The organism is Streptomyces sp. NPDC056224 (assembly GCF_042267665.1).
In the GTDB taxonomy this organism is placed as follows: domain Bacteria; phylum Actinomycetota; class Actinomycetes; order Streptomycetales; family Streptomycetaceae; genus Streptomyces.
The window spans coordinates 1-40,911 of the sequence record NZ_JBHJTK010000055.1 but is presented as its reverse complement, the minus strand read 5'-3'; the positions used below and the strand labels follow the sequence as shown (position 1 = coordinate 40,911).

Sequence of the window (40,911 nt, the reverse complement as noted above, 5' to 3'; positions counted from 1 at the left end):
TGATGGACACTCATGTTCATGGTGCGGGGCAGTCGTTCGTGCTGACGGCGGACCATCTGCGGCAGATCGCCGAGGGGCTGGCTCCGTACTTCCATCCTGGTGCCGACGGTCCGCGGGGCCAGGTGGTCCGTGGTGCGGTGGGTGAGCGGCCCGGCTACCGCGCGGGGATGCGCGATGCCATGGACGCTGTGGACTACCGCACCGCGGACGCGGGCGCGGCCACGGACCCGACCGCGGCTCGGGCCTCGGAGCCAGGTTCACATGCCGATGCCGAGTCTGTGGTGGAGCCGGTGGCGTGGGATGAAGCGGGTTCGGGGCTGGACCCGGAGGAGTTGGAGTTCGTGTTGGAGTTCGTGTCCGAGGCCGTGGGTGAGGACCCGGACGTGGAGTCGGGGGTGGAGTTGTCGGGGGGTGAGGGAGCCGGGGGCGTGGAGGGGGCGTTGTCTTCGGGGGATGCCTCTGCTGTGGGTGCTTCGTATGTGGATGACGGCGGTTCTCGGGGCGCGTTCGCTGCCGGTGGTGGCCGTGGTGAGGCGGATACGGATGTAGTGGCGGCGCGTGGGGCGAAGCGTCGTCGGCTGGATGGCGGTGGGCGGCCGGTGGTGGAGGCGGCGGCTGCCGTGCAGGCCGGGGGTGAGGTTGCCGCCGGAGCCGGCGCTGCCCAGGACGGGGGTCCTGCCAGGTTGCTTCTTCAGGTGAAGTTGGAGCGGGTGCGGGATGCTCTGGGGTCGGTCGATGGTGTGGACCCGGTCGAGAGGCTGGCTGAGGTGGTGCAGATCCCCGTAGACCGGGTGCGGCGCATGGTGGGGGGCTCCGTGAAGCAGACCGGCGTGACCGGGGAGGTCCTTGAACGGATCGATGCGGCCTTCGGCCTGCTCAACGAGGGTGCGGCGCTTACTGCGGAGGCGGTGGACGAGCGTGTCCGTGCCCGCTGGACTCCTCTCCAGGCCACGATGGTGTATCTGATGGAGCAGGCGGGAGTACCCGGCAGAACAGCCGAGGGAGTGGGGTTGTCCGACCTGCTCCAGGGCTGGAGCCAGGGCACATCGGTGTATAGGTACCGATTGGGCACGATGACGCCGACCATGAAGGTCGGTGACAGGATCAATGCGCTCCAGCGTCTGTTCGAGGCGGGAGAACACGGGGTGACCCCCGCTCGGCTGGACGCCGAGGTCACCCGGTATCGCGGCGCGGAGGGGGTGGACTTCGCGGGCAAGCTGGCCTATCTGCGCGGGAAGCTGGGGGGAACGCGGTCTCTGGTTGGTGCGATCAAAGCCTCAGACGCAACCCTCAACATCTCAGACAGGTCGGTGCTCAGGTATGAGAACCCGGACTATGACGCGAACCCGCCGATGGATGTCGTCGAACGGGTGGACGAGCTGTATGTGTTGTATCGGGAACTGGACGACGTGGCGGAGATGGCCGGGCTTCCCACGGGCGAAGCGCTGAGCCCGGTTCAGGTCAAGGCAGTGCGTCTGCGGGAAAGTCTGGGGGAAGGAGAGCTGACCCGATTGCTGGAGGCTCGCGCGGGCGAGGTTTCGTCCATCCTGAGCGGCCGGGTGAAGATTCCAGACACGAAGGTCATGGAGCGGATCGATGCGGCGTACGGCCTGCTCGAGGAGGGGGCCGCGGTGACCGCGGAGGCGGTGGCCGAGCGTGTCCGTGCCCGCTGGACTCCTCTCCAGAAAACGATGGTGTCCCTGCTGGACAGTGTGGGAGGGGCCGCGACCCTGTCAGACCTGCTCGGTGCGAACGTTTCATCGGTGCGGTATGTGCGATCGGGCGTCCAGCAACCGCACAAGAAGATCGGCGACCGGATCCGGGCCCTGGAGCGCCTGCTCAGCGCGGGGGTCGGGGGCCCCCTCCCGACGCGTGCCGATGTGGACGCCGCAGTCGCCGCTATACCCGCGTATGACCTGACGGCCAGGGTGCGCTACCTGGTCCAAGCGGCGGGAACTCTCGCCGCCGTGCTCGGGGAACTCAACGCCGGGCGCGCGGTTGGAGAACCCAAGGTCGCCGTGACCACGCTGACGTCGTACCTGCAAGGCAGCAGTGCGGACCCGATTACAGAGTTCGCCGATCGGATCGACCGGGCGTGTCATGACTTTTGGCGGCTGGGGTTCCGTCCTGTTGACGCCGAACTGGCCGGGGTATTGAGTGGCGAGGTCGCCGCCGCGACGGCTCCCAGGTCCGTCGCTGGAGCTGTTGGGCGCGGGGCCGGCTCAGCAGGCGGGGACACTGCCTCCTCCGCGGCTGAGGGTGACGGCGGTCAGCCGGGGAATGTGGTGATGAATGATCCGGCGGGGTCCACCGGGTACGGGGGTGCGGATGCCGTTGCGGGCGAGGAGGGGCAGGAGGAGGAGTTCACCCCGGACGAGATGGTCGCGCTCATGGGGGAGTTCACGGTGGTCTCTCCTGCCGGGGCATCCTCCTTGACGGGGGCAGAGGACGTCCCTGCCGATCAGGACCGGCATGCGAGAATCGATGAACTGCTCTGCTCCGAAGCCGTCCTGGGCACCCGCGTGCGGCACCACCACGTGGAAGGACTGTCGTACGCACAGTCGGCCGCGGTGACCTGGACACTCGACGAGGACGCCGAACTGCGGCTGGGTGAACTCGCACTCACTGCGGCGGACCATGCGAACCTGCTGCTCAGGTCCCCGGACCTCTTCCCCGAGGCAGTGCGGCGGAGCTTCACCCGGCTGACGGCGCCCGAACACGGAGGTCCGCTGCCCGCAGAGTGAGGCACGGCATCCCGGGACGCCCTGCAACCGTGGGCGCGCCGGGCGGTGTGAGCAGCCCGCTGCGAACCTCCGTCGGCCGGACCTTCGGGCGACGGCCGCCGACCCACCCCGAGAGGGGTCCCGGGACCGGCGCCAGGCTGCCGGAACCCAGTTCGCACCCCCCATTGAACGACGGAAAGGACATCATGAACGCGCCAGAGACGCAGGGCCCTCGGCAGATACCCTCCCAGGCCGCGGAACCGGAAACGGCGACCACGGCACCCGGGACGGCACAGGCCGCAGGTTCGCCGGCCGCTGAAGAGCCCGCCGCCGTCGGTGAGGCGACCGCCGCCGCGGAAACGGCCAGGACTGCGCCGTCCGCCGAGCACGCGGCGCAGCCGGCTCCCGACGTGGAGCCCGTCTCGCCGGTCGCCGGAGCGGCGCGGCAGCCGGACGCGGCAGGAGACACCGCCGCCGCCCTCGCGGGCGAGGCGGAGCCGGAGACCGCCACCGCCGTCGACACGGAGGAGGCGGAAGAAGCACCCGAGGGCATGACCGAGGCCGAGCCGGCCGCCCCGCCCGGGCGGCCGCACAAGAGCCTGCTGGCCGGAGCGGCCATTGTGGGGGCGCTGCTGATGACCGTACCGTTCCTGGTGGGTCGCGACGGTGAGAACCCTCGTGCGGCTCCCGCCGGTGCGGCGCCCGGCACGGTGCTCGGTTCCCCAGGGGACGGGAGCCTCCCCGTTGGTGCCGTCGGATCAGCCTCGCCGACCCCTGGCGGCACCGCTGGCACGGGTGGACCGGCCGGGGAATCCCCGACACCGGACGGTCCCGCCGCCCCCGGCGCGAGCGCGGATACCGGCGCGGTCCCCTTCCTGAACGGCGCGGACGGGACGCCCGCGGGCCCGGTGGAGCGCGAGGGCGATGGCTCGTCCGCTCCGGAGAAGAAGGCGCCGGCCGCGCCGACACCGGCTGCGCCGGCACCGGCAAAGGCGTCACCCGCCGCCAACACGGCGCCGCAAAGTCTCACACAGGTCGCCGGCGTGCCCGTCCGCAGCCACGCCTCGGGGCGCTGCATCGACGTCACGGGAGGCAAGGGTGACGGCACGCCGCTGCAGATCTGGGACTGCAACCGACAGGCACAGCAGAGCTGGCGCTTCATGAATGACGGGACGGTGCGGGCGCTGGGGCTGTGCATGGACGTCGCCTGGGGCGCCACCGGTAACGGCGCGGTGATCCAGCTGGCCACCTGCAGTGGAAATCCCGCCCAGCAGTTCCGCCTGAACTCCGCGACGCACGACCTGGTCAGCCTGCACGCGAACAAATGCGTCGACGTGAAGGACCGGCAGACCGGCAACGGCACCCGCCTGCAGTTGTGGGACTGCAACGGCCGGGACAACCAGAAGTGGAGCGCCGGCTGAGTCGGCTCTCAACGGTTTGAAGGGCAGTCCCCGCGCCGGTTGAGGTGGAGTTCACCGGCCGCGTCAACCGGGCGGTCGTGCACCGCCGCTTCTGGTCCGGCGGCGCCTTCGCGCGGTCATGCGGCGGCGCACCCCTCCCCGTGATCAAGGGCTGCATCGAGAACCAGAAGCGGCCCTACTGCGCGGCTGCCTGCCCACCGGACCTGCTCGGGACTGACACAAAGGAGCTGAGCCGGATCGGGTGGGCGGAGCGCACCCTGCCGTCGGCCCTGTTCTCAGCTGGGTCCTCAGGTGTTCAGCTAGCCTGTGATCTGTTTCACTCGGCACTCGTTCGAGGTCTTTTGGCTGGTCAGCGGCGGGTGAGCCCGATGCGTGGCAGGAATCGTCAACAAGCTGTCATTGTGGACGTGCCGCCGCTGGGCACAGGCTGTGACGGTGAGACAACGACGTGTTGTGAACCTGCTCTACCCAGGCGCCCAGACGCTGGACGTCAGCGGCCCCCTCGAAGTCTTCGACACCGCGAACCGGCTGTTAGCCGAGCCGGGAGGCGCCTACCGCCTGCAATGCGTCTCCCGTGACGCCCCGTCAGTGCGCACCTCCGCCGGCCTGGTCGTGCAGGCGGAGCCGCTGGAGGCGGCCGAGGGGGCGATCGACACCCTCCTCGTTCCCGGCGGCCCAGGTCTGAAGGAGGCCTTGCTGAATCCCCCTCTCATCGCGTGGATCAGGGGCGCCGCGGCACGGTCCCGGCGTGTGGCCTCCGTGTGCGGCGGGGTCTTCCTGCTGGCCGAGGCCGGCCTCCTCGACGGACGCAGGGCCACCACGCACTGGGCGTTCTGCGAGCAAATGGCCCGCCGGTACCCCGAGGTGACCGTGGATCCCGAACCGATCTTCGTCTGGGACGGCCCGTACATCACCTCAGCGGGCGTGTCCACCGGCATCGACATGGCCTTGGCCCTGGTGGAGGACGACCACGGCGCGGCGTCCGCCCTGGAGGTGGCGAAGTTCCTGGTGCTGTACTTCAAACGGCCCGGCGGACAGACCCAGTTCAGCATGGTCCTGGACGCACAACTCGCCGAACAGGAGCCGATCCGGCTTGTGCAGACCTGGATCCAGGAGAACCTGCATCGCGCCCTGCCGGTGTCCGAACTCGCCCGTCGGGCGAACATGAGCCCGCGTCACTTCGCCCGCGTCTTCCGTCATGCGGTGGGGATGACACCGGGTCAGTACATCCGGCGGTTGCGCATCACCAGGGCCCGCCAGCTCCTAGAGGCCACCGACCTATTGGTGGGCCAGATCGCGATACGGTGTGGATTCACCGCTGTCGAAACGTTCCTGCGCGCGTTCTTCGCCGTCGTCGGACTCACCCCCGTCCAGTACCGCAGGCACTTCCAGCTCCACGCCCCCTCCGGCCTGGTCGTCGAGCCGGCCTGGGCCGAAGGGCGGTCGGCATGACGCACCGGATGCGGCTGGTGGACCACGTGGCCGCGGAGTTGCACCGGATCGGGGTCCGGTACGTGTTCGGGGTGGGCGGCGCCAACATCGAGGACCTGTACGACGCGGTGCACCGCGCCCCCGGCCGGATCCGCGGCGTTGTGGCCAAACACGAGTTCTCCGCGGTCACCATGGCGGACGGGTACGCCCGGACCACCGCGCGCCTCGGTGTCGTCGCCGCCACGTCGGGCGGGGGCGCGATGAACCTGGTTCCGGGACTGGCCGAGGCGCACGCCTCGCGGATCCCCCTGCTTGCCCTGGTGGGACAGCCGCCCACCGGTCAGGAGGGCCGGGGCGCCTTCCAAGACTCCAGCGGAAAGGCGGGCTCCTTCGACGCCCGCGACGTATTCGCACCCGTCTCGCGGTTCTGCGTCCGGGTGACCGAACCCGCCGCGATCGCCGGGGCGCTGGCCCAGGCGATCACCGTGGCGCAGACCGAGCCGCGCGGTCCCGCCGTACTGCTCCTGCCCAAGGACGTCCAGCAGGCCCGCATCGACTTACCGGCCACGGCGGGAGCCGCGGTGCCTACGAGCATCGCCGGCACCGGGGCGTCCGTGCTGGCCGCGGCAGCACCCGCCGCAGCAGGCGTACGGGCGAACGCGGCACAGGCGGCAGCAGCAGGAACCTCGCGCGTGCCGGCGGTTCCCCGGCCGGATCCCGCCTCCCTGGCCGCGGCCGTCGCCGTGCTGCAGGACGCCTCCCGCGTCATGGTGATCGCCGGGGAGGGGGCGGCCGGGACCGAGGCCCGCGGGGAGTTGGCCGCACTGGTGCGGCGTCTGGGCGCCTGCGTGGCCGTGACCCCGGACGCCAAGGACGTCTACGACAACCGCAGTCCCCGGTTCGTGGGCGTGGCAGGCGTGATGGGCCACCGCGAGGTCGAGGACTGTCTGCGCCGGGCCGATGCCTGCCTGCTGGTGGGCACGCGCCTGCCCGTCCTGGCGCGGGGCACGCTGGAGCCGCTGCTCACCGGGATGCCCGTGGTCTGCGTCGATCCCGAGCCGCCGTTCGTTCCGGGCATCGCCCTGCTCGCAGGAGTGGCCGACACTCTGCGAACGCTGGCGCGCCGTGTCCGGCCGCGGCCGTCTGCCTGCTCGGCCCACCATTCCCCCTCCCTCACGGATCTCCCCCCGGTCTCCGGCGCCGCCACCGACTACGCCTCGGCGGTTGCCGCGATCGCCGAGGCGCTGCCCCAGGACGCCCATGTCTTCGTGGACGCCGGCAACGCGGGGGCCGCCGCCATCCACTCCCTGCCGGCCCCCCGTGACGGCCGCTTCGTGGTGGCGGCGGGCATGGGCGGCATGGGCTACACCTTCGGCGCCGGGATCGGCGCCGCGCTGGCCACCGGCCGGCGCACCTACGTGGTGGCCGGTGACGGGGCGTTCTTCATGCACGGCATGGAGGTGCACACCGCCATCGAGTACGGCGCGCCGGTCACCTTCGTCATCCTGAACAACAACGCGCACGCCATGTGCGTCATGCGAGAGGAGTTCTTCCAGGGCGGCGCCCGCCCCGAGAACGTCTTCCACCCCTCCCGCATAGCCGCCGGCATGGCGGCGATGTTTCCCCGGCTGCGCGTCACCTCGGCGGACAACCATGCACAGTTGCGCACCGCGCTGCTGGGCAGCAACGCCGACGGCGGCCCCGCCCTGGTGGTGATGGACTTCGACCACCGCGGGATACCACCGTTCCAGCCCTTCCTGACCGCGTCGACACCGTCCCGAGCCGGTTCGGGCGCCACCGCGCCCGGCCGCCACCCCATCAACGAGCAGGAGCACGCGCATGACGAACCGATCCACGTTGGCTGACATCCCGGGCCTGGTCCGGGTGGAGAACACCAGCCCCGAGGAACTGGCGCTCCTATGCCGGGAAATGACCCCGGACGCCTACCCGCACCAGCAGGTCTACGGCGAGTACTGCCCCATCCAGGAGTACGTCGACTGCCCGCCGCAGGCGGCATACGACTATCTCAGCCGCGGCCACCACCTGGAGGAATGGACGTGCAGCCTGCGCGGGTTCGAGCCCGCCGGCACTCCGGGGCTGTGGGTGGGCCACGACCGGCTGGAGAAGGGCACCCGGATCTACTGCCGGGTCGAGGCCCACCCCGGCGCCATGACGGTCGACTACCACTGCGCCTGGGACCAGAGCGACGAGCTGTGGATGGTCTACCTGATGCGGGTGGTCCCGGCCGCGCTCGTCCTCGGCCGCCCCGGGTCGTTGATCACCTGGACCAACTGCCGCCATCCGTACTACCGGAACAACCCGCGCCCGGACCTGGCACCCCACCCCGACCGGCGCTGGGTGGGTGACTACTGGGACCTGTTCTACGCCGGACACACCCTGGAGATGCGTAATCTCAAGGCGATTCTCGAGTACCGGCACCGGAGCGATCTGCCCATCAGCAGCGCCCCGGCGGAGCGGATGGCGCGATGACGCAGGTGAGCCTGACCGACGTCTCCGCCTATCTGCCCGGCGAGCCCGTACCCGCCGCCTTCTTCACCGAGCACCCGGCGGCGGAGGACAAACTGCGCGACAGCCCGATGTTCAAAGTCCCGCCGTACCGCCACCATGTGGCCCCCGACGAGACCAACGCGGACATGATCGAGCGTGCCGTCCAGCCGCTGATCGAACGACACGGCCGAGCGGAGATCCGCCGCGTGGACGTCCTGCTCGTGCACAGCCAGCTGCCGGACCAGCCCTTCGTGGGCGCCGGCACCGAAGTGGCGCGCCGGCTGGGCCTGTCCCCCCGGTGGCTGATCGACGTGGCCAACGCCGGCTGTGCCTCCTTCGTGCACATGCTGGAACTGGCCCGGCAGATCCTGCTCAGCGGCGACGCCCGCACCGCCCTGGTATGCAACGCCCAGAGCGCCGCGGGCCAGCTGTTCACCCAGTCACAGGTCCGCGGTCTGTCCCAGGCCGCCATTCCGGGCGACGGCGCCGGAGTCGGCTACGTGACGACCGCCGGACACGCCCCCGTCCTGGGGATCGAGAGCCGGCACAACGCCGACTACGCCGGCGACATGACCATGGTGCGCGACGACGGGCGCAAGTACTGGGAAGAGGGCGACGCCCAGGTGCGCATCGGGTTCACCGAGACCGGAGTCGCGAACGTGCTGGAGCGGGGCAACCGCCTCGTACCGCACGTCGTGCGGGATCTGTGCCGCCGACTGGACATGGACGTCACCGACATTGACTGTCTGATCACCAACCAACCCAACCGCACCTTCCTGCACAACTGGCGTCAGGCGCTGGGCGTGCCCGCCGAGCGTCACCCCGACACCTTCGATCGGTGCGGCAACCTCTTCGGCGCTGCGATGCCCGTCACCCTGGACGACGCGATCCGCTCCAAGCGGATCAAGGAGGGCGACCTCGTGGTGCTCGCCGGATTCGCCCACGCCGGGGACTACGCCGGCGCCGCCGCGATCCGCTGGGGGCAGGGACGGTGAGGGCCGCGTCCCCGTCAAGGGATGGTCTCAGCAGTCCTCGATCTGCGTGTGAAGCGTTCCGGTGTGGATGAGTGCGGCTATGCGGCTGATGTCCTCGTCGAGGGGCCGGTCGCCGTCGAGGACGGCGCAGTGCCGACGGAGCGCGGTGTGGGCCGCGTGGGTGGCGGGCGCGAGCAGGTCAGGGCCGCGTAGATCGGCGGCTTGAGCCAGGGCGAGCAGGTGAATACCGGCGACGTGGGTGGCGAGGCGGGTTGCTGTGTGGGCGTGCCGGGCGGCGATGGTGCCCATGCTGACCTTGTCCTGATTGTGGGATTCGGTGGAACGGGAGAAGGACCCGGCGGGCATGCTCAGGTGCATGGCCTCCGCGGTGAGGGCCGAGGCGGCGATCTGGGCGTCCTTGAAGCCGTGGTGCAGGCCCGCTTCGCCGGGGCCGCCGAGCGGTGCGAGATCGGCGGGCAGTCCATGGCTGTAGCGGTCGTCGACCAGCAGCTGGAGCTGGCGGTCGAGGAGGTCGGCGACGGAGGCGACGGCGCTGGTGAGAGCCTGGGCAGCGTGTGCGACATGGCCGCCGTGGAAGTTGCCGCTGTTGTGGACGGTGGTGGTGTCGGCGTCGAAGAGCGGGTTGTCGTTGGAGGAGTTGATCTCGATGGTCAGCCAGCGGCCGGTCCACTCCAGGGTGTCGTGCAGGACGCCGATGACGTGAGGTGCGCAGCGGATGGAGTACGGGTCCTGGATGTGGCGGTCGAGTTCGACGTAGCCGCTGTGGGAGGTGTCGGCGCTCACCGGGGGAGCGGTGAGCCGGGAGCCGGTGAGCAGGCTGTGGATACAGGCAGCGCTGTTCGCCTGGCCCGGGTGAGGCTTGTGGTCAGCGTGGCGTCGTCATCCTGCTGGACGGCACCCTGGTGCGCACCCGACGCCGCACCCTGGCGCCGACCGACTAGCAAGGCCACCCGCTTCCCAGACCAGCCAGAGCGTCCCACCCTCGGCCCATACCAGCCTCGCGACCCGCACCTTCAAGATGAAACTCCTCAATGGTGGAAGACGTTCCGGGCCCGGGAAGCGGGGCCTGCCGCCGGGCCGAGGGGAGCTCGCGGCTGAGTGCGGTCCGTCAGCTCGCGGTGTATCCGCCGTCGACCGGCAGGGTGATGCCGGTGATGAACCGGGCATCCTCGGAGGCGAGGAAGGCGACCGACGCCGCCACGTCCGACACCTCGACGATGCCGGGCATCGGGTTGAAGGAGGCCATGCCGGCCCGCAGGCCGTCCGGGTCCGCACTGCCGGCGATGTACTCCTCGATCAGCGGGGTCACCACCGAGCTCGGGGCCACGGCGTTGACCCGCACGCCGCGGTCCGCGTACTCCAGCGCCACCGACCGGGTGAGCCCTACCAGACCGGCCTTGGCGAAGGTGTACGGCGGCACACCCGCGAGCCCCTTCAGGCCGCACACGGAGGAGGTGTTGACGACCACGCCGCCGCCGGCGTCCAGCGCGCAGGCCGGCCGCCGCGGCAGCCCCTCGCCCGAGGCGATGGCGCAGATGATGGCCGAGCACGCGGCGACTGTCGTGATGTCCACCCCGACCACTCTCAGCCAGGTGGCGGCGCATCTCGTCTCGCGCAGGGAACAGCTGCCGTCCGTTCACCTCCTTCTGTTCGGAGGCGAGGCGTTCTACGAGGACCAGCGTTCTCTTGTGGTCACGGCGTTTCCGAACGCGGACATCCGCTCGCAGGGGTACGCCTCCGTCGACGCGGGTATCCTCGCCGCTCCGGTCCCGGGCGAGCCGGACGCCCGGGTCCATCGCGTCCACCGGCCTCACAAGCTGCTGGAAATCGTGGACGAGAGCACCGGCGAGCCCATCCGGGAACCAGGACGGCCCGGACGGCTGCTCGCCACCGACCTGGTCCGGCGATTGATGCCGGTCATCCGCTACCCGGTGGGTGACGTGGCGGCATGGGTGGACTGCGAGGACGGGCGCTTCCGCCTGCTGGGCCGGTCCGGGGAAGGAGCCAGGGTCGGGCCCGTCACCGTCTACATGGAGGACTTGCGGGCGGTGGTGGAGGAGGTGCGGGGCGACCAGCTCATCGCGGGGATACAGGCGGTGCAGCGCCGCCGTGACTCCAAGGACGAACTGGTGCTGCGGATCGCGGGCGAGATCAGTGACGCCGGCCGGCTGGCCGACTCCGTGATCAAGTGTTTCGAGGAACAGCGCCCCATGTTCGCCGAACACGTCCGCGCCGGACTGATCAGCCCGCTGCGGGTCGAGTACGTCGCGGGAGAGGAACTTGAGGTCAACCTCCGCAGCGGCAAGATCGTTCGGCTGTCGACCAGCGTCTGGGCTGAGCGAGAAGGATCCGACTGGACGCGGTCCGTGGCGGCGGGAGGGGATCGGCGGTGCGGGACTTTCGCCACCGGCGGATAACTCTCGCCGCCGCCGGTCCCACCCGCCATCGCATCTTCCCTGTGCGGACCAACGACAATTCCGAATCAGGGCAAGCGTGCCAAGTAGCTTAAATCGCTTGTTCGGGATGTGCGACACTGGGGCCGTGGCCGAGACACGCAACCCGAGCCGACGTCGCGACGATGGTCGGCGCACCCAGCTCATCCAAGCTGCCGCACGCGTCATCGCCAGGGATGGAATCGCGGCGGCGACCGTCCGCCGGATCACGGAGGAGGCGGGGGTGCCCGGCAGCCTCGTCCACTACTGGTTCGCGGACAAGGACGAACTCCTGGAGGAGGTTCTCCTCGCCGACCTCGACGCCATCTCGACCGCCGTCGCCGAGGCGGCCGATACCGGGGCGGCCGGTGGCGGGGCGGCCGGTGGCGGGGACGATTTGCTCGACCGCCTCCGGGCGGCCTTCCATGTCATCGAGCAGGACGACCGCGGCCGCCAGATCCTTCCGTACGAGTTGACGACGTGGGCGCTGCGGAAACCCGAGTTCGTCCATGTCGCGAGGAAGCAGTACGCGGCCTACCGCGAATTGGGGACCAGGACCATTTCCTCCTGGACGAACGCCACGGGTGTGCAGCTGCCTGCCGACGTCCCCGTCGTCGGGCAGTTCATCACCGCTCTCTTCGACGGACTCGTTCTGGCATGGCTCGCCGATCCCGACAACACCGATGTCGATGCCGTGCTGAGGCTGGCGCACGACCTCTTGAAACCCTCCGTGCCGGATACGCCGGAGACATCCGACGTGTCCTGAGCCCGCACAGCGGACCGGCAACAGCCGTCCGCAGCGGTTCGGGACAGCACAACAGATCGGTACCTGCGCGGTCGAGGGCGCCCTCGCCGCGTCCCCCTGACGGGGAGAGGATCGCCGGCGGCATGGCCCTCTCTCCCCGTCGCCGAGTTGGGGACGACTGCTGAAGCGGTTGGCGTCAGGACTGATGGAGGGTCTAAGCGGTCTTGCGTAAGTCGGTTTCTGTTGTCCGGAGTTGAGTGTCTCGATGGGTGAGGGCCTGGTCGACGGTGGCTTGTAGTTCCTCGATCCATGGATAGGCGCGGATGGGGATGTCCTCATACTTAACCGACCGCCACACGCGTTCGCTCCGGTTGAGCTCCGGGCTGTAGGGCGGCAGGTAGTGGAGAGTGACCCCGGGGGTCTCCAGTTGCGGTCGGGCTGCCTTCACTACCCGGCTGACGTGGGCGGATGCGTTGTCCAGGACGACGGTCCGTGGTCTGGGCGGCCTGTCGGGCGGCGGGGCCGTCTTGAGGGAGTCCCGGCCCTCGGGCAGGCCGGCGATGTGGGTGCACAGGAAGTCGAGCAGCACGTCGGCGGTGATCTTCCCGGTGGTGGTACGAAAGACCAGCCGTGGTTCAGGTCCGTCGATGCGCAGGGCGCCCAGAGCGTTGACCCGCCTGCCGCAGGTGCACTCCTGCAGGACGAGCGCGCGGGTGCCACGGCGGGCCCAGGTGTAGGCGGTGGGCAGAGTCGGCGAGAACCCGGCCTCGTCCAGGTAGAAGAGGTCGATGTCGCCGGTCTCGGCCCTCAGCCGTACAGCCGCAGGCCCTCCAGCTGATCCTTTGCGATCTGCTGGAGGGCTTCGTCGGCCTTGTGCCGCACGGTGGTCCGGGTGCGTTTGTAGCGGAAGCCGTCCTGCTTGAGCAGCACAGACAGCCGTGCGGGGTGAATCTCGACCCCGCGTTCACGCTGCAGCCAGGCCGCGAGCCGCGGCAGGGTCCAGGTCGGGCCGCCGTCCTCGGCGGCCGCGTCGAGCATCTCCTCCATAGCGTCCAGATCTGCCCGTGTGACCTTCGGTGGACGTCCGCAGCGGGGTGCGTCGGCCAGCGCGGCCGTCCCGCCGGCGGTGAAGCGGTGCAGAGCCCGCCGCACCGTGACCGGGTGGACCACCATGATCCCGGCCACCTCGAGCGCCGTCCGGCCCTGTCCCGACAACCGCACGCATTCCGCTCGCATCCGGGTGTTCCGCGGCAGATCCCGCAGCAGCAGCAGCAGCCCCTCGACATCACTCTTCTGATCCGGCGTAAGCTCAAGTATCAGCGGTTTCGGCACGGCGGACCCCCTCCCACCAGCCGGTATGCCCACCCCACACCTGACTTACGCAAGACCGCTTAGTAGGGCGTGCCGGTCCAGGCCGGCATCCACCTGCGCGGGCCCGAGGCGCCAGGGCTCACCGAACTGGCCGCCGAGTTTGCTCCTGACCGCGCATGGGTCACCGTGCTGGCGGACGGCGACGCCCGATAAGGCACCGACCGGGAGCGTGTGTTCACCCAGCTGCGGCACTTCACCGCACCGCTCGGACGAAACGGCCTCGCCCGGCCGGCCCCGGTGCCCGGCTCCGGGCACAGCCGGGCCGGACGGTATACGTACTGCCCTGCCCCGGCCGGCCCCTGCGGACGGGCGCCGGCGGTATCCTCCGGGAGTGCGGGGTTTCCGCTGCGGCGACGGGATGACCGGGCCGCTGGAATCCGACCATCACCTCGTGCGCACCCGGCAGGTGATTCTCGTGGGCAAGGGCTTCGCGGGGCGGGAGTTCGAGACGCCTCTGGCCGGGCCCGGGGCCGTCACCATCTTTGCGCCGAGATCAAGCGATCTCGGGTCGTCCGCCGCCACTTGGAACCTCGGACTCCCTCATCCGGCTTCCGCGGACCTGGCCACCCGATCGTGGGCAGCGGCAGCCGGTGAGGCCGGCTTCCCCGGCCACAGGCGACTCCATCTCGGCTTCCGGCCCGTTAAGGAGGGCGCGGCGCCAAGGGCGTGTGACTGGCTGGTGGCATCCGCCAGCTGGTGCAAGGAGATGTTCAAAGCGCGTAGAAGGTGCAGCGTTTGGCGGCGGCTGCCAGCCCACCGGTTCCGCTCTTCCGCCCGCACGTACTCAGAGGCGTCCATTCCGATGCTCTGGGCCAGCACGGTCACGCTGAACCGTCGAGCCAACCGATGCTGCCCGAGCGTACGAGGCTTCTCAATGCCCATCAATTCGTTGGTGTTGCACCACAGTACGTCCGCCAGAGCGAACAGTTGCTGCTCGGTGGGGCGGTAGGCGTCACTTTCCCAGGCGATCACCAAATCGGGATCGACGCGAGCCTGGAACACGTTCATCTGATCTGACACCTGCTGGGGTGAGAAACCCAGACGCTCCCGTGCTGACTGGGCGTTGACTGCGGAGAAGGGCGGTCGGTTCACTGTTCGGTGCTTCCTTGACTGGTGCGGCCATGGGGCCATGGCCATTGACGTCTTCAAACCGATGCGCTGGCTGATCACCACAACGTCGAAGAGATGCCCTGCCGGCGGCAGCGCACGGCCACCCGATGCCCCTCTCGGCTGTCCTCTGCATGGCATCTCACCTCCGTGAGCACGTCCGGCGGCCCCTCCCGCCCTGCGGGAACAGACTCGTGCGACACCCTCGACCGGCCCGAAGACGGAAACGGCTGGGGAAGGACGAGAACGCGCTTTTGTGTCTCCCCGCCGACATGCCGCGCTGCTCGCGCCGAGGTCGCCCGGCATGCTGTTCGCGCGACGTTGCACTTGGGTTGGCGCCCCCGGGCCAGGGTTGGGTCCGGGGGCCGACGCGGCCTTCCCGAGACCGGGGGGAGGGCTACTCGGGGTGGCCGAACGGACAACACAGTACGGGGCCCCGCCGGGGCCTGTGAGCAGTCGGCCGCGTAAGGGGCCGGATGGGAAGGCTGAACGTCCCCTCTGGGCACGACCGCAGGCATCCGGCGTACGAAACGCGGGATCGCGTTCCCCATGGGCGTCACGCAGCGGCACATGAACGAGGGTGGAGGTAGTCGACCGCCGCCTCGTCCGCCCGCCCGAATGTGTGGGTCGCTCACTCCGCCGGCATGCCTCGACAGCACCGCCGTGCCTGTCCAAGCGGGAAGGACGGATCAGCCTGCAACGAAGGAACGCCGGAAGCGCCGATGACAGCGGGATGACGCAAGGGGTAGCGATTCATCCCACCGTCGGCGCCACACCGGGTGACCCTCCGGTCAATTTCCGTGGTGGCGGAGCCCGAGCCGCCGGTCAGATGAGGCCGGCGCGGATGGCATACGACACCGCCTGTACTCGGTTGCGCAGGCCAAGGCGGATCATGACGGCGGACACGATGTTCTTGATGGTGCGCTCGGAGTAGCTCAGTTTGACGGCGATCTCTGAGAGGGTCATGCCCTCCGAGACCAGGCGCAGGACGTCGATCTCCCGGCAGCTGAGCCCGGAGGCGGTCAGGCCTTTGGGGCTGAGGACCTCACGCTGGACGTATTCGAGCTGATCCAGCAGTCGGCCCTGGACGACCGGCGGCAGACACGCTTGCCCGACCGCAACGGCGCGCACCGCACGTACCAGCGTCGTGACATCGACCTCCGACCGCCACAGCACCGCTCGCACCCGATGCTCCGCCACAGCGGCGGGGTCGGCGTACCAGCCGCCGTCCGCAACCAACACGAACCGGGCCCGCTCCGGTGCGGGCAGACAGCGCAGCAGGTCCAGCGCCGCGGCGTCGACCGTGCTGACCGCGGCCACCACGGTCTCGGCTTCCCCCAAAGCCGTCAAGGTGACATGGATACTCTTTCCCAAACATGCCTCCAGACCAGCCTTGGTCAGCGGATCCGCAGCGTGTACGGCCACAAGCACCGAGCTCATGCCTGCTCCTACAGGGTGCATTGAAACGTCAGATGTCGGAAATGGGAGAGACCGGGTTCACCCGGATCACCTCGCGGACGGTGGGCGGCGAGCCTCCCGACGAGCCCCACCCGTCCCGCCCACCCGGCTGCTGCCGAGCGCGGAGATCGCCGCCCTCACAGGGGCAGGGCGAGCACCTCGCTACGGAATGCCGAGGCCCGCTCGTTGCCTGCCGGCGTCCTTGCGGGCGCGGGTGATCGTCATATCGACGTATCGGTTTAGTAGAGTCGGTGCCGCGCCGGCCGCCCACCTGATGACCTTGGTGCTGGCGCCCGGGACGACGCTGGCCCGGCCGGACTCGGTTCCCTTGAGCATGGCGCGCGCCACGGCGAGGGCGGTGAGCGGCTTTTCGCCATTGGACAGGGCGAGCAGTTCTGGTGGTTTGAGGGGTTGCTCGCATGCGAGCATCGGGGTGTCGACGTCCGGCGGGTAGACACCGGTGACGGTGATGCCATGTGGCCGGTACTCCTGGCGGAGGACTTCGCACAGGCCGCGGACGGCGAACTTGCTGGGGCAGTAGGCGCCGTAGCCGAACACGCCGACCAGCCCGGCTGCCGAGGAGACACACGTGACACTCGCACCGCGGCCGCTCATCAGGTCGGGCAGTGCACCCCGGATCGTGTGCAGGGTACCGAAGTAATTGATCTCCATCTGCCGCCGCAGATCGCTGTCGGTCAACTCGTGGAAGTACGCCGGCTTGGTGATCCCGGCACAGGTGATGACCGACCGGATCGGACCGTGAGCGGCCCGACCGCGGTCGAGCGCCGCAGCGACGGCGTCGACGTCCGACACGTCGCCAGGCGCGACCACCGCGTTCGGCAGCATCCTGCCGCGCAGCGTCTCGGCGTCGGCACCGTCGAGGGCGATCACCGTGACGCGGGCTCCCGCCTCGACCAGCAGCTCCGTCGAGGCCAAACCGATGCCGCTGGTGCCCCCAGTCAGGACCACATGCCGGCCGTCCCAGAAAGTGCGTTTCACGAGGCGGCTCCTGCTTTCGGGGAGCCGGCCCGCGCCGCGTGACTCCGCAGTGGTTGGTAGGTCCGTTCGTCGAGATCGGCCCACTCGAAACGGTCGCGCAGGTCGGCCAGGTAGGAGACGTAGGTGGCCATGTTGACGTAACTGGTGTGCCGAGGGCTGTCGACGTAGGCGACACCGCCGCGCAGGTCGGGTTGGTCGTTCTTCTTGAGCGCGATGAATGCCGCTCGGTGTACGCCGGTCTCGCGGGCCCGGATGTCGATGAGTACCGTCTGGGCCATCTCGTCGAAGCGGGCGTAGGCTCCACCGGCGAATTCGACGAGGCCTAGGACGTAGAGGCTGTCCAGCTCGCGGGAGAAGATGTTGAGATACAGCTGTGGATGGTCGTCTTTCCAGGTGAGCAGGGCCGGGTCGAGGAACGGCAGCAGGTAGCGGTAGCCGGTCGCCAGCAGAATGACGTCCGCCTGCTCCTCGGTGCCGTCGGCGAAGACCGCGCCGGTGGGGGTCAGCCGGGTCACGTCGGGCTTGGCGGTCAGGTCACCGTGCGCCAGGTGGTGCAGGACCTGGGTGTTCATGATGGGGTGAGTCGTCAGCAGCTCGTGGTCGGGGGCGGGCAGGCCGAGCCGGGTGAGGTCACCGACGAGGCTGTCCACGAGCTGCGCGGGGTCGTCTGGCAGGCTCACGCCGCGTGGCGGGTCGAGGACGCCGGCGAGCACGGCATCGGTGGGCAGGCCGTAAATGTGCTTGGGCACGAACCGGTAGCCGCGCCGCAACGAGAGAAACGCCTTCTCGGCCTGGACGGCGGCGTTGACGGCGATGTCCACGCCGGAGTTGCCGGCACCGACTACCAGGACCCGCTTGCCCCGCAGCTCCGCGCCGCCCCGGAAGGTGGCCGAGTGCCGCAGGTCACCGGTGTAGCTGCCGGCTCCCGGCAAGTCGGGGGTGTGCGGGTGCCAGGTGACGCCCGGGGCGGCGATGAGCCCGTCGTAGGTGCGGGTCTCGCCGGTGGAGAGACAGACTTCCCAGCGGTCACCGGGCAGGGGCTGGGCGCGGGTCACCGCCACGCCGAGGGTGACGTGCTCGTAGAGCCCGAAGGCGCCGGCGAAGTCGCGGATGTAGTCGCGGATCTGCTGCCAGGACGGGTAGTCCGGGTAGTGCCCGGGCATCGGGAAACCGATGAATCCCGAAGTGTACTTCGAGCTGATGAAGTGCGCGCTGTCGTACATGGGGCTGCCGGGGTTGTCCATGTCCCAGACGCCGCCGACGTCGGAGTGACGCTCGAACCAGTCGAAGGGCACGCCTTCGGCGATGAGCGCACGGGCCATCACCAGGCCGGCCGGCCCCGCACCCACCAAGCAGTAGCGTCGCGTGTAGGCCACAGTCTCCGCGGTGGTGCTCCGCCGACGGGATCGGACCTTCGACTGCGCAAGAGCCGCGTACGTCGCGGGCCGCCGACGGCGCATCAGCAACGCGACGACAGTGCCTGCGAGGGCGGCGGCACACAGAACCGCCGGGCTGGCATTGACGGCCGGGTCGGTCGAATCCGTCAGCGTCGGGTAGTTGAGCAGGGCCAGCACGAATGCGGTGGTCAGGCCGACCGCGCCGATCGCCGGTGCGATGACGCAGCGCCACAGGTCTCGGTCGCTGCGGTGCCAGAAGAAGGCGACCACGGCGACGGACGCTCCCGCCTGCAGGGCGACGATCCCGAGCGTCCCGACACCGATGAACGCGGGTACCCACACGGCGTAAGGGTCGGCACCCGATGAAGCGGCGACGCCCGTGGCCAGGACCGACAGAATGCTGACGACCGCACTCGCCACGTGCGGGCTGAAGTGGCGGGGGTGGTAGCGGCCGAGCAGGCGCGGCAGTACGCCCTCCCTCCCGAGCGCGAACAGGTACCTGCTGGACGCGTTGTGAAGGGCGAGCAGTCCGGCGAGCAGGCTGGTGCACATGAGGACCGCCGCCATGTCGTGGAGCGGGCCGCCGCCGTACTGCTGGAGCAGCACGAACACGAATTCGCCTCCTTGCTCCCGTGTCAGCCGCACGACCTGGTCGGGGCCTGCGGCCCCGACGACGATCCAGCAGGTGAGTACGTAGAACAGGCCGATCGAGGTAACCGCGATGTAGGTGGCGCGCGGGATGCTGCGCTCCGGGTCGCTGGTTTCCTCGCCGTACAGGGCCGCAGACTCGAATCCGATGAAACTGAAGAACGCGAACATCAGCGCGATGCCGATCGACCCGGACAGCACGTGCGCACCGGAGAACGAGGCGGCCGGGAAGGAGGCCGCGCCCCGGTGCCCGACGGCAAGCGCGTCGAAAACCACCAGCACCGCGAACTCGGCGGCGATCAGAGCACCTAGCACCTTGGCCGACAGGTCCACTGAGCGGTAGCCGAGTATGGCCACCAGCACGAGCGCGAGGGCACTGTAGAGGTACCACGGCAGACCGACGCCGGAACTTGCCAGGACCAGGCTGCTGAAGTAGCCGAAGGCGCCGACCATGCCGATGGTCAGGGCGACGTAGGCGACGACCGCAACGTAGGCCGCCGCGACACCGGCCGGCTTGCCGAGGGCACGGGCGATGTAGGTGTAGAAGGCGCCGGTGTTCACCACCCGTCGGCTCATCGCCGCATAGCCGACCGAGAAGCACAACAACACGGCCAAAGCGATCAGGTAGACGGCGGGCAGTCCAGCCCCGTCGCCGTATCGGATCGCCAGCGGAACGTTTCCCACCATCGCGGCCATCGGTGCCGCGGCCGCGATCACTAGGAAGACCACTCGCCCAGTGCTCAGTTTCGCCCCGCCCCGGGCTTTTCGGCCACCCGTCCCACTCGCCATCGCAACTTCCCTTCGTCTGCGCCGAGTTTGACTAGGTCAAGCGTTCAGGTCAAGTATTCAGGTCACCTGTTCAAATTGTGCGAGACTGGTGCCATGGCCGAGACACGCAACCCGAGCCGACGTCGCGACGATGGTCGGCGCACCCAGCTCATCCAAGCTGCCGCACGCGTCATCGCCAGGGATGGAATCGCGGCGGCGACCGTCCGCCGGATCGCGGAGGAGGCGGGGGTGCCCGGCAGCCTCGTCCACTACTGGTTCGCGGACAAGGACGAACTCCTGGAGGAGGTTCTCCTCGCCGACCTCGACGCCATCTCGACCGCCGTCGCCGAGGCGGCCGATACCGGGGCGGCCGGTGGCGGGGACGATTTGCTCGACCGCCTCCGGGCGGCCTTCCATGTCATCGAGCAGGACGACCGCGGCCGCCAGATCCTTCCGTACGAGTTGACGACGTGGGCGCTGCGGAAACCCGAGTTCGTCCATGTCGCGAGGAAGCAGTACGCGGCCTACCGCGAATTGGGGACCGGGACCATTTCCTCCTGGACGAACGCCACGGGTGTGCAGCTGCCTGCCGACGTCCCCGTCGTCGGGCAGTTCATCACCGCTCTCTTCGACGGACTCGTTCTGGCATGGCTCGCCGATCCCGACAACACCGATGTCGATGCCGTGCTGAGGCTGGCGCACGACCTCTTGAAACCCTCGGTGCCGGATACGCCGGAGACATCCGACGTGTCCTGAGCCCGCACAGCGGACCGGCAACAGCCGTCCGCAGCCGACGCGTCGCGCACGACAAGTCCGAATCCCCGCTCGCGTCCCCATCACAGCCGGAGACGGTTCTGGCCCCACCGCAGCGCGGCGAAGCACAAGGATTTCCGGGTCCGGCATCGCGGGGACACGGGCGGTGCGGCGCTGATGGCTCCGAGGGCGAACTGATCCCTGCGTACGGTGGGTGACTGCGGCGACCCGAAGGAGCGACGGCGGCTGCGCACGGTGCGCCGCGGTCTCTGCCCAGAGGAAGTCGACTTGCTGTGATGCACGGTCCACTACGAGGTGCCGACCGATGCCTCCCGGCGCACCAGTAGGTCGAAGGACTCCGGGGCTGAGTACCGGCTGACCACCGCGTCGAAGAGGTGCCCTGTCGGCAGTAGATGGGTCCGACGTGGTGTGTCGGCCTCCTTCACGCGGTACATCCCAGCGACGTCGGCAGGAGCGGGCGACCACTCGACACCCTCGACACCCTCGGCATCCGCTCTACGCCACTCACCTCGGTCGGTGTGGCTTCCTCCGCAGACTCGGCGTCCGTGGTCGCTCGACATGTTGATCAGGGGACGTCCCGTTGGCTTGTCCGGGGAAGCCTGCCTCCGGGGCATGGGGTGGGATCCCGGGGTGTGACCGGCCGCCCGAGAGCGGGGGAAAGCCTGGTGCGGCCGGTCGACTGAAGCGTACGGCGCTGAACAGGGTCCGCCCAAGAGGAAGTCCGCTGGACGGGCCGAACAGGAACGCGGATCGGGCCGTCCGGACACGAACGATTCCGGGTCTGCCAGAGTGACCATGCCCGAGCACTCTGCGCCTCGCCCGCCAGAGTGAAGCCGTCGGCGATGCCCTTCTTCCGGCTGTGCGGTCCGGTCGGTGCCCGGCGGCCTACCGCGCGCACCCGTGGCGGCGTATCGAGCACACCATGGACAGCGGGAAGCGGCTGTTCTTCTCCGACCGTGAAGGGCTGCGCCGTGAGGTCGCCCGTCTGGAGCGCACGCACCGCCGTCTGGCCGGTGCCCGGTTCTCCAGATGGATCCGCGCCAGCGGCCCCGCCTCCTGGAGATCATCCAGAACCTCCGCGAGCGCATCCGAGGCCCGCGCCAACGGCTGGCTCGGCGAGGTCGAAGGACTTCAAGTCAGCTTTGACGCCGCGATGGCCAAGCTCAACAGCCTCAAACGGGCTCCGGCCGATGGCCGGCCGCAGTTGGTTGACCTTGGAATGCCGGTCTTCACCGACCACGCACCACTGCTTCAGCCAGGATCGGGAGAGCTCGGCTACCGGCCCTGATCCTGTCACCGAGCATGTTCGGCTTGGCGAAGACTGCGGAACACCTCCGCGGTCGTCCATCCGCGCAGCGTGGCGTGAATCGAGGAGCGGAATGCGGCCTCGGCCGTGGTGGCGTCGAGGGCCCCGGCCAGTTCGAGAGTCACGAGCCCGTGCAGGGTTGCCCATATCGACAGGGCGATCGCCGTTGCGTCGCCGGCGAGGACGGACGCCGTCAAGGCGCGATCGATCGCCGCGAGGAGCGGACGGATCGGGTCACTGGCGCCGACCTCCCCCGACGGGTCGAAGGACTGCACGCCACCGAACAGCACCGTGTACAGGTGGCTGTGTCCGCGCCCCCAACGACGGTAGGCGACGGCCAGCGCGTAGAGGTCGGCGAGAGGGGCCGCGGAGGTCTGCACCGCCGACAGGTCCTGGAACAGGCCGGTGACGGCTCTGTCGCGCACCGCACCGATCAGCCCGTCCTTCCCGCCGAACAGGGAGTACACCGCCGTCGTCGACGCCTCGGCGGCAGCGGCCACGGCGCGGACCGTGACCGACTCCCGCGGACGGGTGGCGAGCATCACGGTCGCGCACTCCACAAGCCGCTCTTTGACGGCCTCGTCGTTTGTTCTGGGCCTACCCACGGTCAGCAGCCTACCTTCTTTGATAACGTCGTTTTGAAACAGCGTTCTGAAACTGTCGGAGGTCCGCCGTGCCCACGCCCGTCTTACGTCTCGTCCGCTTCACCGGACGCTTACTGCTGGCCCTGGCCGCCGTCGCGGCGCTGGTGGTCGTCCTCCTCGCACTGATCGCCCTCACGGACGGGGCAGGTTCGGGGCTCGCCGCGTGGTTGACGACCCTCGGGACCGGGACTGTCCTCGCGCTGTGGCGGCGTCGGCACCGCACCTGGCCGGCGCGGCTCGTGCCGTTCCTGCCTGTGGTCGTCGCGGCGGCGTTGACGGCGACGGTCTGCATCCCGACCGTGCCGACGGCCCGCCGGTACCCGCCAGCGCTGCCGTTCGTCTCCACTCAGCACTGGAACCTGGCCACGGGCAGCCGGGTCGCGGTGTATCACTACCCGCCCGCGAACCCCGGCCCCCGGCAACCCGTCCCGTTCGTGTACCTCCACGGAGGACCCGTCCGCGGCATCTCGGTGCAAGACCACCGCTTTCTGCGACTCCTGGCACGACAGGGCTACGACGTCTACGCCTACGAACAGGCCGGTGGCGGACGAAGCGACCTGCTCTCCATGGACCAGTACACGATCTCCAGGTCGGTCCGTGACCTCGCCGCCTTCGTCGACCGCCTGGACAAGGGCAAGGTCGACATCCTCGGATTCTCCGGAGGCGGAGTCGTGCTCACCCGAGCCCTGGCCGACCCTTCCGTCGCCGCACGCCTGCACCGGGCGATCATCGCCGAGCCCGGGCCCATGGACGGCCCCACCGCACACATCACCGGGCACAAGGGCCGCGCATCCGCACGGGGCCTCGCCCCGGCCCCGACCGGACCGCGATCGACGCACGTCCCCCGGTACGCCGTGGCATTCGGCCTCATGCGACTCGGACTCCTCACACCCGACACCGGACTGATCGGACAGGCCGAAGGCGACAACGCCTTCACCGCCGCAGACCTCGGCAGCGACACCGCATCCGCCTACTGCGCGCGCGACGCGCACCGCATCCCCACCGAGGACACCGCACAGAACTTCTCCTTCAGCCCCGCCGCCAGCCTCCGCATCCAGCAGACAGTCAAGGACTCGCCCTCCATCGCACTGCTACTGAGGCAGTCCCGGACCCCCGCGATGCTGATGATCGCCGAATGCTCCTCCCAGGTCCGTCAATGGGCGACCGCCATCCTTGCCAATGACCCCGCCATCCAGCGCACGCAGTACATGCCCGGAGTCGGACACCACATGTGGAACGGCCTCGACGACAACAACGACCGGGCCGCCGCCGTCATCACTGCGTTCCTCCAGGACAAGCCAGCCCCTCTGCCGAACCACCCGACCCCCGACGAGATCCCCACCTTCCTGCGCGACCACAAATGAAGACGTTGCAGCCCGTCACCGGCAACGGCGGGCGAACCCTCGAAGCCGCCCGGGCCCTGCGCGAAGTACAGCCAAGGACGACCTCTTAGTTGGAGACACCATTCGAGGCGCTGCCCCGTATCATTCGATCTTTTCGGTGGCCCCAGCACCGTGACCTGGATGGACGTACCGGCGCTGTCGCCGCGTCGTTCACCTGGCATAGCCGGCGAGTGCTCACGGATGGATTCAGTTATCCAGCATGAAGCCCAACGGCCCACGGAGATCGGCAGGTCCGCAGTAGTGCACGCCGGTCATCCCGAGCCCGACTGCAGCTTCGACGTTCTCAAGCCGGTCATCCACAAAAAGGCACCGGTTCATGTCGACACCCACCCGCTCGGCCGCGATCTCGTAGATCTTCCGGTCTGGCTTGGCCACCCCCACCCGGGCACTGCTGACGACGTGGTCTGCGAAATCCGACAGACCCAACGAGGCCAAATCGTCCTCCAGCTCCACGGTCGCATTGGTCACGAGCACCAAGGGCACGTGAGCCCTCACCTGACGAAGCATGGCCACCACAACTTCGTCGGCCCAGAACGGCGCCTCGGCTAGCGCGGTACCCAGCTCGCGCGCCTGCACCTCCGACACCTGACCGGCGAGGCCGACCACGATGGACTCCACCCACTGCTGCTTGGTTATCGCGCCGAGGAGTAGCGGCAGGTCTATCTCCGGGGCAAACGCAACCCTTCCGGTTGCACCCTCCGCCAGCCCCGCACCACGCTCCAGGTTCGCCAGCTGCGTCGTGTCGTAGAAGCGGATCACGTTGTCGAGGTCGCACAGCACCGCATCGAACGGCCTACTAGGGATCTTGGAAGTCGTCACTGCCCTTGAATAGCACAGCGCCTTCGCGGTCTCACGTGACCTTGCCCTGACCTGCGAACTGGAGACGCCAGATGTGATGGAGGTAAAGCTGCATGGGACGAGACAGCCGGAAGACAAGGAACTTCCCAATGCCGATGTCAAGTGGCTGTTGTGACGGATGGTGAGGGCTGGTAGCACGCTCCGTCGCGGATCATCGCCCAGAGAACGTTGGCTCTGCGGCGGGTGAGGGCCAGCAGCGCCTGCTTGTGTCCCTTTCCTTCGTTCCGCTTGCGCCAGTAGTAGGTCCGCGAGGCAGGGCACGATCTGAAGCTGGCCATCGAGGAAAGGGAGAAGGCCCTCAGGAGGCCGCGGTGGTAGCCGCGGGGCAAGCGCATGTTGCCGTTGACGCGGCCTGAGTCACGTGGCACCGGGGACAGGCCGGCGAAGGCGGCAAGACGGTCCGCGGTGCCGAAGGCTTCCATGTCGCCGCCGGTGGCGGCGATGAACTCGGCGCCGAGTAGGGCGCCCATGCCGGGCAGGCTGCGGATCACCTCGGCGCGCGGGTGCTCGTGAAGCCGGGCCTCGATGAGAGAGTCGAGCTCGGCGATCTCAGCGTCGAGGGCCATCACCCCCTTCGCGAGACGGGCCACCATCGTGGCTGCCAGCCTCTCCCCGGGCAGCTCGGTGTGCTGGGAATGGGCCGCGTCGACCGCGGCCTGGGCGACGGCGTCGGCGTTCTTGACCTTGCGGTTCTTCAGCCAGGTTCCGATGCGTCTGGCACCACTGCGGCGGATCGAAGCCGGACTCTGGTAGCCGGTCAGGAGTATGACGGGCCCCTTGTTGCTCAGGTCGAGAGTCCGCTCCAGCGCCGGGAATATCTCGAGGAGCTGGGCTCGGAGCCGGTTGATCTGCCGGGTGCGGTCACCGACCAGATCGGTGCGGCGGGTGGTCAGGATCCGCAGGTCGACGGCCTTCTCGTCGCCGGGCCGCAACAGGCCGAGGTCGCGGCGCATGCGGGCCTGGTCCGCGATGACAAAGGCGTCCTTCTCGTCCGTCTTGCCCTGGCCGCGGTAGGCGGCCGACGCCTGGTGCACGGCCAGGCCGGTGAGATAGACCATCGGCTGGCCGTGGCTGAGCAGGAGCCCGATGAGCAGGGCGGCGCCACCGTAATTGATGTCCACCGCCCAGAGAGTTTCCTCGGACAGCGCGAGCACGTCCCCGATGAGTTCGAGCAGGGCCGGTTCGTCGTTGAGGACCCGCCGCGAGAGCCGGCGTTCGCCGTGCGCGTCGATCACCACACAATGGTGATGTTCCTTGCCGATGTCCACTCCGGCCCAGATCTGGGGCACGGTCACCTCCGCCAGCTCGTCGTCCAAGATTGTCCTACGAAGCGATCGAGTCGCTTATCCCAATTGGCGGTCGAGTCGTCGCGGGGTTCAGGGCGGCCAAGTTCTTTGAGCCATCCAACGGCGACAAGCTCACAGCCATACCCCGAACCCCTGGGCCCTGCCGATCCTACGAATGACCGGCTCAAACCCACGCTTGGAAGGTAGGACAAGCTCAGCTTGTTCTTTATGGTTTGAGTCGGTTTCGTTCGGTGATACTCTCTGGTCGTTTCACGGTTTTACCTACGTCGTAACGGGTGGCGGGCCGCCGGTTTTTCGAGCCAAATGGCCTGCCAGGTCCGGGGGTTGAGGGTTTTGGCGCGCGGGCCGGGCAGTGCAGGTGCGGGCGGAGGTTCCGAAACCCCCGGCGGACTCGGGCCGGGGTGAGTCGGCCGGGCTCGGCGGGCTTCTCCCACGGCCGCCGCAAGTCGGCGGCGGCCTCGCGCAGAAGGCGGATCTGGGTGTGGGCGGCGATGATCAGCCAGGTCCAGCGCTCGCCGGCCTTGGGGGTTCGCAGCTTCGGGCGGGTCCACCCGAGGGTCTGTTTCATCAGCCGGAAGGTGTGCTCCAGGTCGAAGCGCCTCAGGAATGCCTGCCAGCGCACATCGACGTCCTCGCAGTTCAGGCCGGTGGCGGACGACCACAGCCAGAGCGGCAGCGGGTCTCCTCCACCGGGCAGCCGGTCGACCTGGAGGCGGATCAGTGTGCCCTCGATGATGGGGAGTTCGCCGGTGTGGTCGATCCAGGCGGAGCGGGTGGTCAAGCGCGGGTGGATACGGTCCCAGGCCATCGCGCGGGTGGTGCCGTATCGGTCGGTGACCTGCGTCGTGGCCGCGTCCGGCTCGCCCCAGGTGTCCGGCTTGGCGAAGCGGAACTCCTTGCCGTGCTTCGGCGGTCGCCCGCCCTGGGGGTAGGCCAGGGCGTACTCCTTGAGCGAGGGCGTCGGCCGTCGCATGACGCGGTCGGAGCGCATCCGTCCCAGCACCTCGACCGGGAGGCCGTTGAGGAGGTGGGCCATGCGTGGGGCGTCGTAGCCGGCGTCGAAGACGATGAGGATGTCGCGGTCGCCGACGTGCCAGCGGCCCATCTCGATCAGGTCGGTGACCACCCGGCGGAGCTTGGAGGCGGTGGCCTCGGCGACGTCGTCCTCGGGTCCGAGGCGGACGGCATCCAGGAGCTGGCACCAGGACGTCCGGCCCGATTCGAGGGCGGCGACGAACGAGTACGGCCAGCCGGGGATGAACTGCTCCGAGGACCGTCCGCTGCGGCCGTAGATGTGGCAGAACAGGCGATCCGCGCTGGTCGGCGCGTCGGGGCGGAGCCAGTTGCTGACGTCGACGGCCAGGACCAGGCGCCCGTCGGCGGCCCGCGGCATCGGCAGACCGGCCAGCACCTGCCGCAACCGGGGTACGTCCACTTCCCGTGGTTCAGCGCCTCGTACATCGCGCCGTGCCCACGCCGGTGCTCGGCCACCAGCGTCAGTTCCACCGGCGAGGTCACCGGGCCCTCCGCGCACAGCAGCGCGTCCACGAGCTCGAACAGCTCGTCCCCGCGCACGGTCAGGCAGTCGAATAGTTCCTCCCGGAAGCGTGACGCTTGCGCGAACGCTTCCCCGGGACCGGCGTCAGGCGGCAGACTCACCTTCACGGCCTTCGTCTCGATCGGTGCACCTTGGTCGGAGCACATGATCAGACGAAGGCCGCCCCAGCGTCCCGCGAATGCCCAGCTGGGCTACCTAGTTCGATACGCCGTTCGAAGTCAGTCAGGCAGCGCCACGGTGAGATCCACCTCGACGAGCTGTCCCGGAAAGCCCAGCTGGGCGACGCCCAAGAGCGTGCTGGCGGTGGTGAATGCCGGACCCAGGGCAGACTCGGTGAGCCGACGCCATGCGGCTCCGAGAATGTCCCTCTCATTGCTTCGCACGTAGATCATTGACCGCACCACATATTCAGGCTGGGCACTCACTGCTGCCAGGGCAGTGAGCGCGTTCGCGACAACCTGGTCGACCTGCGTCTCGAGGGAACCGGAACCGACGAGGTCACCATTCCGATCAAGCGGGCACTGCCCCGCCAGATAGGCGGTACGGCCTGCCTCCACCACGGTGATGTGGTGGTAGCCGGGTGTCTCATGCAGCTGCTCGGGGTTGATGCGGGTGATCTTCTCAGTCATGTCAGCGAGTCTGACCAGCGTGGTGCCAGCACGCACCGCATTTTCCCCACCGGCAAGCACTCCGCAGCGACGTGAGGTTAAAGAACAAGCTCAGTGCCTGTTCCTGAGGCCGACATGACATAGCGGTGGTCGTGACGCTTAAAGGAACGGCTTGTTGGATCTTCAAGGCTGTGAAGATGGTCGGGAGCAGTCAGGAACCGAACTGATGCAGCACACGTCTCCCGCACCATGATCTCGAACGAGCACCACGACCACGCAGGTACCACCGGGCTCACCTCGCCGTCCGCGGTGACTGTGGATCCGCCAAAGGTCAACGACTACAACAGCTTCGCCGAGGCGTACACGGCCGAAAATGAAACCAACCTCAACAATGGCTACTACGAGCGTCCCGCGATGCTGGCCCTCGTCGGAGACGTGGCCGGCCGGCGGATCCTCGACGCCGGCTGCGGCTCCGGTCCCCTGTTCGCGGCGCTGCGCGACCGTGGTGCCATCGTGAGCGGCTTCGACTCGAGTGCCGGGATGCTGGAGCTGGCCCGGCGGCGATTCGGCGGCGGTGCGGACCTGCAGGTGGCCGACCTGGGTGACCCGCTTCCTTACGCTGATGACACGTTCGACGATGTAGTGGCGTCCCTGGTGCTGCACTACCTGGAGGACTGGGGGCCGGCGCTGGCCGAGCTGCGACGCATACTCAGGCCCGGCGGTCGGCTGATCGTGTCTGTCGACCATCCCTTTGCCATCAACCTCATACACCGTGAGGCCGGTCGCGAGGGCGAGTACAACTATTTCGACACCACCTACTGGACCCAAGAGTGGACCATGGGCGGCCAGACCGCCCTGGTGAGCAGATGGCACAGGCCGCTGCACGCGATGATCGAGGCTTTCATCGGGGCCGGTTTCCGGATTACCGTCATCAGCGAGCCGGATCCTGATCCTGCCGCCCGCGAGCTGTTTCCCGAAGTCATCGCGGCCAAGCCGCGCTTCCTGTGCTTCCTGTTCTTCGTCCTGCAGGCCGAGTAGCACCCGGATACTCCCACCACCACCCGTCACTTGAGTCAGAACTCACCTGCCGACTGGTCTCACTTCTCACTCATAGAGCCGTTCCGCGGCTCGGAGACTGAACTGTCTCCGGCATCAAGGGAGTTCGTGGGAAAGTGGGCTCCCGGCCGGGAGCCCGGGCCGGGCCGGGTGGTGTTGCCGACCGTGTTCGCGGCGGTGACCGTGGTCAGTCCCGCTGGGCCTCGCGTGAGGCGGGCTGGCCGGTCCGGCGGGATGTGCGGTGAGTGATTCGCCTGGTCATCAGTGTGATCGCGGCCCAGGTGATGAGCGACTCGGAGTGCTGGATGAGCCGTTCGTAGTCGCGGGCGTGACGTCGGGCGTGCATGACCCAGGCGATTGACCTCTCGACGACCCAGCGGCGGGGCAGGACGACGAATCCCTTCGCGTCCTTGGGCCGGCTTACTGTCTTGACCGTGAGGTTCAGGTACTTCTTCGCCCAGGTCACGAGCTGTCCGGCGTAGGCGGAGTCGGCCCAGACGATCGTGATCTCCGGGTGCATCAGCCCTAGCCGGAACAGTGAGCCTTTTCCAACCTGATCGCGATGCCGGGCTGTTGGGGGTCAAGGGCTGTACGCAACGACGAAGCTCCTGGTAGAGGGGTTCTCGACCAAGATCACCCGTGTCTGCCAGGAGCTTCGCGTGCTTGTTTACCCGTCCTCGATCGATCTGTCCAGCAGCACCCTGCGGCATCTGACGCGACAGCTCACCGCGAGGCGGCGGGAGCTCGGTACACGGTGGCGGCGACTGCCCGCCGGCCGCCAGGCCCTGCTCGCCCTGGCCCATCTGCGGTGCGGTGACACCTATGCCCAGCTCGCCGCGGGGTTCGGGATCGGTATCGCGACCGTCTACCGGTACATACGTGAGGCGATCGAAGTCCTGTGCGTCCTCGCACCGTCCCTGGACGAGGCGATGGAGACGGCCCGGACGAAGGCGTTCGTGATCCTGGACGGCACCCTGCTGCCGATCGACCGGATCGCGTCGACACGCCGTACTACTCGGGGAAGCACAAACGGCACGGCATGAATGTGCAGGTCCTCACCGATCCGTTCGGCCGACTGCTCTGGGCCTCGGCCGCTCTGCCAGGCTCCACCCATGACCTGACGGCCGCCCGAAGCCACGGGATCGTCGACGCGCTCGCCGCCGCGGGACTGAAATGCTGGGCGGACAAGGCCTACCAAGGCGCCGGTCGGCACATCCGAGTCCCCTTCCGGGGCCGCCGGCTGAAGCGATGGAAGCGACGTCACAACAGCAGCCACGCCAAGATCCGGTGCGTCGGCGAGCAGGCCATGGCCGTCCTGAAGGGCTGGCGCCTCCTGCGAAAGCTCCGTTGCAGCACCAACCGGATCACCGACATCGTCAAGGCCGTACTCGTCCTTCACCACGCCGCAACATGAGGTTGGAAAAGGCTCCTTGACGCAAGCCCTTCGTCTGCGCAGAAGCTCGCGGATCACGCGCGACGAATACTCCTTGTCGGCCAGCACAATCAACGGGCGAGTTCCCGGCCTGCCCTTCGGCCTCGTGACCCGGATTGCGGCCACGACCCGGGGGAACGCCGGGCTCACCGGCCTGGCCGGGCGTGAGTACGAAGGCCAGCGGCTGGCAGCGGCCGTCGGCGGCGAGGTGGATCTTCGTGGTCAGCCCGCCCCGGGGCCCGATGCGGACCAAACCTGGCGCCAGGCTGTTTGCCTGGGTCATGCCCCCAGATCCTCCGTCACGGGCAGGCACTCGGCGAGCAGGTCGACGACGTCGCGCCAGGCTCGCTGCGCGTGCTGTGGGTGGTAGCCGACGCCGGGGACCACGGGGTGGTCGACCGGCGGGTGATGGAAGGCGTGCAAGGCGCCGCCGTAGACCGCGAGGCGCCAGTCGACGCCCGCGGCCTGCATCTCAGCGGTGAACGCGTTCCGTTGCGCAGGCGGCACGATCGGGTCTTCCGACCCGACCCCGGCCCACACCGGGCAGCAAATGCGCGCTGCCTCGCCCGGTCGGCCCGTGGTCAGTGCGTTGACTGTCCCGATCGCGCGCAGACTGACGCCGCCGCGCCCGAGTTCCAGCCCCACGGCACCCCCGGTGCCGTAGCCGACGGCGGCGATCCGGTCGGGGTCGGTCCGCGGTTCGGTGCGCAACACGTCGAGTGCCGCATGACCGATGCCCCGCATCCGGTCGGGATCAGCGAGCAGCGGCAGGCAACGGGCCAGCATCTCCTCGGGGTCGCCCAAATAGCGCCCGCCGTGAAGGTCGAAGGCCAGCGCTACATATCCCAGCCCGGCGAGAGCATCGGCCCGGCGGCGCTCGACGTCGCTGAGCCCCATGCCCTCTGGTCCGAGCAGCACCGCGGGCCGGCGGTCGACACCGGCCGGGAGCGCGAGGTGTCCGATCATCGTCAAACCGTCCGCCGGGTACTCGACCGTACGCGTCATGATCGTCGTCATGAGACTGGACTGTAGTGATCGTCGAGCCCGGTTCGGTCGGTGTTCTGCCGCTGGCAGAACGGCGTGCGTGTCCCTTGTGTCGCGGCCCGGGATCGTCGTCCGTGACCACGACCAGCCTCAGCCAGGGCGCTCCATCCCTGCCCACGGGACCACCGTAGGGGCCCAGTCAAGGCAAGCCGAAATCCCGTGGAGCCCACCTGCATGGCGTGGAATGATCTTGGTGACCGCTGACGAAAGGGAAGGCTGAAAACGTGTACGTACCGTCATCTGCACGAGCTCTCGATAATGACGAGCGTGAGCTCGTGGAGCTGGCACGCCGCACCATAGACGCGCATACGGACGCCGGGCCCGACGAAGACGGGATCCACACGATGGGGGCTGCGGTCATGGCCGCCGACTACCGGATGTTCGCTGGCGTGAACCTCTACCACTTCACCGGCGGACCCTGCGCCGAACTCGTGGCTCTGGGAGCCGCACGAGCCCAGGGCGCCCGCCAGATGCGCTGCATCGTTGCCGTGGGAAACCACGGGCGGGGGGTCATCGGCCCATGCGGGCGCGATCGGCAGGTCTTCGTGGACTACTACCCCACCATGCGCGTCATCGTGCCCACGCCCGCGGGGCCCAGGTCCGTTCTCGCCGCCGACCTGATGCCGCTGACTCAGCGATGGACCCCGGAAGGCATGAACGGCCTCGACCCATCGCTCTACCAAGACCCCGAGACGGCCGGTCCCCCGATCATCCGGTTCAACCCCCGCTACCTTGAAGACGTCCGCTCTGGCGCCAAGACCAAGACCACCCGCTTCCGGGACCCGGCCCAGCTCGGGCCGGCACGGCTGGTGTTTGAAAGCGACCCCGAAGTCGTCCTGCCGGCAGAGGTGACCGGCATCAGGCACTGCCTGGTCAGCGACCTCACCAACCAGGACGCCCAAGCCGAGGGGCTGACGACCGCAACCGAACTCCGGGAAGGCCTCAAGGGCCACTACCCAGATCTGGCGGGAACCGACGAAGTCGACGTAATCACCTTCCAGGTCAACGGCAAGACAGGCGCCGCTTAAACCGCGGAGGCACCAGCGACGACTGGGACGACCGAAGCAGCGAAGAAGACGGCGCCCGGAATCGGCCCAGACACTCTCGCCAAGCTGAGACGACAGTCGGTTCTCCAGCTGGCGAACCCGTGCTGCCAGTCGCTGGCCGCGTTCGAGCGCGTTCGCGAGGTCGGTCTGGAGCGAAACCCGGCTGACTGCTGCCATTCGTCCGTCCTCGACCGCGGTGCCAGCAGCGAAGTGGACACGTTCGAGCAGGTCCTTGTGGAGGTAGAGGAAGGTTCGGTCGACGCGGGCCGCGCGGGCGAGCCCCGAGACGGTGATGTCACCCCCGGCCTTCACCGCGGTATCGAGGGCCTTGAGGACGCGTTCGCGGCGTCGGGCCGAGTCGGCCCGCTTCCCGTCGATCATGGGGTTGGTCATCCGGCACCTGAACCGGACGGGGCAGTCCTGCCCGCCGGCCGCTACGTTGGTCGGTTCGATGCACAGCCCGTAGGAGACTTGGACCTCCCCGATGCACCGCCGGGCGTGCTCGGAGTCAAGGACGAGGTGGGCCTGGCACCCGACGCGGCTGCCGTGCCGGTCGAACTGCATGCTGGTGACCCTGTCGACGGCTTCGCGGCGGCGCTGGTCGCCGACCCGGTAGTAGCGCTGTGTCGTCGACAAGTCCCGGTGGTCCATGAGCTGGCAGAGCACGTCGACCGGTACCCCCGCTTCTGCGTGACGCTGCGCGTAGGTTTACCGGTAGGCGTAGGGGTGAGGAAGATCTTCTCGCGGTCGAAGACGATCTCGATGGCGAGCTGCTGGGACAGCGCAGCCGGTCGGCTGTCCTTCGAAGCCCTTCAGCGCCTGGCCGCCGCCCGCAGCCGCACCGCCACCGCGCTCGCTGCGAAGACCCCGGTGTTCTTCATCGCCTTCGACGCCTTGCAGATCGACGGTATCGAGCTGCTGGCCCTGCCTACGCCGAGCGCCGCAGACGCCTGGAGGTCCTGTTCGCGGCCCGCGCACTGACCGCCCCGTGGACCCTGTGCCCGATGACCACCGACCCGGACAAGGCCAGCGAGCGGCTGGAGGACTGGACAGACGTCACCGGCGTCGAGGGCCTGGTCGCAAAAGCCCTCAACCAGCGCTACCGGCCCGGAGCCCGCGACAGCGCCTGGACCAAAATCCGACGCAGAAGCACCACCGAAGCGATCATCGGCGCCATCACCGGCACCCCCGCACGCCCCCAACTCCTCATCCTCGGCCACCACGACCCGACCGGACGCCTCCGCCCCATCGGCCGCACCGTCCCGCTGCGCCCCGACGCGGCCCGCGAGCTCGCCGAGCACCTCACCCCGGCCGCCACCGGCCACCCATGGACCGGCGCGAAGTTCTCCTCGGCATGGGGCACCCGCGACGTCCTCGACACCACCCTCGTCCAGCCAGACCTCGTCGCGGATATCAGCACCGACACTTCCATCGACCGGGGCGGCGTCTACCGGCATCCGATCCGGTACGTGCGCCTGCGCCTGGACGCGAGCGTGGAGGACGTACCCCGGTTCGGCGGGGGTCCGGCCGCAGTCGCGGGCTGACCTGCCGCACGCGCGCAAACGGTCCCTGGTCGAACAGTGGCATGGAATCCGCAGAGAAGCCCCGCGGCCACCCCGTCATGGGACACCCTGAGCTGTCTGCTCCGCGCGTCCCGAGAGGAACACCCTCATGACCGAGGTCGCGCCGGACATCGCCGAATACCTGGCGTCCCCGGACACTCTCCCGGAATGGGTGCGCTTCTACCGCGCCTACCCGGCGCATTGAGCGGGACATGACCTACCAAGTGCGCCGGAGATCGCCGAATCGCAAGGAAGCAGACCTGCCGCATCCGCGCACATCCGCCCACGCGCGCATCAAGGCGCCTCAGCAGAAACGACTCTGCACACTTGACCCCTGAGGCGTCTTCACACAGCCGCGAGCCGGGCCTGGGTGACACCGGCCGGCCGCCTTACGCAGCCGCGCCGGCTCCTCCGGAGAGACGGCAGCCGCGGCTCGCTCTCCAGCAGTGCTGTGTTGCGGGGGCCCCGGTACCCAACCGCACCGGTTGTTGGGCCCTTCCGGGTGTGGCCGCATACGTGGGCGGGGCAGGGTCGCAGACGGGATCCGGCCGGCCTGTCGGCAGGGATGTGGGAGAGGGCGGTGTGCTGGTGGAGTGGGACTGGTGGACGGTGGATTTCGGGTACGCGCACGCGGGCGCGGTGGGTGTGCTGGTCGGTGGCAGCGAGCCGGGTCCGGCGTACTGCGATGTCGGGAGCGGTCCTCACGTGCCCTCGACTACGCACTGGTCGGCCTACGATGGCCGGGCCGGCCGCCCGCGCGCGGAGGCGTTGCGGGCGGTGTGTGCGTGCGGATGGCGCAGCGCGGCTCAGTACCCCTTGGACTGGGACACGATCGGCGACCAGCCCCTGTACGAGGCTGACGTCGACCTTTCGGGACCGCTCGCGGACTGGACCGCGCACCTGTCCGTCGTCCGCGACGCCGCCGTGCCGCTGCCCGAGCCTTTGGCCGCGCTCCTGGTCGAGATGGCCGGGCAGCTGACCGCCACCGCCGCGGACGCGCCGTTGGCCGCGATGCGCGCCGCGGGTGTGCTGGAGCGGATCGCCGCCCGGGTCGGCCGGGAGACCGCCGGCGCGCTGTGCGACGACGGGATGCCGGCCGAAGCGGTGGCTACCGCGCTCGGGACCACCCGCTCCAAGGCCCTGGTCCTGCTCCTGAACGCGCAGGACAGGTAACGGTGCGCACCACAACCTCCGCGGCCGGCGTAGCGCGGGACATCAAGGGCGAGTTGAGCCAGAGCCCGTTCTCATGAACAAGGCAGTGCAATAGCGACTGTGGGGAGCGGGACCTGTAAGGGCCGCTCTCAGAAGCTGTGTCTGAGCCTCTTTCCGCAGGTGGCGGGGCTACCACAAGAGGTGTGGAGTCTGATTGCCGTTCGCTTCCGAACGGCAATGGCAGCTTGCTGATCTTCAGGCGACTGTGAGGGTGGTCAGCGGTGATCCGAACGACCGGCAGGGGCCCGTGCTGGAAGGTAGGACAAGCTCAGTGCTCGCTGGCCTGTGGTGCCAGGGAGTTCGGCAGAGTGCCCGACGCATCATACGAGGCGGGGTGTGCGCCGGTTCGGGTACGGGCTGCGGCCGGTCGGTGGATCGCGGCGCGGTGTGACGGTGTGTTCCGGGGGCCGGACCGGAGGGGTGTGGCTTGATCGTCGGACGGTCCCGCGCAGGGGCCGGAGTATCAGCCGACGTCCGTGGCGCGTCCTGGGTGCCGCGGCCCTTGCCGAGGAGCACCGATCGTGAAACTGATCCTGCAACATGATGTATTCCAACGCGGTGCCGGGGGTAGGCGGCCGCGGCGCCCCGTCCGGCGTGCCGCTCTCCTGCTCGCCACGGCGGTTCTGCCGGCAGCGCTGCTGGTGGTGCCCACCGCCACGCCCGCCGCGGCTGCGCCCGTGACCGTCACCTTCAACGCAGGCGCCGACCAGCCCTTCACCGTCCCGGCCGGCGTCACCCAACTGACCGTCACCGCCACCGGCGCCGCAGGCCAGAACGCGCCCAACGGTGGCACAGGCGGGAGCGGCGCAACCGTCACCGGCGCCCTGACCGCCACCCCGGGCACCACCCTGTTCGTGAACGTCAACACCGGAGGCGGACCAGTCACCGGAAACTTCGTGGGCGGCGTCGGCGGCGGTTCCAGCGACGTCCGCACCTGCAGCTCGGCCGCCTCCGGCTGCACCCTGACCGGCAGCCCCGGCATTGACCCCCGCCTCATCGTCGCCGGCGGCGGAGGCGGCGGCGGCTACGGTTCCGCCATCGGCGACTTCCAGGTCCCCGAGGCCACCGGCGGGGACGCCGGCAACACCGGAGGCGATGGCGGCGACAGACCGCAGGGCGGTGGCGGCGGTGGCGGAGGTACCCAGACCACCGGCGGCACCGGCGGAGCCGCATGCTCGCAGAACCCCACCACCGCCGGCACCGCCGGTACGGCCGGCGCCGGCGGCACCGGCGGCACCGGCTTCGGGGGAGGCGGCGGCGGAGGCGGCTGGTTCGGAGGCGGCGGAGGCGGCGGCTGCGGCCAAATCAACAGCGATGCCACGGCAGGTCCTGGTGGTGGCGGTGGCGGGTCGAACCTCGTCCCGGTCGGTGGTACCCCCGGACCCGCCACCGGGCCGGCCCAGGTCACCATCACCTACGAACCGGCCCCGGCGACCTGCGCGACCGCCACGGCCACCATCACCGGCACCAACCGCAACGACGTCCTGACCGGCACCCCCGGCGACGACGTGATCTTCGCGCTCGCCGGGAACGACGTGGTCGACGGCCGCGGCGGCAACGACCTGATCTGCGGCGCCGACGGCAACGACACCCTCACGGGCGGTGACGGCAACGACCGCGTCGATGGCGCCAACGGCAACGACCGCGTCGATGGCGCCAACGGCAACGACCGCGTCGATGGCGCCAACGGCAACGACCGCGTCGAGGGCGGCAGCGGCAACGACTCCCTCATCGGCGGCAGCGGCAACGACTCTCTGTCCGGCGGAGCCGGCAACGACGCCAACGACGGCGGCCCCGGCAACGACTCCCTCAACGGCGGTCCCGGTACCAACACCAACGACGGCGGACCCGGCCACAACAGCTGCACCAACCCCACCACCGGAAACGGCTGCAACACCTGACCAACGATCACCAGAAGCGGGCCCCGGCTGCGATGTGCCGGTTTGGTGTCAGTGGGGCGATGTCAGTGACGGATCGTTAGTTTGCTGGATTCATACTGGTCACATGCGCTGATGGTGTGGACGTCACTGACATGGAAGTGATGCAGGGGTGGGCTGCTGCTGTCACAGGCCGGTACATCACCAGGTGTCTCACTGTCATGGAATCGGTGCTTCTAATGCATGTAGCTGCGCCGGGGTCGAGGCTGGGTCCGGTTCGGGTACCGGTCTGATCGTGGGAGTGCATGGTGGGGGAGCGGGCCGAACTGCCTCAGGCACCGCACGGCCCAGTGGGTGCCGACGGTGAGCACGGTGGCGGCGCCGCCCGCGATCCACCCGGTTCTCGTTCAGTGTCCCGGCGATTCGGTCGCTGTCCGTGGCAGCGACCTCCAGGTGTTTCTCCTCCCCAGCGGGAAGTCCTTCGTCACTGCTTCCTGTGTCCGGTAGAGGCGTTGAGGATGTGGCGGATGATGGCCGCGGCTTCGTTCGGGTTGTGGTCCAGCCAGTGGGTGAGGTGTTGGCGGACGACCTTTTGGATGTAAGCGTTGGCTTCGGGATTGCTGAGCCTGGTTTTGGTGGAGCCTTCGAAGACGGGATGGGTGAGTTTTACGGAGACGACCGCGGTCAGGCTCTCGTGGATGGCTTCGGCCGTGATGTCCTCGTCGTCTGCGGACAGCTGGCCTTGCCGGCGCGCGTAGTCGTTGACGAGGTCCGTGAGCGCGGTTCGGAAGCCTTGTTCGTGGGCGCCGCCCTCATGGGTGCGGGTGCTGTTCGCGAAGGAGCGGAGCTCTCCCGGGGACCGGGTGTTCCACTGCATGGCGACCTGCACGAAGATCGTCTCGTCCTCGTTCTCCGACTCGAATCCGATGGCGGGGGAGTGGACGAGACTCGGGGGGTAGGGGTTGAGGTGGGTGACGTAGGCCCGAAGGCCGTCCGCGTGGTGGTAGTGGACCGGCCGCTCGTCGGTGAGTGAGATGGCCAGGCCCTGGTTGAGGAAGGCCAGTTCCTGGAGGCGCTCTGACAGCGTGGCGAACGAGTACCGGGTGGTCTCGAAGATGTCGGCGTCGGGCAGGAACGCGATCGTGGTGCCGTGCTCGTCCGTCTCCTCGTGCCTCGTCAAGGCAGTGACCGGGGTGCCCTTCTCGTACTCCTGGGTCCAGCGGTGGCCGTCTCGGTGGACCTCGACCGTGAGACGGCTCGACAGCGCGTTGACCACACTCAGGCCCAGTCCGCTGAGGCCGCCGCAGACCCCGTACCTGCTGCGGGGCCTGGAGCCGAAGGACAGCTCCGTCAGTTCGAGTTCGACTGCGGACTTGCCGGTGGGTTCTTCTGCAGGGACGGGTAGGCCCCGCCCGTTGTCCGCGACGCGAATGCCGCCGTCCGCGGTGATCGTGACGTCAATGACGTCGGCGTGGCCGGCCAGGTGCTCGTCGACGGCGTAAGAGACGACCTGGTACACCAGTTGATGCAGGCCGCGCTCACCGATCGAGCCGATGTACATGCCGGGGCGCCTGCGTATTGCCTCACGGTCCTCGAGTACCTGGATGTGTATGCCGGTGTATTCGTTTACGTTCGCGGGCTGACTGGGGTTGCCGGACTCGGTCATGAAGCACCCTTCCTTCATGTTTGTGAGTGGGTGTCACCGAAGGGGCAGACGCTGGTTCCACGCCGTCGGCCGTGCATGTCCATCCTAGATACCTGAACGTAAAACCTCAGGTCAGACCGCATGTGACGAGGTTCCAGGTGGCCGCGTCCACGGCTTTGCCGAATCCACGGTTCTGGGGGGACGTCGCTGGGAGCGGAGCTGTGCGAAGGCCCCGCCGGAGGCGCGCGAGGGGCATTCTCGGCAGGGCCCGAAGGGCCTTTCCCAGCGGATTTTCCGATCGGGTGCGACTCGTCCGCAAGGACGTCGAAGACGATGTCGCTCGGGGAAGGATCCACGAGTGGCACGGCAAAGGTCCGCATCCTTTCGCGGGCCGGTCCCCCGCCCGTCCGGGCTGTGCCGGAGAAGCTGTGGCAGGCAGCCGGGCCAGTGAAGCGGGGCCCTCGTCCTGGAGGTGAGCCGGAAGGACGAGGGCGGGAGCGGAGCGGACTCCCCAACGGGCTGGAGGCTGAGTCCCCGTGAAACGGGGTCACCCCGGTCCGCAGAGCGGACCGTTCGGGGTAGAGCGAAGCGAAACCCGATGGTGGCCCGCACCGCTGCGCTTACTGCTCGTCGGGGTCGGGGCTCCAGATGGTGGGCCCGCCGCCGCGCCACTCGATGAGCAGTGGATCGTCCAGGCGGACGGTGTCGGGGTCGAGGCCGGCCCGGCGCAGGAATTCGAGGAGGTCGGCGGGGCCGAGGGCGCGGCCGTGGATCTCTCCGTCGCAGCGGACGCGGCGGCCGCCCTGGGCGTCCGGCGGATAGACGACTACACGCGGGGCAGGGCTCATCCCCTCACCCTGCCGGTGCCCGGTCACTCCAGCACTCCGAGGGCGGTGTCGGGCCCCGGCAGTGGGGGCATGCGGGTACGCCTTCGGCCAGGAGCTGCCGGATCTGCTTGGGGCCGGCGGGGGCGCAGCGGTTGCCGGTGTCCCAGCAGTCCCCGGTGTGTACACGGGCCGGGCGCCGGCCGCCTCCGATCCCGCGTTTCATCAGCCACGCGGGGGGGCTCCTTCGGCGGCCGCCGGGCCGCGGCAAGGGCATCGCGCTCCTCGGCCGTGGCCAGGGCGTGTTCGGCCCGGCCGAGTTCGCCGCGCAGGTAGGTGACCAGCGCCCGCAGCCGGGGCAGGTCGGGTGGCAGGACGAACACGGTTCAGCTCCCGTAATGCGCCCGCCGCGCGGCCCTGCACGCCTCGCACAAGGGGTTGGCAGGGGCTGCGCACGTGGCGAACCGCACCGGGCGCATGAGCCGGTCTGTGAGGGGGGACCAGGTGGCGACCTGGGGTCTGGACGTTGGAGCCGGGGCGGGGACGGGGGAGGTCATGGCGCTGCTCCTCGGTGCGGGGATCCCTCCATTCCATCATGTATTCGATTCTTTGTGCGAGTGCCCCGCCGGCTCACCGCTGTAGTTGGCCCCTGAGCGTTCTAGTACTGCAACGGTGTTTGCCGTGACGGTTTGTTGGCTTCTGGCGGTGTGTGACCGCGTCGTTTGTAGTGGCTGACACGTGCCTGGAACTGT

32 protein-coding genes and 5 pseudogenes are annotated in these 40,911 nt (G+C 69.0%); 18 read left to right on the top strand and 19 right to left on the bottom strand.

What is annotated here, in order from left to right; all coding sequences use genetic code 11:
* Positions 1–179: 179 nt before the first annotated feature.
* The 6 genes from ACFCZ1_RS34815 to ACFCZ1_RS34790 all read left to right on the top strand — a co-directional run bounded on the left by ACFCZ1_RS34815 (position 180) and on the right by ACFCZ1_RS34790 (position 9,078).
* A complete protein-coding gene (locus tag ACFCZ1_RS34815; RefSeq protein WP_376682287.1) occupies positions 180–2,744 on the top strand; it encodes a hypothetical protein in 2,565 nt (854 codons plus the stop codon).
* Between the two features lie 185 nt (positions 2,745–2,929).
* Positions 2,930–4,144, top strand: coding sequence for a ricin-type beta-trefoil lectin domain protein (locus ACFCZ1_RS34810; protein WP_376682286.1), 1,215 nt, complete (start codon positions 2,930–2,932; stop codon positions 4,142–4,144).
* A 453-nt stretch (positions 4,145–4,597) separates the two neighbouring features.
* The gene (locus ACFCZ1_RS34805) at positions 4,598–5,596 is read left to right on the top strand and encodes a GlxA family transcriptional regulator (protein WP_376682285.1); all 999 of its coding nucleotides are present in this window, start codon (positions 4,598–4,600) and stop codon (positions 5,594–5,596) included.
* The gene (locus ACFCZ1_RS34800) at positions 5,593–7,440 is read left to right on the top strand and encodes a thiamine pyrophosphate-binding protein (RefSeq protein WP_376682284.1); all 1,848 of its coding nucleotides are present in this window, start codon (positions 5,593–5,595) and stop codon (positions 7,438–7,440) included. Before ACFCZ1_RS34805 ends, ACFCZ1_RS34800 begins: the two co-directional genes overlap by 4 nt.
* Positions 7,415–8,065, top strand: a complete 651-nt coding sequence (locus ACFCZ1_RS34795; protein WP_376682283.1) for an SRPBCC family protein — start codon at positions 7,415–7,417, stop codon at positions 8,063–8,065. Before ACFCZ1_RS34800 ends, ACFCZ1_RS34795 begins: the two co-directional genes overlap by 26 nt.
* A complete protein-coding gene (locus tag ACFCZ1_RS34790; RefSeq protein WP_376682282.1) occupies positions 8,062–9,078 on the top strand; it encodes a 3-oxoacyl-ACP synthase III family protein in 1,017 nt (338 codons plus the stop codon). The genes ACFCZ1_RS34795 and ACFCZ1_RS34790 overlap by 4 nt, the downstream gene beginning before the upstream one ends.
* Positions 9,079–9,105: 27 nt before the next feature.
* Here ACFCZ1_RS34790 and ACFCZ1_RS34785 read toward each other — a convergent pair.
* Both ACFCZ1_RS34785 and ACFCZ1_RS34780 read right to left on the bottom strand, forming a co-directional pair.
* Positions 9,106–9,936, bottom strand: a pseudogene (locus tag ACFCZ1_RS34785) (aromatic amino acid lyase); the annotation flags it as partial.
* A 250-nt stretch (positions 9,937–10,186) separates the two neighbouring features.
* A complete protein-coding gene (locus tag ACFCZ1_RS34780) occupies positions 10,187–10,651 on the bottom strand; it encodes an SDR family NAD(P)-dependent oxidoreductase (protein ID WP_376682281.1) in 465 nt (154 codons plus the stop codon).
* Here ACFCZ1_RS34780 and ACFCZ1_RS34775 point away from each other — a divergent pair.
* Complete coding sequence (locus ACFCZ1_RS34775; protein WP_376682280.1) at positions 10,644–11,495, top strand: hypothetical protein; 852 nt, start codon at positions 10,644–10,646, stop codon at positions 11,493–11,495. The genes ACFCZ1_RS34780 and ACFCZ1_RS34775 overlap by 8 nt on opposite strands.
* A gap of 124 nt (positions 11,496–11,619) precedes the next feature.
* Complete coding sequence (locus ACFCZ1_RS34770; RefSeq protein ID WP_376682279.1) at positions 11,620–12,276, top strand: TetR/AcrR family transcriptional regulator; 657 nt, start codon at positions 11,620–11,622, stop codon at positions 12,274–12,276.
* 193 nt (positions 12,277–12,469) lie between these two features.
* Here the strand turns inward: ACFCZ1_RS34770 and ACFCZ1_RS34765 are convergent, their stop codons facing one another.
* From ACFCZ1_RS34765 to ACFCZ1_RS34740, 6 genes are all read right to left on the bottom strand, one after another.
* Positions 12,470–13,030: a transposase gene (locus tag ACFCZ1_RS34765; RefSeq protein ID WP_376682289.1), complete on the bottom strand. Its 561-nt coding sequence runs from the start codon at positions 13,028–13,030 to the stop codon at positions 12,470–12,472.
* A gap of 32 nt (positions 13,031–13,062) precedes the next feature.
* The gene (locus ACFCZ1_RS34760; protein WP_376682278.1) at positions 13,063–13,587 is read right to left on the bottom strand and encodes a helix-turn-helix domain-containing protein; all 525 of its coding nucleotides are present in this window, start codon (positions 13,585–13,587) and stop codon (positions 13,063–13,065) included.
* 579 nt (positions 13,588–14,166) lie between these two features.
* Positions 14,167–14,634 carry an XRE family transcriptional regulator gene (locus tag ACFCZ1_RS34755; protein ID WP_376682277.1) on the bottom strand — a complete coding sequence of 156 codons (468 nt, stop codon included), beginning with the start codon at positions 14,632–14,634 and terminating at the stop codon, positions 14,167–14,169.
* A 924-nt stretch (positions 14,635–15,558) separates the two neighbouring features.
* A complete protein-coding gene (locus ACFCZ1_RS34750) occupies positions 15,559–16,173 on the bottom strand; it encodes a response regulator transcription factor (protein WP_376682276.1) in 615 nt (204 codons plus the stop codon).
* Positions 16,174–16,353: 180 nt separating this feature from the next.
* Positions 16,354–17,190, bottom strand: a complete 837-nt coding sequence (locus ACFCZ1_RS34745) for an SDR family oxidoreductase (RefSeq protein WP_376682275.1) — start codon at positions 17,188–17,190, stop codon at positions 16,354–16,356.
* Positions 17,187–20,024: an amino acid permease gene (locus ACFCZ1_RS34740; RefSeq protein ID WP_376682274.1), complete on the bottom strand. Its 2,838-nt coding sequence runs from the start codon at positions 20,022–20,024 to the stop codon at positions 17,187–17,189. Before ACFCZ1_RS34740 ends, ACFCZ1_RS34745 begins: the two co-directional genes overlap by 4 nt.
* Before the next feature lie 93 nt (positions 20,025–20,117).
* Between ACFCZ1_RS34740 and ACFCZ1_RS34735 the strand changes: the two genes are divergently transcribed.
* Positions 20,118–20,759: a TetR/AcrR family transcriptional regulator gene (locus ACFCZ1_RS34735; protein ID WP_376682273.1), complete on the top strand. Its 642-nt coding sequence runs from the start codon at positions 20,118–20,120 to the stop codon at positions 20,757–20,759.
* A gap of 940 nt (positions 20,760–21,699) precedes the next feature.
* Entirely contained in the window at positions 21,700–22,065 is a 366-nt protein-coding gene (locus ACFCZ1_RS34730; RefSeq protein WP_376682272.1) for a hypothetical protein, read from the top strand.
* Between the two features lie 5 nt (positions 22,066–22,070).
* Here ACFCZ1_RS34730 and ACFCZ1_RS34725 read toward each other — a convergent pair whose 3' ends face one another.
* Complete coding sequence (locus ACFCZ1_RS34725; protein ID WP_376682271.1) at positions 22,071–22,688, bottom strand: TetR/AcrR family transcriptional regulator; 618 nt, start codon at positions 22,686–22,688, stop codon at positions 22,071–22,073.
* Positions 22,689–22,756: 68 nt separating this feature from the next.
* Between ACFCZ1_RS34725 and ACFCZ1_RS34720 the strand changes: the two genes are divergently transcribed.
* Positions 22,757–24,091, top strand: a complete 1,335-nt coding sequence (locus ACFCZ1_RS34720) for an alpha/beta hydrolase (RefSeq protein ID WP_376682270.1) — start codon at positions 22,757–22,759, stop codon at positions 24,089–24,091.
* Between the two features lie 225 nt (positions 24,092–24,316).
* On the opposite strand, the gene ACFCZ1_RS34715 is transcribed toward ACFCZ1_RS34720, so the two are convergent.
* The 4 genes and pseudogenes from ACFCZ1_RS34715 to ACFCZ1_RS34700 form a co-directional block, all read right to left on the bottom strand.
* On the bottom strand, positions 24,317–24,949 hold the full coding sequence (locus ACFCZ1_RS34715) for an HAD family hydrolase (RefSeq protein WP_376682269.1): 633 nt from the start codon (positions 24,947–24,949) through the stop codon (positions 24,317–24,319).
* A 137-nt stretch (positions 24,950–25,086) separates the two neighbouring features.
* On the bottom strand, positions 25,087–26,277 hold the full coding sequence (locus ACFCZ1_RS34710) for an IS110 family transposase (RefSeq protein ID WP_376682288.1): 1,191 nt from the start codon (positions 26,275–26,277) through the stop codon (positions 25,087–25,089).
* A gap of 223 nt (positions 26,278–26,500) precedes the next feature.
* Positions 26,501–27,954: pseudogene (locus ACFCZ1_RS34705) on the bottom strand (NF041680 family putative transposase).
* Between the two features lie 117 nt (positions 27,955–28,071).
* Complete coding sequence (locus tag ACFCZ1_RS34700; protein ID WP_376682268.1) at positions 28,072–28,482, bottom strand: RidA family protein; 411 nt, start codon at positions 28,480–28,482, stop codon at positions 28,072–28,074.
* A 228-nt stretch (positions 28,483–28,710) separates the two neighbouring features.
* Between ACFCZ1_RS34700 and ACFCZ1_RS34695 the strand changes: the two genes are divergently transcribed.
* Positions 28,711–29,499: a class I SAM-dependent methyltransferase gene (locus ACFCZ1_RS34695; protein ID WP_376682267.1), complete on the top strand. Its 789-nt coding sequence runs from the start codon at positions 28,711–28,713 to the stop codon at positions 29,497–29,499.
* A 262-nt stretch (positions 29,500–29,761) separates the two neighbouring features.
* On the opposite strand, the pseudogene ACFCZ1_RS34690 reads toward ACFCZ1_RS34695, so the two are convergent.
* Positions 29,762–30,064 (bottom strand): annotated as a pseudogene (locus ACFCZ1_RS34690) (transposase); the annotation flags it as partial.
* 112 nt (positions 30,065–30,176) lie between these two features.
* Between ACFCZ1_RS34690 and ACFCZ1_RS34685 the strand changes: the two are divergent.
* Positions 30,177–30,931 (top strand): annotated as a pseudogene (locus ACFCZ1_RS34685) (transposase family protein).
* A 30-nt stretch (positions 30,932–30,961) separates the two neighbouring features.
* Here ACFCZ1_RS34685 and ACFCZ1_RS34680 read toward each other — a convergent pair.
* Positions 30,962–31,184 (bottom strand): annotated as a pseudogene (locus tag ACFCZ1_RS34680) (transposase); the annotation flags it as partial.
* A 44-nt stretch (positions 31,185–31,228) separates the two neighbouring features.
* On the bottom strand, positions 31,229–31,966 hold the full coding sequence (locus tag ACFCZ1_RS34675; RefSeq protein ID WP_376682266.1) for a dienelactone hydrolase family protein: 738 nt from the start codon (positions 31,964–31,966) through the stop codon (positions 31,229–31,231).
* Positions 31,967–32,268: 302 nt separating this feature from the next.
* On the opposite strand from ACFCZ1_RS34675, the gene ACFCZ1_RS34670 reads away from it, so the two are divergent.
* The 5 genes from ACFCZ1_RS34670 to ACFCZ1_RS34650 all read left to right on the top strand — a co-directional run bounded on the left by ACFCZ1_RS34670 (position 32,269) and on the right by ACFCZ1_RS34650 (position 37,714).
* Complete coding sequence (locus tag ACFCZ1_RS34670; protein WP_376682265.1) at positions 32,269–33,021, top strand: ASCH domain-containing protein; 753 nt, start codon at positions 32,269–32,271, stop codon at positions 33,019–33,021.
* Between the two features lie 228 nt (positions 33,022–33,249).
* On the top strand, positions 33,250–34,020 hold the full coding sequence (locus ACFCZ1_RS34665) for a hypothetical protein (protein ID WP_376682264.1): 771 nt from the start codon (positions 33,250–33,252) through the stop codon (positions 34,018–34,020).
* Positions 34,021–34,043: 23 nt separating this feature from the next.
* Complete coding sequence (locus tag ACFCZ1_RS34660) at positions 34,044–34,583, top strand: ATP-dependent DNA ligase (protein WP_376682263.1); 540 nt, start codon at positions 34,044–34,046, stop codon at positions 34,581–34,583.
* Between the two features lie 600 nt (positions 34,584–35,183).
* Positions 35,184–35,774, top strand: coding sequence for a hypothetical protein (locus ACFCZ1_RS34655; RefSeq protein WP_376682262.1), 591 nt, complete (start codon positions 35,184–35,186; stop codon positions 35,772–35,774).
* A gap of 683 nt (positions 35,775–36,457) precedes the next feature.
* Complete coding sequence (locus ACFCZ1_RS34650; protein WP_376682261.1) at positions 36,458–37,714, top strand: calcium-binding protein; 1,257 nt, start codon at positions 36,458–36,460, stop codon at positions 37,712–37,714.
* A gap of 460 nt (positions 37,715–38,174) precedes the next feature.
* Here ACFCZ1_RS34650 and ACFCZ1_RS34645 read toward each other — a convergent pair whose 3' ends face one another.
* The 3 genes from ACFCZ1_RS34645 to ACFCZ1_RS34635 all read right to left on the bottom strand — a co-directional run bounded on the left by ACFCZ1_RS34645 (position 38,175) and on the right by ACFCZ1_RS34635 (position 40,385).
* Entirely contained in the window at positions 38,175–39,356 is a 1,182-nt protein-coding gene (locus ACFCZ1_RS34645) for an ATP-binding protein (RefSeq protein ID WP_376682260.1), read from the bottom strand.
* A 599-nt stretch (positions 39,357–39,955) separates the two neighbouring features.
* Complete coding sequence (locus ACFCZ1_RS34640) at positions 39,956–40,183, bottom strand: hypothetical protein (protein ID WP_376682259.1); 228 nt, start codon at positions 40,181–40,183, stop codon at positions 39,956–39,958.
* A 4-nt stretch (positions 40,184–40,187) separates the two neighbouring features.
* Positions 40,188–40,385, bottom strand: a complete 198-nt coding sequence (locus tag ACFCZ1_RS34635; protein ID WP_376682258.1) for a DUF6233 domain-containing protein — start codon at positions 40,383–40,385, stop codon at positions 40,188–40,190.
* Positions 40,386–40,911: the final 526 nt, after the last annotated feature.

Bases quoted from the DNA above. Each gene is read 5' to 3' on its own strand.
- ACFCZ1_RS34815 (WP_376682287.1), top strand. From the start codon at position 180: ATGGACGCTGTGGACTACCGCACCGCGGACGCGGGCGCGGCCACGGAC.
- ACFCZ1_RS34810 (WP_376682286.1), top strand. From the start codon at position 2,930: ATGAACGCGCCAGAGACGCAGGGCCCTCGGCAGATACCCTCCCAGGCC.
- ACFCZ1_RS34800 (WP_376682284.1), top strand. From the start codon at position 5,593: ATGACGCACCGGATGCGGCTGGTGGACCACGTGGCCGCGGAGTTGCAC.
- ACFCZ1_RS34795 (WP_376682283.1), top strand. From the start codon at position 7,415: ATGACGAACCGATCCACGTTGGCTGACATCCCGGGCCTGGTCCGGGTG.
- ACFCZ1_RS34790 (WP_376682282.1), top strand. From the start codon at position 8,062: ATGACGCAGGTGAGCCTGACCGACGTCTCCGCCTATCTGCCCGGCGAG.
- ACFCZ1_RS34775 (WP_376682280.1), top strand. From the start codon at position 10,644: ATGTCCACCCCGACCACTCTCAGCCAGGTGGCGGCGCATCTCGTCTCG.
- ACFCZ1_RS34755 (WP_376682277.1), bottom strand. From the start codon at position 14,634: ATGAACGTGTTCCAGGCTCGCGTCGATCCCGATTTGGTGATCGCCTGG.
- ACFCZ1_RS34750 (WP_376682276.1), bottom strand. From the start codon at position 16,173: ATGAGCTCGGTGCTTGTGGCCGTACACGCTGCGGATCCGCTGACCAAG.
- ACFCZ1_RS34740 (WP_376682274.1), bottom strand. From the start codon at position 20,024: ATGGCGAGTGGGACGGGTGGCCGAAAAGCCCGGGGCGGGGCGAAACTG.
- ACFCZ1_RS34735 (WP_376682273.1), top strand. From the start codon at position 20,118: ATGGCCGAGACACGCAACCCGAGCCGACGTCGCGACGATGGTCGGCGC.
- ACFCZ1_RS34730 (WP_376682272.1), top strand. From the start codon at position 21,700: ATGGACAGCGGGAAGCGGCTGTTCTTCTCCGACCGTGAAGGGCTGCGC.
- ACFCZ1_RS34700 (WP_376682268.1), bottom strand. From the start codon at position 28,482: ATGACTGAGAAGATCACCCGCATCAACCCCGAGCAGCTGCATGAGACA.
- ACFCZ1_RS34695 (WP_376682267.1), top strand. From the start codon at position 28,711: ATGATCTCGAACGAGCACCACGACCACGCAGGTACCACCGGGCTCACC.
- ACFCZ1_RS34675 (WP_376682266.1), bottom strand. From the start codon at position 31,966: ATGACGACGATCATGACGCGTACGGTCGAGTACCCGGCGGACGGTTTG.
- ACFCZ1_RS34660 (WP_376682263.1), top strand. From the start codon at position 34,044: ATGACCACCGACCCGGACAAGGCCAGCGAGCGGCTGGAGGACTGGACA.
- ACFCZ1_RS34645 (WP_376682260.1), bottom strand. From the start codon at position 39,356: ATGACCGAGTCCGGCAACCCCAGTCAGCCCGCGAACGTAAACGAATAC.
- ACFCZ1_RS34640 (WP_376682259.1), bottom strand. From the start codon at position 40,183: ATGAGCCCTGCCCCGCGTGTAGTCGTCTATCCGCCGGACGCCCAGGGC.
- ACFCZ1_RS34635 (WP_376682258.1), bottom strand. From the start codon at position 40,385: ATGAAACGCGGGATCGGAGGCGGCCGGCGCCCGGCCCGTGTACACACC.